41 protein-coding genes and 1 tRNA gene (1 of these 42 running past the window's edge) are annotated in these 57,671 nt (G+C 37.8%); 18 read left to right on the top strand and 24 right to left on the bottom strand.

Annotated features, from left to right (window positions below; all coding sequences use genetic code 11):
• The 5 genes from D9O48_RS18100 to D9O48_RS18080 form a co-directional block, all read right to left on the bottom strand.
• A protein-coding gene (locus tag D9O48_RS18100; RefSeq protein WP_126974407.1) for a glycoside hydrolase family 31 protein crosses the window boundary here: on the bottom strand, positions 1-1,747 show its 5' portion. Its footprint begins 764 nt before the window's first position; only the first 1,747 of its 2,511 coding nucleotides appear in the window; it begins with the start codon at positions 1,745-1,747; its stop codon lies off the left edge, out of view.
• A 10-nt stretch (positions 1,748-1,757) separates the two neighbouring features.
• The gene (locus D9O48_RS18095; RefSeq protein WP_126974406.1) at positions 1,758-3,503 is read right to left on the bottom strand and encodes an endo-dextranase; all 1,746 of its coding nucleotides are present in this window, start codon (positions 3,501-3,503) and stop codon (positions 1,758-1,760) included.
• Positions 3,504-3,618: 115 nt separating this feature from the next.
• Positions 3,619-5,076, bottom strand: a complete 1,458-nt coding sequence (locus D9O48_RS18090) for a SusF/SusE family outer membrane protein (protein ID WP_126974405.1) — start codon at positions 5,074-5,076, stop codon at positions 3,619-3,621.
• A gap of 27 nt (positions 5,077-5,103) precedes the next feature.
• Positions 5,104-6,603, bottom strand: coding sequence for a RagB/SusD family nutrient uptake outer membrane protein (locus tag D9O48_RS18085; protein ID WP_126974404.1), 1,500 nt, complete (start codon positions 6,601-6,603; stop codon positions 5,104-5,106).
• A gap of 12 nt (positions 6,604-6,615) precedes the next feature.
• Entirely contained in the window at positions 6,616-9,627 is a 3,012-nt protein-coding gene (locus tag D9O48_RS18080) for a SusC/RagA family TonB-linked outer membrane protein (RefSeq protein WP_126974403.1), read from the bottom strand.
• A 190-nt stretch (positions 9,628-9,817) separates the two neighbouring features.
• Here D9O48_RS18080 and D9O48_RS18075 point away from each other — a divergent pair, with 190 nt between their 5' ends.
• Positions 9,818-13,762: a hybrid sensor histidine kinase/response regulator transcription factor gene (locus D9O48_RS18075; protein ID WP_199750617.1), complete on the top strand. Its 3,945-nt coding sequence runs from the start codon at positions 9,818-9,820 to the stop codon at positions 13,760-13,762.
• A gap of 211 nt (positions 13,763-13,973) precedes the next feature.
• Here D9O48_RS18075 and nhaA read toward each other — a convergent pair whose 3' ends face one another.
• Positions 13,974-15,167 (bottom strand): Na+/H+ antiporter NhaA, encoded by a 1,194-nt coding sequence (gene nhaA / locus D9O48_RS18070; RefSeq protein WP_126974402.1) that lies wholly within the window; start codon positions 15,165-15,167, stop codon positions 13,974-13,976.
• Between the two features lie 110 nt (positions 15,168-15,277).
• Here nhaA and D9O48_RS18065 point away from each other — a divergent pair, with 110 nt between their 5' ends.
• The 3 genes from D9O48_RS18065 to D9O48_RS18055 all read left to right on the top strand — a co-directional run bounded on the left by D9O48_RS18065 (position 15,278) and on the right by D9O48_RS18055 (position 19,114).
• On the top strand, positions 15,278-16,348 hold the full coding sequence (locus D9O48_RS18065) for a sensor histidine kinase (protein WP_199750616.1): 1,071 nt from the start codon (positions 15,278-15,280) through the stop codon (positions 16,346-16,348).
• Positions 16,341-17,027 (top strand): response regulator, encoded by a 687-nt coding sequence (locus tag D9O48_RS18060; RefSeq protein ID WP_126974401.1) that lies wholly within the window; start codon positions 16,341-16,343, stop codon positions 17,025-17,027. Before D9O48_RS18065 ends, D9O48_RS18060 begins: the two co-directional genes overlap by 8 nt.
• Before the next feature lie 131 nt (positions 17,028-17,158).
• Positions 17,159-19,114, top strand: a complete 1,956-nt coding sequence (locus tag D9O48_RS18055) for a KUP/HAK/KT family potassium transporter (RefSeq protein ID WP_126974400.1) — start codon at positions 17,159-17,161, stop codon at positions 19,112-19,114.
• A gap of 77 nt (positions 19,115-19,191) precedes the next feature.
• Here the strand turns inward: D9O48_RS18055 and D9O48_RS18050 are convergent, their stop codons facing one another.
• From D9O48_RS18050 to D9O48_RS18040, 3 genes are all read right to left on the bottom strand, one after another.
• Positions 19,192-19,521: a DMT family transporter gene (locus D9O48_RS18050; protein ID WP_126974399.1), complete on the bottom strand. Its 330-nt coding sequence runs from the start codon at positions 19,519-19,521 to the stop codon at positions 19,192-19,194.
• 72 nt (positions 19,522-19,593) lie between these two features.
• Positions 19,594-20,157, bottom strand: a complete 564-nt coding sequence (locus D9O48_RS18045; RefSeq protein ID WP_126974398.1) for a Crp/Fnr family transcriptional regulator — start codon at positions 20,155-20,157, stop codon at positions 19,594-19,596.
• Between the two features lie 312 nt (positions 20,158-20,469).
• A complete protein-coding gene (locus D9O48_RS18040) occupies positions 20,470-21,456 on the bottom strand; it encodes a CAP domain-containing protein (protein WP_126974397.1) in 987 nt (328 codons plus the stop codon).
• A 200-nt stretch (positions 21,457-21,656) separates the two neighbouring features.
• On the opposite strand from D9O48_RS18040, the gene D9O48_RS18035 reads away from it, so the two are divergent.
• The 3 genes from D9O48_RS18035 to D9O48_RS18025 are packed head-to-tail and all read left to right on the top strand — an operon-like array spanning position 21,657 to position 23,559.
• Positions 21,657-22,499, top strand: a complete 843-nt coding sequence (locus tag D9O48_RS18035) for an alpha/beta fold hydrolase (RefSeq protein WP_126974396.1) — start codon at positions 21,657-21,659, stop codon at positions 22,497-22,499.
• A complete protein-coding gene (locus tag D9O48_RS18030) occupies positions 22,500-22,976 on the top strand; it encodes an RNA polymerase sigma factor (RefSeq protein ID WP_126974395.1) in 477 nt (158 codons plus the stop codon). It begins immediately after the preceding gene.
• Positions 22,966-23,559: a hypothetical protein gene (locus tag D9O48_RS18025; protein WP_126974394.1), complete on the top strand. Its 594-nt coding sequence runs from the start codon at positions 22,966-22,968 to the stop codon at positions 23,557-23,559. The genes D9O48_RS18030 and D9O48_RS18025 overlap by 11 nt, the downstream gene beginning before the upstream one ends.
• A gap of 122 nt (positions 23,560-23,681) precedes the next feature.
• Here D9O48_RS18025 and D9O48_RS18020 read toward each other — a convergent pair whose 3' ends face one another.
• From D9O48_RS18020 to D9O48_RS18010, 3 genes are read right to left on the bottom strand one after another with little or no spacing between them, the layout of a single operon-like run.
• Positions 23,682-24,938: a tetratricopeptide repeat protein gene (locus D9O48_RS18020; RefSeq protein WP_126974393.1), complete on the bottom strand. Its 1,257-nt coding sequence runs from the start codon at positions 24,936-24,938 to the stop codon at positions 23,682-23,684.
• 1 nt (position 24,939) lies between these two features.
• Positions 24,940-26,247, bottom strand: coding sequence for an ATP-binding protein (locus D9O48_RS18015; RefSeq protein WP_126974392.1), 1,308 nt, complete (start codon positions 26,245-26,247; stop codon positions 24,940-24,942).
• 46 nt (positions 26,248-26,293) lie between these two features.
• A complete protein-coding gene (locus D9O48_RS18010) occupies positions 26,294-26,719 on the bottom strand; it encodes a VOC family protein (RefSeq protein WP_126974391.1) in 426 nt (141 codons plus the stop codon).
• 572 nt (positions 26,720-27,291) lie between these two features.
• On the opposite strand from D9O48_RS18010, the gene D9O48_RS18005 reads away from it, so the two are divergent.
• The 5 genes from D9O48_RS18005 (at position 27,292) to D9O48_RS17985 (ending at position 33,900) form a co-directional block, all read left to right on the top strand.
• A complete protein-coding gene (locus D9O48_RS18005; protein ID WP_126974390.1) occupies positions 27,292-27,876 on the top strand; it encodes an RNA polymerase sigma factor in 585 nt (194 codons plus the stop codon).
• Between the two features lie 110 nt (positions 27,877-27,986).
• A complete protein-coding gene (locus tag D9O48_RS18000) occupies positions 27,987-29,015 on the top strand; it encodes a FecR family protein (protein WP_126974389.1) in 1,029 nt (342 codons plus the stop codon).
• 30 nt (positions 29,016-29,045) lie between these two features.
• Positions 29,046-32,633: a TonB-dependent receptor gene (locus D9O48_RS17995; RefSeq protein WP_126974388.1), complete on the top strand. Its 3,588-nt coding sequence runs from the start codon at positions 29,046-29,048 to the stop codon at positions 32,631-32,633.
• A gap of 10 nt (positions 32,634-32,643) precedes the next feature.
• Positions 32,644-33,453: a hypothetical protein gene (locus D9O48_RS17990; RefSeq protein WP_126974387.1), complete on the top strand. Its 810-nt coding sequence runs from the start codon at positions 32,644-32,646 to the stop codon at positions 33,451-33,453.
• Between the two features lie 373 nt (positions 33,454-33,826).
• Positions 33,827-33,900: transfer RNA gene (locus D9O48_RS17985), tRNA-Asp, on the top strand.
• A gap of 195 nt (positions 33,901-34,095) precedes the next feature.
• Here D9O48_RS17985 and D9O48_RS17980 read toward each other — a convergent pair.
• The 9 genes from D9O48_RS17980 to D9O48_RS17940 all read right to left on the bottom strand — a co-directional run bounded on the left by D9O48_RS17980 (position 34,096) and on the right by D9O48_RS17940 (position 49,591).
• A complete protein-coding gene (locus D9O48_RS17980; protein ID WP_158624938.1) occupies positions 34,096-35,406 on the bottom strand; it encodes a RagB/SusD family nutrient uptake outer membrane protein in 1,311 nt (436 codons plus the stop codon).
• Between the two features lie 122 nt (positions 35,407-35,528).
• Complete coding sequence (locus tag D9O48_RS17975) at positions 35,529-38,786, bottom strand: SusC/RagA family TonB-linked outer membrane protein (protein ID WP_158624937.1); 3,258 nt, start codon at positions 38,784-38,786, stop codon at positions 35,529-35,531.
• A gap of 304 nt (positions 38,787-39,090) precedes the next feature.
• Entirely contained in the window at positions 39,091-40,302 is a 1,212-nt protein-coding gene (locus D9O48_RS17970; RefSeq protein ID WP_126974384.1) for a FecR family protein, read from the bottom strand.
• Positions 40,303-40,444: 142 nt separating this feature from the next.
• Positions 40,445-42,817 (bottom strand): zinc-dependent metalloprotease, encoded by a 2,373-nt coding sequence (locus D9O48_RS17965; RefSeq protein ID WP_126974383.1) that lies wholly within the window; start codon positions 42,815-42,817, stop codon positions 40,445-40,447.
• Positions 42,818-42,952: 135 nt separating this feature from the next.
• Complete coding sequence (locus tag D9O48_RS17960; RefSeq protein ID WP_126974382.1) at positions 42,953-45,313, bottom strand: zinc-dependent metalloprotease; 2,361 nt, start codon at positions 45,311-45,313, stop codon at positions 42,953-42,955.
• A gap of 158 nt (positions 45,314-45,471) precedes the next feature.
• Positions 45,472-46,074: an RNA polymerase sigma factor gene (locus D9O48_RS17955; RefSeq protein WP_158624936.1), complete on the bottom strand. Its 603-nt coding sequence runs from the start codon at positions 46,072-46,074 to the stop codon at positions 45,472-45,474.
• Positions 46,075-46,243: 169 nt separating this feature from the next.
• Positions 46,244-47,101, bottom strand: coding sequence for an SRPBCC family protein (locus tag D9O48_RS17950; protein ID WP_126974380.1), 858 nt, complete (start codon positions 47,099-47,101; stop codon positions 46,244-46,246).
• Positions 47,102-47,122: 21 nt separating this feature from the next.
• A complete protein-coding gene (locus tag D9O48_RS17945) occupies positions 47,123-47,593 on the bottom strand; it encodes a Dps family protein (protein WP_126974379.1) in 471 nt (156 codons plus the stop codon).
• 204 nt (positions 47,594-47,797) lie between these two features.
• A complete protein-coding gene (locus D9O48_RS17940; protein WP_126974378.1) occupies positions 47,798-49,591 on the bottom strand; it encodes a M61 family metallopeptidase in 1,794 nt (597 codons plus the stop codon).
• Positions 49,592-50,008: 417 nt separating this feature from the next.
• On the opposite strand from D9O48_RS17940, the gene D9O48_RS17935 reads away from it, so the two are divergent.
• The 3 genes from D9O48_RS17935 to trxA are packed head-to-tail and all read left to right on the top strand — an operon-like array spanning position 50,009 to position 51,284.
• Positions 50,009-50,563 (top strand): YeeE/YedE family protein, encoded by a 555-nt coding sequence (locus D9O48_RS17935; RefSeq protein ID WP_199750615.1) that lies wholly within the window; start codon positions 50,009-50,011, stop codon positions 50,561-50,563.
• A complete protein-coding gene (locus D9O48_RS17930; protein WP_126974377.1) occupies positions 50,563-50,976 on the top strand; it encodes a DUF6691 family protein in 414 nt (137 codons plus the stop codon). The genes D9O48_RS17935 and D9O48_RS17930 overlap by 1 nt, the downstream gene beginning before the upstream one ends.
• An 11-nt stretch (positions 50,977-50,987) precedes the next feature.
• The gene (trxA, locus tag D9O48_RS17925; protein ID WP_126974376.1) at positions 50,988-51,284 is read left to right on the top strand and encodes a thioredoxin; all 297 of its coding nucleotides are present in this window, start codon (positions 50,988-50,990) and stop codon (positions 51,282-51,284) included.
• 156 nt (positions 51,285-51,440) lie between these two features.
• Here trxA and D9O48_RS17920 read toward each other — a convergent pair whose 3' ends face one another.
• The 3 genes from D9O48_RS17920 to D9O48_RS17910 all read right to left on the bottom strand — a co-directional run bounded on the left by D9O48_RS17920 (position 51,441) and on the right by D9O48_RS17910 (position 53,975).
• Positions 51,441-52,133, bottom strand: a complete 693-nt coding sequence (locus D9O48_RS17920) for a LytR/AlgR family response regulator transcription factor (protein ID WP_126974375.1) — start codon at positions 52,131-52,133, stop codon at positions 51,441-51,443.
• Positions 52,134-52,137: 4 nt separating this feature from the next.
• On the bottom strand, positions 52,138-53,178 hold the full coding sequence (locus D9O48_RS17915) for a sensor histidine kinase (protein WP_126974374.1): 1,041 nt from the start codon (positions 53,176-53,178) through the stop codon (positions 52,138-52,140).
• A 371-nt stretch (positions 53,179-53,549) separates the two neighbouring features.
• Complete coding sequence (locus D9O48_RS17910; RefSeq protein ID WP_126974373.1) at positions 53,550-53,975, bottom strand: hypothetical protein; 426 nt, start codon at positions 53,973-53,975, stop codon at positions 53,550-53,552.
• A 162-nt stretch (positions 53,976-54,137) separates the two neighbouring features.
• On the opposite strand from D9O48_RS17910, the gene D9O48_RS17905 reads away from it, so the two are divergent.
• From D9O48_RS17905 to D9O48_RS17895, 3 genes are all read left to right on the top strand, one after another.
• Positions 54,138-54,500, top strand: a complete 363-nt coding sequence (locus D9O48_RS17905) for a BlaI/MecI/CopY family transcriptional regulator (RefSeq protein WP_126974372.1) — start codon at positions 54,138-54,140, stop codon at positions 54,498-54,500.
• Positions 54,497-56,197, top strand: coding sequence for a M56 family metallopeptidase (locus tag D9O48_RS17900; RefSeq protein ID WP_126974371.1), 1,701 nt, complete (start codon positions 54,497-54,499; stop codon positions 56,195-56,197). The genes D9O48_RS17905 and D9O48_RS17900 overlap by 4 nt, the downstream gene beginning before the upstream one ends.
• A gap of 68 nt (positions 56,198-56,265) precedes the next feature.
• Positions 56,266-57,546, top strand: coding sequence for a TlpA family protein disulfide reductase (locus D9O48_RS17895; protein ID WP_126974370.1), 1,281 nt, complete (start codon positions 56,266-56,268; stop codon positions 57,544-57,546).
• The last annotated feature ends 125 nt before the right edge of the window (positions 57,547-57,671 follow it).

Genomic DNA, 57,671 nt, shown 5'->3' with positions numbered 1-57,671 from the left:
GATATTTTAATTCTATAGCGGCTTTTGACAACTTTTCAGCTTCTTCACCAAACATCCAGGGTTCTACGGCATTGTCTCCTTCATGATGGGCTCTGCTCAACGGATTAAACATTCCGAACTGCATCCACCTTACATATAGTTCAGCCATGGCCAGATGATTACTGATATCACCGCAATAGCCTGATATATCTGTTGTCCAGAAAGGGATTCCTCCCATACCTGCAGATAAACCTACCGGAATCTGATTCGCCAGTTGTCCCCAGCCTTCCAGTACATTATCACCATTTCCGCTGTCGCCCGACCAACCGAATGTGTAACGTTGCAGGCCGGCATAGGCAGCCCTTGTCATCTGAAAAATTCTTTTACCCGGATTATGTTTTTCGAATTGTTCTTTTACAACTTTATCCCAGGTCAATCCATATACATTATGAACTTTATCATGCATACCGTCGTGGTGTTGCATAAACAATCTGTCCTGATCAGCTTCGTTGCTCCATGCCGGTTCTCCCATATCAGTCCAGAACCCTCTTACGCCATCTGCCACCGGCATCTGTTGTAATTGGCCCCACCAGTCAGCTACTGCAGGATTAGTGAAGTCAACCACTCCACAATTACCACCCCACGGCCATGGCATATCATATGATTTTCCCGTACGGATATCTTTTGCGAAGTAACCAAGTGCATCTGCTTCTTTCCATTGTTGCTGGTTAGATTGAGAGATGACCGGATCTTGTGATAAAATCATCTTAAAGCCGGCTGCATCTAATTTTTTCAACATTTCTTTAGGATTCGAATAGCGGTCTTTGTGCCATTTAAAGCTTTGTAAGTCATTTACCCAACCGATATCCTGATAAATAATATCGCAGGGAATCTGACGCTTTCTGAACTCTGCGGCAATTTCCAGTGCTTGTTTTTCATAAGTATACATACCTCTTGACTGAGCAAAACCCAGTGCCCATTTCGGAGGCATGATCGGTTTACCGGTAAGATCTATATATTGAGAGATGATGGTTTTAAAATCTGTACCTGCAATAAAATACCAGGTAAAATCACCACCGGGCGTTTCATAGCTGAAATAATTATTACTTTCAGAACCGAATTTAAATTTAGTTTTATAAGTGTTATCGAAGAATACGCCATATTTATAACTACTAAAGAAGAAAGGAATGCTTTTATACAATGGGTCTTCATATACACCATAACAGGGTTTATCACTGTTCCACATAGTGAATTCTTTACCTCTTCTGTTCAGGTTTCCTGATTTTTCCCCTAGTCCGAAAAACTGTTCATCCCTTCTAAGTGTTTTATAGGTAACCAGTCCGTCTTCATTTTTTATTAGCCCCTGATCATTGTAATCACTCAATAATAGTTTTTGGTATTTATCAAATATTTGTAACTGATAAGGATTTTTATTTACACGAACACGTAATCTTGACGTATAAAATTCATACGCCTGCTGTGATTCTTCAATATTAATTTTTCCTTCGAATCCTAACGTTTCATTTACTACAGCATAAGATTGAGTATTCGCAAAATCTTTATCTACCGGTTTTTCATCAGGGGAATAATGAAACTTCAGTAAAGATTCAGAACATACTTTAATAGCCATGTGCTGGTTATTCTCAAAACTAAACACCACCATATTATCAAAAACCTTGTATCCCACACATTTTTGTAAAACTTTGGTTTGGGCATTCAATAAAAAGGTATTCACCAGCAATAAAACAAACAGAGATAAATAACGCATACCAGATATTTTAATATTCAGCAACAATCATATTCCAATACAACAGAGAGGGCAGGTTGAATTGAACGGTATTGCCGGTTTGTGTGAATGAAATTTCTTTAGCCACGCCGTGATCAGCATCCGGTGATGCCAGCCATAGTTTTTTAACGGGCGTTGAAGACTGGAAGCTTAGCGCTGCCTCTTTGAATAAAGTTGGAGCAGTAGCTGTTCCGTTCGCATCTCTCCAATTTAAAGAACTGTTCTTCGAAAAATTAATCAGGTGAAACACCTGACGGTTATCTACTTTTTTAGAAATAGCAGCAACTCTGCCACCTGAAGCCGGCCAGTTTTGAACAACAAACTGATCATCGGTACATTCTATATTGGTATTGTCAAAAGTTCCACCGTCTCTCAATAAGTTCTCATAAGCTACCAGAAAGTCATAATACTTTGTAATAGCAATGGTCAGATCATCCTGCATCATGAGATTATTATTCGGAAAGTATTCGTTCGACAACATATGCTCACCGAGTTCAAGGTGTGCTCCACCAAATGCAAAAATTACTGCATCGGTTAATAAAACAGCATGTGTATTAAAGTATCCTTTAGATGAACTTTTATCGTAATTCATGTAAGCTGCCAATACGGTACTTTTACCATTGCTGGCATCAAAGTTATCAGCTATAATTTTTCTTAACGATTCATACGTTTCATTCGGTGCCCATACTTCCGTATAAGGAAACTCAACAGGTGATTTCAGAATATGAGCTAATTGACCGTTTTGATTTACAGCATTCATTACCAGTTTTTTTTGCGGATGTGCTGCTTTCATTGCCTCAAGAAAACTACGATAGGTAGCTTGCTGATTTACTACATTTCCATCATAATCGTATAAAGTTCCTCTTTCACCTAAAGCGTCTACGTGATAACCATCAAAATTCAATGTAGCATATACCGCTGCATTTTTTCCGATAATATATTGTTGCCAGTTCTCATTTCCTGCATTCGTCAGCAGAATATTACTTTTGAAATATGGTTTTGGTAAAGAGTGTTGATCTATTTCGGTATGCTGATTATCTTTGAATAAATACCATTCTCTGTTTACGCCGTCTGACATAGCATCTTCCAATGCCCCGAAAGCCAGGTTGTAAAACATAGAATTGATATTTCTTTTGTGGCCTTCATCTATATAATATTTCAATGTATTTAAATACACTTCTTTATTAGCGATTTCCGTCCACATTGACATTGGGTTGGAGGCTGTACCGCCTAGAGGCCAGTGATGCTTATACAACCAGTCATAATATTGAATTCCATTAATATGATAACGTGTAAGTTTGTCGAGTACTGATTTCATCGAAGCTTCTGAATAGTTTCCATAACCGGATAAAAAACCGTAACGTGGAAATTTATTCCAGTCGCTTGATACATCTATCCCTGCACTTGCCAAAACCGAATCAGTTCCGTCAGCGGCTTTAGTATAAAGGTCTACCATGTAACCTTTAAAGTCGGCAGCAGGAACTGTCCATGTCCAACCGGTGCCACTCCATCTGCTTTCGCTGATAGTTTCATTCAAATGCCGGTAACGGATGGTCATCTCACCTTCTGCCGGTTTATTTACTTTGAAATTTACCACATCACCCGGATGGTAAACAGATTTATCAGCAATGATGGATAAAACAAAAGAGTTTCCATAAGTAACCGGATCATTTTGAGGGCTATCTTTTTTACAAGAGAACAAAACACAAACCCCCAGATATATAAAGTACTTTCTCATTATTTGTCGGATTATTCAATGAACGATTTGAGATGAAAAGTAGTAAGAGGATGAAAACCTTTGGTATTTTTATCACCTTTTATTGTCACCCTCTTACATTTTCATTTAGTTAGTCTTATAATTTCGTAATCACAATCGTTTCATAGAATTGATTGATTACTATTTTGTAAGTTCCTGCTTCGTTTATTTTCCATTTGTTATCAGGAGAACCTCCCGGTACAAATTTCATTTCTGTTTTGCTTAAGTCCTGATAGTTCATCACCGGCATAAAGAAGTCTCCTCCCCAATTTCCTTTTTCTACGGGTAATTTGAATTCACCTACGTTCAGTGTTCCTTCAAAGGTGAATTCATAAGGGTCATTCGGGTTTTTAGTTAGTTCGAACGGATTATCTATATTCCAACCTGCAGGTGAAGCATCTCCTACCATGTAAATTTTTTCGAACGGTACAAACTTCTCGATAGAGATAGATGGTACCTGAATGTTTAGTTTAATTTTATAAGGACCTGCCTCAGTAATTTTCCATTTATAATCAGGGTTACCTCCCACTACTAATTGAGCACCGGTTTCTGAAAGAGCAGGATTATTTTCGAGTGGCATATAATAATCGGTTGAAAAGTTTCCTGTAGCAACCGGTATTTTAAATTCTCCCACACTCAATACTTCATTATACGTAAACACAAACTTGTTAGATTCATCTACGCGCATTTCAGCCGGATCGTCAATATTCCATCCTGTAGGAATCGCATCACCCAGCATCCATAGTCTGCTGTAAGCAGGTTCTGCAGAAGCAGCAATACTGATAGTAAGATGCAATAAGTCTATACTCACCTCATAAAGTCCACCTTCTTCAATTAAAAATGTTTCATCAGGTTGATCAAATGAGGTTCTGTACACCAGTGAAAAATCGTTCTGACCTTTATTATAACTGGGAACAAATTCTCCCTGAGTAGTAATGAATTTCAATGCGCCGGCATTTAAAATTCCTCTCCAGGTAAATTTACCTGGAGCTACAGCACTTAAATCCATTGCGGGTGCATTATCAGCACTCCAGCCTGCCGGAGCTGCATCTCCGATGAGATATAAAGTTTTAGTAACAGGTATATATGTTTTTACAGATATATTATACCAATCTGTTGAATCGTGAAAAGTAGTAGCTGTTCCTAATGAGTTATACACTTTGGCTTTTAGAGATACGGTATTTCCGGGTGTAATTCCCCATCTGTCAACCAGTAACTGGTTCAGTTCTTGTACCGTGTATTTGTAATTATAACTAGCCTTTCCCAGTGAAACTATAATCGGATTGGTTTTAGTTTCATCGTCAATGTCTAAAACAAAGGTATAAGCAATAGACTGGTCAGTACCTCCATTAGTACCTGTTGTCCAGGTAAACTGCACACCGTCAACGTTAAAATTTTTCTCGATCAGTTCGATTTCTTTTTTATCTGCACTGATAGCCAGTGGTGTTTCACCTTTATTCAGAATCATCCGGTCTACTTTTGAGCAGGCTACGATCGAGAGGCAGCAGATGGTTAAAAAGGTGAGTAATTTTTTATTAATATTTTGAGTATGCATAACAATCAAAATTGAGTAAGTAGTAAATTAGTAACCGTTGTTTTGTTGCAGGTTTGGATTTGCGTCTCTTTCCCTTTGAGGAATCGGCAATAACAGGTGTTTGGCTGCTGCATTTGTTTTTCCGATGTTGTGGAAAAAGTTTAATGCGTAAGCACCGTTATCATATCTGATCAGATCAAACCATTGGTGTCCTTCGAATGCCAGTTCCATTCTTCTTTCATGTCTGATTTTTTCTCTGAGCGCCACCTGGTCTAAACCTTGCACATTATTTAATCCGGCTCTTAACCTTACTCTGTTTAAAGGGCCTCCGGTATTGATACCCGTAGCCAGTGCCTGTGCATCATTTGTTCTTCCTGATTCGTTTAATGCTTCGGCCCACATCAAGAGTATATCTGCGAATCTTAATACGGGAAAGTTCAGAGGATTCGTATCATAATCAGGAGAGTCGCCTTTGGTTACTAAAAACTTTCTTACATTATATCCGGTAGTAGAATAGGTAGCCTGATAAGTATTGCCATCGAATGTTGGCCCGCCGGCGTATAAAATTGTTTTCGCTTTTCTAACATCTCCGGTTTCATATGCGCTTACAAATTCTTCGGTAGGTTGATTCCATCCATAACTACCTGCTACAAAATTGCTATTGCGGGGGCCCATGAAAGTACTTAACCAACTTGACTGGTTTTCGTTATCCCAGAAACCGAAACTTGTTTTACCGATATATTGAACTTCGAATAATGACTCGATAGAGTTTTCTGTTCTGACGTTGAAGTTATCTGAATAATCTGTGTTCAACTGATATTGCAATGTATTGATATCTTCACATAATCTGATTACTTCAGGATAGTTCTTTAACGTAAGGTATACTTTTGCCAACAAGCCCATGGCAGCTCCTTTCGAAGCACGGCCAATGTCTTTTGCAGCATACTGAGCTCTGTCTGGTAGTAATTGTACTGCGTCTTTAAGATCAGTAATGATCTGATTGTATACAACATCTTTTGAAGTTCTGGCTGGCCGAAGATCATCATCAGGAGTTTGTCCTACAGTAATTAAAGGAACATCCCCGAATAGTTGTACTAATAAAAAGTAGTATAATCCTCTGAGAAATTTTGCTTCTCCTACCACTCTGTTTTTTACCTCAGCATTGATGTTCATTCCCGGTACATTTTCAATTACCAGGTTAGCGCGTAAAATACCCGGAGCTGGTCCTCTCCAGATATCAAGTGCTGCTGCATTATCGGTTGTGGTAACAAAATTGGCAATATCTACCGTTTCGATACCATCGGTACCACCACCTGCACCTACGATGCTGTTGTTCGCCCAGATGTCAGTTGTCCAGATACGCATATTATACAATTTCGGCCATTGCAACGGTTGATAAGCGCCGTTGATTGCACTGATGGCGTCACTTTCAGTGAGCCAGTAATTTTCGGTATTCACCGAATCAAGGGGATATTTATCTAAAAATTTATTACAACTTACTAAACCGCTTCCGGTAATGAATAGTGATATATATAGTAACTTTTTCATTGCATCTACTTTTTAAAAGGTTAATTGTAAACCTGCACTGATGGTTCTGGTTACAGGATAAACATTTAAGTCAATACCATTTGCACCAACTTCAGGATCAAATCCTGTGTATTTGGTAAAAGTGAATAAGTTCTGTGCAGACAAATACACTCTTAAATTGTTGATGACTGATTTTGAATGAGCAGATTTGGGCAATGTATATCCTAAGGTTACATTCTTTATGCGGAAGTAAGATCCGTCTTCAATAAAACGATCAGAGATTCTTGCGTTTTTGTTAGGATCATTATAAACAGCTCTTGGCATCACATGGCTGGTTCCTTCGCCTCTCCAGCGATCCAGTACTGCAGTGGTTTGATTATATGCGACTGCCATACCTTCTGTATAAATTCTGTTTGCATTAAAGATCTTATTTCCGGCCACGCCCTGTAAAAACACTGACAGATCAAATGCCTGATAGGTAAATGTATTGTTCATGGCGAAAATAACAGTAGGATTAGGGTTTCCTAAGAAAGTTCTGTCATCATCATCTATTACGCCATCATTATTTAAATCTTTAAAACGGATATCACCGGGTGAGGTTCTGTTAAAAGGATCGGATCCGGGAATTTGTACAGCATATCTGTCTACTTCACCCTGATTCTGGAAAATTCCATTGGTCACAAAGCCATAAAATTCATTGATCGGATATCCGCCCGGATGTTGAATAGTCAGGTTCTGGCTTAAACCGATACTTCCTGTATACATCGGAATAGTATCATTCAAACGGAGAATTCTGTTTTGATTGAATGAAATATTAAAGTTGGTCGTCCAGCCTAACTTACCTTCAAGGTTCGTAGAATTGATCGCAATCTCTACACCTTTATTCTGAACTTTACCTAAGTTGATCTGTGGAACATTGATATCAGAATAGCCGGTTGAAATAGGTACTGACATCGGAACCAGCATATCGTTAGTATTTTTAATATACAAATCAACCATTACATTTATTCTTTTATTGAATAAAGTTGCGTCGATACCCAGGTTAGATTGCTCTACACGCTCCCATCTGATACCAGGGTTTGGAATCATATCCGGAACGATAGCACTGACCGCCTGTCCGTTAAAATTGTATTGTACCGTTTTGTATACTGAAGCAAATGAGTAGTTACCGATATTCTGATTACCGGTAACGCCATAACCGGCACGGATTTTCAGGTCATTTAACCAGCTGATATCGCTCAGGAAAGGTTCGTCAGATACTCTCCAGGCGATAGAGGCAGAGGGGAATGTTCCCCAACGATTATTTTTTCCGAATCGTGAAGAACCATCTCTGCGTACTGTTACTGTTGCCAGTAATTTATCATTGAAAGCATAATTCACTCTACCCATGTACGATAACAATGCCCATTCATTTGCATTACCACCAACGGTGGGCAATAAAGTTCCGCTATTCAACTGTTGCGTTACATTACTTGCAAACTGTTGAATAGATCCGTTCATGTAATCAAATCTGTTGGTTTGAGCACTGGTACCCGCCATTACACTTAACTTATGAGCGTCACCCAGATAAGTATCATAAGTGAAATAGTTATCCCAGAGATAAGTAATGGCTTTATTGTAGCTCTGGCCCAGATAACTCATTTCCTGTGCTATCGGCTGCCAGTTATAAGCCGGTGCCCAATTTTTATTATCCCAGAAAGAAGCCTGAATACCTCCTGTTGTTTTAAACTTTAAACCCGGAAACAGTTTTACCTCTCCCCAGATATTACCTAAAACATTATAACCTTTGGTTACATTAGTATTTAAAGTGGCTTTTCCGATAGGGTTTGCCACATCTCCTACCCATGAAGCCTGTCCTACCGGACCAGCCCACGAACCGTCATTATTGTAAATAGATTGTGTAGGTAAAGCCAGCATGGCATTACGGATATCATAAGAACCGTTTGACTTTACATCATGGTTTAAAGTAAAGTTATTTCCGAACTGTAACCAGTCATACACTTTAGAAGTAGAGTTAAACTGTACAGTATATCTTTTATAGTTGGTATTAATAACGATACCGTCTTGTTGAAAAACATTACCGGAAACGTAGTAGGTAGATTTATTACTACCGCCGGAATAAGCCAGTGTATGACTTTGAAGCGGTGCATTTGCTCTGAACATGGCGTTCAACCAGTTTGTTCCGGTTCCTAAGGATAATGGATCTGCAAAAGCGGGATTCTGTGCCTGACCATTGTTCGCCATCATTTCGTTATGTAAGGAAGCGAACTGATAGGCATTCAACATATTTACGTCAGCAGTTTTACTTTGTACACCGGCAAATGATTTAAAATCGAGTTGACTTCTGCCGCTTGTACCACGCTTAGTGGTAATCAATACCACTCCATTCGCACCTCTTGATCCGTAAATAGCTGCTGCGGAAGCGTCTTTCAACACTTCAATGCTCGCTATATCGTCTGAACTGAAATTGTTTAAAGAAAGATCTGTAGGTACACCATCTACCACTAATAAGGGGTCACTATTATTAATGGTACCAGTACCTCTTACCCGGATAGTAACATTGCTTCCCGGTGCGCCGGCAGAAACAATTTGTACTCCTGCAGCCCGGCCCTGTAAGGCTTCACCGACATTCGGAACGGGTAGCGACTCAAGGTCTTTTCCGTTAACAGAAGCAACCGAACCCGTTAAATCTCTTCTTTTTTGCGTACCATAACCAATCACAACTACACTCTCGAGCGAAGTAGATTTGGTTTGCAGTACAATGTTTAAATCGGTAGTGGCAGAAACGACCGTCTGAAAAGGTTCGTATTCAACATGAGAAAAGAATAAGGTATCACCCACTGCAGCATTAATAGAGAAACGGCCTTCTTTGTCTGAAGACACGCCCGAGTTGGAACTCCCCCTTTTAACCGATACCCCCTCAATAGGTTTATCGTCTGTAGAGCGAACCGTACCACCAATGGCAGCGTTTTGTGCAAATGATACTTGAGAAGAAAGGATGATGAGCATCCATGCTATCAATGACCGTAACTGGCAATTTTGCATAATGCAATCGTTTTGGTATTTAGAAAGTTTGACTAATGAAATGCGAAAACACTACAAATAAAATTAAAATTGTTAAATCGGGCTGTTCAGAGCGTTTCAATTACTTATCATCCCGTATCAATCTGAATTATTAAATTTGAGGTAGAGGAATTATTTTTAATATACATGCTGATACCAGAATTTAAAGCAATTGACACGACTCTATCTTTATATTATTCTTTTAATCCTTCCTTTTTCAGTAAAAGGACAGCAGGTTTATTTTAAGAATTACCAGGTCGACAATGGTTTGTCGAGCAATACTATTACAGCAATTTTACAGGATAGCAAAGGTTTTATCTGGTTTGGTACCAGAAATGGACTGAACAGATTCGACGGAAATCATTTCAAGGTTTACCGTTCAGATCAGAACGATCCGAATAGTATCGGCAATCATTCCATTACCTCTATCAGCGAAGACAGCAGCCAGAACTTATGGATCGGTACCTACAAAGGAATCTATCATTATACACCCCGTACCGAATCATTTGAACTGGTTTTTTCCGAACATCCTTTTGTTACAGATATCCAGTCTGACAGTAAAGGCGAAATGTGGTTTATTTCTAACCAGAAACTATACCGTTTAAACATACAAAAAAGAAAAATCAGTTTTGTATTGCAACAATTCGGGGAGCTTTCGGCTTTTGCATTCGGCAGCCGGCAATCTATCTGGGTGGCAAACAGAAACGGAACCATCACACAAATTAACCTGGAAGGTAAATCACTTCAAACATTTGACTTAACCGGCATTAACAAAGGGGTGTCCATTAATACCATTCAGAAAATTCATCCTGTCAATGATTCAACCCTATTGATCGGTACCATGAATAACCTGTATCTGTTTGAGCTGAAAAGTAAAAAATTACAATCATTACTGCCTGATCATGTACCTCATCAGATACACGCCATTATTCATCAGGAAGAAGATACATACTGGATAGGAACAGAAATCGGTTTATTCATATTAGATCTGAAAAAACACAGTTCCCGGAAAATCATAAAAGAATACGCCAACCCTTACGCACTTACCGATAATGTTATTTATGCATTATGGAAAGATAAGGAAGGGGCAATCTGGATTGGTACCTTCTCCGGTGGTATTAACTATTATGCCCCGGCACTCAATTATTTTCAGAAATACTATCCCAGCGCTTCTAAAAATCAATTAAGTGGCAGCATTGTACATGAAATATGCGAAGATGATTATGGTAATATCTGGATTGGTACCGAAGATGGTGGCATCAATAAACTTCAGAAAAAAACCGGACAAATCACCAGCTACCTTCCTTCCGGTAAACCCGGCAGTATTGCTTATCAGAATATTCACGGCCTGATTGCTTTTAAAAACGAATTATGGATAGGTACTTATGAGCATGGGTTGGATGTAATGGATATAAAAACCGGCAAAGTTATCCGTCATTATGAAACCGGGCCACAACCAGGTTCATTGAACGGAAACTTTATTGTCAGCTTGTATAAAACAAAAAAAGACGAAATCTTAGTAGGTAACTGGAACGGATTATCTACCTATGACCGGAAAAACAACCGTTTTATAAATGATACGTTTTTTACAGTGCCCATTCAAAGCATGCTGGAAGATCATCAGAATATTCTATGGGTAGCAAGTTACGGCGGAGGTATTTACTGGCGCCATCAAACGACCGGTGAAACAGGAAAGTTTTTACATGATGCCAACGACAAACATTCTTTAATCAGCAACTTTGTAAACAACGTTTATCAGGATAGTAATCGAGACCTTTGGTTTTGTACAGAATCGGGTATATCAAAATTAAACTACAATACCCGGCAGTTTGAAACCATACAGCTTGGGCTACTCAACGATTTTCAGGTTTTCAGAATTGTTGAAGACCGCCATCATACCTTTTGGATCACCACTTCGAAAGGACTGGTACATTATCAACCCGCTACCGGTCAAACCAAAGTATATACCACCAGCGACGGATTATTAACAGAACAGTTCAATTATAACTCAAGCTATCAGTCTAAAGACGGTACGATTTATTTTGGAACAGTAAAAGGAATGATCAGCTTTCATCCTGACCAGATTGAAGAAACTGGCTACAAACCACCAATTTATATAACAGGGTTTCAAAGTAACAATGTTACAATCAGTAGTCATGATAATACAGACCCTGCCGGGTCGTCTATTCTCTACGCACAATCCATAACACTGCCATATGACAGTTCAAACATCAGTTTTGATGTAGCCTGCTTATCTTATATTACTCCTGAAAAAAATGAATACCTGTATAAGATGGAAGGTGTGGATGATAATTGGACACTTTTAAAAAACAATCGCACTATTTACTATACTAAACTATCACCCGGAACCTATACTTTTAAGGTGAAAGGAGGCAGAACAGTAGAAGATGATAATGTAGCAATTACCAGCATTCAGGTAAAAATCCTCCCCCCCTGGTATCTCAGCGGATGGGCATACCTTGCTTACTTTTTAATCATTGCTTCGGTACTATACCTGATTATAAGATATTACAATCTGGCACATGAAGAACGAACCAAAAGAAGACTTGAATTTGTAGAACGTGAAAAGGAACGCGAAATCCATCATGCGAAAATTGAGTTCTTTACCAATATTGCCCATGAAATACGTACTCCCTTAACTTTGATAAAACTGCCGCTGGATAAACTCCACGCCGATCTAGAAAACGATTCTCTTTACAAAGAAAACTTGTCAATGATGAAAAAGAACACCAATCGGCTCATTGAATTAACCGACCAATTGTTAGACTTCCGTAAAGCGGAGGCTAATAAATTTACGCTCAATTTTATCAATACCGATATCAACGAATTACTAAGAGAATTGTATCAAAGTTTTTTACCTGCCGCTGAGCAACGGAAGTTGGAGATGAATTTAGAAATTCCCCGTGTATCATTATTAGCTTATGTAGACCCGGAAGCACTAAAAAAAATAATTACCAATCTGATCAATAATGCTATCAAATACGCTGACAAAAAAATAACCGTTAAGTTGTTTCCATTCTACAGTGATGCAACGTCTTTTGAAGTCGGTGTAAAAAGCGATGGCTATAAAATACCCGAATCATTAAAAGAAAAAATCTTTGAGCCATTTTACAGAATCAAAGAAACCGACAAAGCTGCGGGCACAGGAATCGGATTGTCGCTAGCCCGGTCTTTAGCTGAATTACACAATGGCTCACTCGTTCTAAGAAATACGGAAGATACCCTCAATGAGTTCATGTTAACAATTCCTATCCATCAGGAAGAAGAAATACACTTTACCGATAAAATAACAGATGACCAATTACCTGCAGAGGTAATTGAAATTGATGAAAACAAAATAAAAATACTGATCGTTGAAGACCAGAAAGAAATAGTACGCTTTCTTCAAAAAGAACTAAAAGATGAGTTCGGTATCTATTCGGCTTATAACGGTAAAGAAGCATTAGAAATACTCGAAAAAGAAAACATACAAATCGTAATCAGTGATATTATGATGCCGGTGATGGATGGTATAGAGCTCACAAAAAAAATTAAACGTGATGTTCAGTACAGTCACATACCAGTTGTATTACTGACTGCTAAAAATACAATTCACTCAAAAATAGAAGGACTGGAAGCTGGAGCCGATGCATATATTGAAAAACCTTTTTCGCTTGAACATCTCACTGCTCAGATCAATAATCTGCTGGCAAACAGAACTATTATTAAGGAATACTTTTCAAAAGGGGCGGTTATTAATTTAAAAGGAGCAAAACTATCTTCAGTAGATCAACAATTTATTGAATCATTGCATCAATATATTCTTGAAAATATTACAGATGCCGATCTGGATGTTGACAAGCTGTCAAAACTCATGAATATGAGCCGGGCTACTTTTTATAGAAAAGTAAAAGCTATCTCCGATTTATCACCCAATGAATTAATTATTGCTGCAAGATTAAAAAAGTCTGCAGAACTGTTGATTGGAGACGGGTTAAAAATTAAAGAAGTAGTTTCAATGGTTGGTTATAGTAATAGCAGCAACTTTTCCAGAGATTTCAGTAAACAGTTTGGAATGAGCCCCAGTCAGTATATAGCCGAAAATAAAATCGGATAAGAACGCTATTAAAAAGAATATTCTTATCGAACTATTAAATTATTACTGACTGAGAAATTCAATTCAAAACATGAACGAAGTGAAAAGATGAAGGCAACAAAGCAGGATCTTTTAATGAAAAATTGAAAATTGAAAACGGCTACGCAGCTCTTCATTCCCACTATATTCGATTAACGAAGAAGAGTTATACACACTTTCAATTTTCAATTGCTTACCTCACCTCTTTTTTAGTAATTTTCTTAGCCACTACACTCAATAAGGCAGAACCTAACAAAGCAGAAAGTACGGATGCCGTTAATATAGAAAACTTAGCCTCCGCCAGTAAAATTTCGTGTCCTGTAAACGATAACAAAGCTATAAAGATAGACATGGTAAAGCCTATACCGGCCAACATTCCTACGCCGATAATTTGTATCCAACGGGCTGCAGTCGGTAATGTAGATACCCCCAACTTTACAGCAATCCATGAAATCAGGGTGATTCCCAAAGGTTTTCCGAGTACTAAACCTAATACAATACCCAAACCTAAAGGAGTAAACAAACCTGCTACCATTTCTTCCTGAAAACGTATATTAGTATTTACCAATGCAAATAACGGCATTATAATAAAGTTGACCGGATTCAGCAGCATATGCTCTAACCGTTCAAGAGGAGATTCCTTCGCATCAGGTGTTGTAGGTAAAGCCATGGCTACCAATACCCCCGCAATGGTAGCGTGAATACCGGAGTGATGTATAAAATACCAGATGAATACGCCGGGAATTAAATAAAAAATCAACTTTTTTACACCAAGTTTATTAAAAACCAACAGAAGCCCGAATAATCCGCCGGCATATAATAAATAATTCCAGTGTAGTTCGGAAGTATAAAAAACAGCAATTACCAGAATTGCCATCAGGTCGTCAACGATAGCTAATGCTGCCAGAAATATTTTTAAAGATGCAGGCACTTTTTTTCCTAACATCGTAATGATAGCAATTGCAAAAGCAATATCCGTAGCCATCGGAATTCCCCAACCACCTGCGGTTTCCGTTCCTTTATTAAGTAAGAAATAAATGCCTGCAGGCGCCAGTACTCCACCTACCGCAGCCAATATCGGCAAAGCAGCTTTTTTAGGACTTGATAACTCCCCCTCTACCAGTTCACGCTTAATTTCAAGTCCTACCAATAAGAAGAATATAGCCATCAGTCCGTCATTAATCCATAAAAGAATTGAATAACGTAAATGCACTGAGGCAGTATCAAACCCGATTTCTGTATCAAGCAACCGTTCAAAATCGGCTCCAAGAGGAGAATTCGCAATTGTTAACGAGAGAATGACACAAATTAACAGCAAAACACCGCCTGCTGTTTTTGATTTCAAAAAGTGCTTAAAAACCGTTAAATTGATCAAAGAATTTCCCATATGGTAAAAATAATAAAGAATACATACACATAACAGCTGTAGTTGAGATCTTTATAAAATCTTTATACCCCGGTCACTATTTTTGTATATATATCAAAAAAACACCTGCTTTGCCCACTAAAAAAAAGAGTACCGCCACTCAGTTAATTATCAGCATCGTACTGGTAGTTGCACTTTCAGCACTGGGATATGTATTTCGTAAATATGTAGACTATATGGCTGTGGCATTGATTCTATTGCTGGCAGTATCTACGCTCGCCATTCTCTTTGATATATTTTCGGTATTGATAGCTGCTATCCTCAGTGCCCTGATTCTAAACTTTTTTTTTATAGAACCTTATCTCAACTATAAAATTAACGACACCGAAAGTGCACTGCTATTTTTCATCTATATTTTCATAGCCCTCGTGAATGCCGTTTTAACCAACCGGCTACGGAAGCAGGAAAGTAAAATCAGAGACCGGGAAGAAAAAGAAAACACCATTAAAATATACAATACGCTTCTAAACTCACTTTCGCACGAGCTTAAAACACCTATTGCCACTATTATAGGAACAATTGATACTTTAAAAGAATCTGATACGATACTACTACCCGATCAGAGAATGGAACTTTTATCAGAAATAGGTATTGCCAGTAATCGTTTAAATACACAGGTGGAAAATTTACTGAATATGAGCAGGCTCGAAGCCGGTAATTTCCAGTTAAAAACCGACTGGACCGATATCAACGAACTTATTTTTATTGTTATCCGGAAACTACCAGAAAACAACACCCACACCGTTGTATTCGACCCGGATGAAAAGCTTCCTCTGTTCAAAGTAGACCGCGGACTCGTAGAAACCGTTTTATACAATCTTATCAATAATGCAGTCAGATATACGCCGGTAAAATCTACTGTAACCATTTTTACCGGTTATACCGACGGTCATTTGAATATAAAAGTAAGTGATAATGGTAAAGGTATTCCTCCTTCGGAAGCCGACCTGATTTTTAATAAATTTTACCGATTGCCGAATTCGGGTACAGGCGGCTCAGGGTTAGGTTTATCAATTGCAAAAGGATTTATTGAAGCTCATCACGGAAATATCAGTGTTGATAACAACAAAAGCGGTGGTGCCGTATTCACCATCAGCATACCTTGTGAGATTTCTTACTTAAAGAATCTGAAAAATGAATAAACCTACCATACTCATTATCGACGATGAACCACAGATTCGCAGGCTCCTCGAAATTAATTTCGTGAGTAACGGATATCTGGTACGCCAGGCAGCTTCGGGTAAAGAAGGATTGTTGCTTGCCGCTAATCTTATTCCCGACATTATAGTACTGGATTTGGGTTTACCCGATATAAAAGGACACGAAGTATTAAAAGTTTTGAGAGAATGGTATACAAAACCGATTCTGATCTTATCAGTACAGAGTAACGAAAATGATATTATTGATGCGCTTGACCAGGGCGCAAACGATTATCTGACCAAGCCTTTCAGGGTAGGTGAATTAATGGCGAGAATCAGGTCAGCCAGCAGAAATAAAACCACCGACGAAACAACACAGATACTGGAAGCCGGCAATATTGAAATTGACCTCGTAGGCCGGGTAGTAAAGTTCAAAGGCGAAGTACTGAAACTGACAGCAACTGAATATTCCTTATTGGTAATGCTGGTCAAAAACGAAGGTAAAGTACTGACCCATCAATTTTTATTAAAAGAAATCTGGGGCATGAGCTTTCAGGCAGAAACACAATATTTAAGAGTATTTATTGCTCAACTTCGAAAAAAAATAGAAGAAAATCCTAATCATCCGCAATTAATCATCACCGAGAGCGGAATAGGTTACCGGTTTCAGCAAAGTACCTAAACTGAGCAGCAAAATATCATTGAAGGCTCATTTCTGATTGTCTTTATAAAATCTTTATATATTTCGAATAAGAGTTTATTTCCTTTTTATACTTTCCGCAACACCTTTGTTTCATTAAACAGCATTTGATAATGGAACAAAAGAAAGGACTTGAACACAAGATAACCTTTGCCTCTTTACTGATTGCACTTGGAATTATTTACGGAGACATCGGTACCAGCCCTCTTTACACTTTTAAAGCAATTATAGGCACCAAAGAAATTACCGAACAATTAGTATTAGGTGGTGTATCCTGTATCTTCTGGACATTAGTATTACAAACTACCGTAAAATATGTTTGGCTAACCCTTAAAGCTGACAATGAAGGCGAGGGAGGAATTTTTTCTCTTTATTCATTGGTGAGAAAGTATGGTAAAAAACTAATTCTACCTACAATGATCGGTGCGGCCGCATTGATGGCAGACGGCATTATAACTCCTGCCGTAACAGTAACCTCAGCTGTAGAAGGATTAACTATGATTGATCATCTGAAACATATCTCTCCCGTGCCGATTGTAATTCTGATCGTATCCGGAATATTCTTCTTTCAGAGATTCGGATCACAGAATGTGGGAAAAGCATTCGGCCCGATCATGACTGTCTGGTTTACCATGCTGATGATTTTAGGTCTGCTTCAGATATTTCATTACCCTTCTGTAATTAAAGCACTCAATCCGTATTATGCTTATAACCTGCTGACCCACTATCCACATGGATTCTGGATTCTGGGAGCAGTCTTTTTATGTACCACCGGTGCAGAAGCACTTTATTCCGACTTAGGCCACTGTGGCAGAAGAAACATACGTATTACCTGGGCTTTTGTAAAAATATGCCTGGTCATCAACTATCTCGGTCAGGCAGCCTGGCTATTACATCAACCCTCTTCATTGCTGGAAGGCCGTAACCCCTTCTTCGAAATAATGCCCTCCTGGTTTTTAATAGCAGGCATTATCATTGCCACTTTTGCAGCCATCATTGCTTCACAGGCATTGATCAGCGGGTCCTTTACATTAATCAACGAAGCCATCAACCTCAACTTCTGGCAGCGTGTACAGGTAAAACAACCTACCGAAGCAAAGGGACAAATCTATATTCCCAGCGTAAACCTTACTTTATGGATTGGCTGTATACTGATTGTACTCTATTTCCGTGACTCTGTTAAAATGGAAGCAGCTTATGGTCTGGCCATTACCATCACCATGATGACAACTACCTTCTTATTGTCTTATTTTCTTTTATATAAACTGAAGTGGAATAAATTAATCGTTATAACATTTTTGTTCACCTTCTCCATTATTGAAATATCTTTTTTCATTGCAAACATTGTAAAATTTCAGGAAGGTGGTTATATCACAGTTCTGGTGGGAACAATTTTCTTCCTCGTCATGTATTCATCTTATTACGGAAGAAAAATAAATAATCGTTATACAAAATTCACTCAGCTGGGTAAGTTCACTGAAAAAATAACTGCTCTCAGTGAAGACACCAACATCCCCAAACTGGCCACCCACCTGATTTATCTTACCAAAGCCGACAGGCGCGATCAGATTGAAGAAATAATCATCGACTCAATATTCTCTAAAAAACCAAAACGGGCAGATATCTATTGGTTTTTCCATATCAACAGAACCAATCATCCTTATACATTGAATTATGAAATATCAGAACTTGTAAATGATAAAATAATAAAAATAGTAGTCAATATCGGGTTCAGAATCCAACCTAAAACTGAGCTTTATTTCAAACAGATTATCTGTGACCTGATTGAAAAAAAAGAACTCAATCTTCCGCTAAAAGATAATGCAGTAAGTAAATACAATCACGAGTTGGATTACCGGTTTGTTATCATTGAAAAGTTTCTTTCTATTGAAAATGAATTTTCATTGCACGAGGGATTTGTATTGAACTCTTACTTCTTTTTAAAGCACTGGGCACAATCTGACGAAAATGCATTCGGTCTCGATAAAACCAGTGTGAATATTGAAGCTGTTCCTCTTGTATATAATTCTGTGCAAAAAATAAATCTGACACGACAACAAGGCAAGTAAGGTTAGTCTGTATTAGCAGCAATAGACAAAGGTTAACTTATGAATGAGTTAACCTTTGTAATTCAACAAACATATCATTAATGGGGCGACACAGCCTTTAATCCTATAATTGAGCTTACCAGCGTAAAAATGAAAAACAATCTCCAGAACGTAGCAGGTTCCTTAAAAATAACAATTCCAATCAGTACGGTACCAACCGCTCCGATACCTGTCCATACAGCATAAGCCGTACCCAGTGGTAATTGTTGGGTAGCTTTAATCAGCAGGAACATACTCAGAAATAAGCAGAGTACAAATCCGCCATACCAGGCATATACAGATTGCCCTACACTTTCTTTTGCTTTTCCTAAACAGAAGGTAAAGCCTACTTCGAACAAACCACCTAAAATCAAGAATAACCAGTTCATACACTTATTTTTTAAAATGTTTCGCAAAGTTATTCTGTATTTGAACCGATTTTTTTTACAAATGATAAAAAACTATTTAAAGTCTGAGCGGATACGGCTCAAACTAACCTGTGAAATTCCCAGATAAGAGGCAATATGACCGAGGGAAACACGTTGTAATAGATGGGGGGTGTCTGTTAACAGCTCTTTATATCGTTCCGTAGCTGTTTGAAACAATTGGGAAATCAATCTTTTTTCAGTTTTAATCAATTCGCTTTCAATCAGTTTTCTTCCCCAATTTGCAATATGAATGTTAGATTTGTATAATTCCTGAAGATCTGCCGTATTGATGGAATAAAGTTCTCCGTCTTCGAGCATTTCAATCGTTTCATACCCTTTTTCATTCTCCACATAACTACGCATTGAAATAACCGTGTCTCCTTCTTTGCCGAACCAGAAAGTAATCTCTTTGTCCTCAACAAAAGAGTAGGCCCGCACAATTCCCTTTTTTACAAAGTACATTTTTCGTTCTATCCTGTCGGCCCGTAACAAGATTTTATCTTTCTCTATCCGTTCTTCCCGGATATAAGTTTTGAAAGAAGTTTTCACCGCTTCCGGTAAAGGAAAAATAGTATCGAGGATCTGATCTATATGCATATTTTATAGAGATAATAGAGTTCTCTTAACTTAAAATAAAACTCTTTTTAGCAGGTGGCCATTACCACAACTACGTTACTTCCAGAAGCTTATTCCGTCAAGATATGTTTATAGTGTAATATCTTTAGCAAAGATACATTAGCTTTTTGCCATTTAATATTTCAGACAGGAAAGACGTTGATACTGCCAACGCTGTTGCCAAAACAAATTTCCCAACCACCAGGTTTAGCACTCAATCATTTAATGTGTAGTTTTTTTGTGTAATTAAGATACAAAAATTATCAATAACCAAACTATCTATTTCATTACCTATCAAGGCTTTATAATTACAACTGTATAATTATAACTGCTTTGCGGTGCATTCTGCACGCCGGATATTCTTATGGTATAAGCCATATCCGAATTACTGTTTATTACCACATTAGACGGCTCCCAAACAATGGTATTATCGCCCATTCCGGTAGCGGTACGCGAAATTACATTCAGTGTTACGTTAATGCCTGCAGGTCCGGTCATAGTTACCTGTGCATTCGTAAAATTAGCATTTGGTATACCAAACGACCAGCGTTGAAAGACGAGCTGCTGTGGAAAGTAACCTTCGGAAGGATAAGCGATATAAGGAGGAATATTCGTATTACCACCTGCCGTTCCTATAACGCCCAGTGCCATTGTATTGTCGGTAGAGCCATAGCTGAATTGAGTTTTGGGAGAATGTAAAATCCAGCGGCGATGCCCTACAGCTTCATTTCCGGCACCCGGGTCTTCTATAAACAAAGTAATAGCATCGGCAGCATTTTTGCCAAGTGCTAAATTGGCAGAGGCTGCACCTGCATGTGCTACGGAGGTCCAACACGACCATGTATCGGGTGGATTATGGCTTAGTGCATTGTTGGCTTTCATCAACAAAGCAGTTTGCTGGTATTGTGCAAATTTGGAAACATCCCAGGTAGTATTATCATTCAGGCCTACCAGACGACGGAAATAATTAATGCGTTGCAATACCTTATCATGCGTTCCTACCGATACACTTCCGGCGATGCAGGCTGTGGCATTGCCATTCCAGCCGGGATCACTAACTGCACTACCCAGGTAAAAGTTTTTATAATCCTGAATCACTTTTTCTTTATCCACTGAGCATGGCGCACACGGTCCGCCACAATCAATACTGGTTTCACCCTGATTCTGAATGCCATCGGCACAGGATGGAGTGCTGTTATCATCGTTTTTCTGACAAGAACATAAAACTAGTATAAATACGAACCATATTCCTTTGACCGACCAATATTTCGCGATATTCATAAACTGTTTTTATAACAGTAAAGTACAACTATTTCTTATTTATTTTAAACAAGCAAGAGCGTAAAGATCAAACTTTTTCAAAAACAATCTGATCATACAACTGCTACATATCAATGATTTACATGCCAGATAAAAAAAACTGAAAAGTCTGTAACATTTTTTCCTGCCTGGTATCTAAAAAGAAATTAAAGCAGGAGATCATGCGTACATTCAAATTAATAGTTCTGTTAGCGATAGTCTTTATTCCTTATTACAGCCAGGCTCATGAAAAATCATTTACTGTAAAAAAATCAGGTACGGGTAGTCAAAGTATTCTCTTCATTCCCGGATTTGCCAGTTCAGGAGATGTGTGGAACGAAACAACTGCCCTGCTGAAAGGCGATTACACTTTACATGTTTTAACCATGGCCGGATTTGCAGGTACCAGTCCTGAGAATAGTCCATCCTTTGAAAAATGGAAAACAGACATTGCTCAATATATCAAAGACAATCAACTCAAAAAACCTGTTGTGGTAGGTCATAGTATGGGAGGAGTAATGGCCATGGCACTGGCAGCCGATTATCCTGATCTGCTCAGTAAAATCATTGTGGTAGATGCCCTGCCTTCATTAACGGCATTAATGAACCCCGGGTTTCAATCGAACCCTGAAAATGACTGTAGTGCAATGATTAATCAGATCACTCAGTTATCAGACTCTGCATTTGCGCAAATGCAGCAGATGAATGCAGTCAGCTTAACCGCTACACAGGAAAGATTTCAGGAAATTGTAGGTTGGAGTATTCGTTCAGACCGGAGAACATTTGCAAAAATTTATTGCGACTTTGCCAATACTGATTTAAGAGAAAAGGTCAAAAACATTACTATTCCTTCACTGATTTTATTAGAGCCTTATTTTAAGAATATCGAAACGGCCATTAACGAACAATACAAAAACCTGAAAACTGCCGATCTTAAATATGCTACGAAAGGACTACATTTTGTAATGTATGACGATAAAGATTGGTATATTCAACAGCTAAATGACTTTTTAACACAGCGATAAATGAAGTTTGAAGAAATATACACTACTTACTGGGAAAAAATATTTCGCTTGTGTCTGGGTTATACAAACGAGTATTCACTTGCCCAGGATATGGCTCAGGAAACTTTTATCATCGTATGGCAGCAACTGCCTAAATTCAGAAACGAATCATCTATCGGAACATGGATTTACCGTATTGCTACTAATACCTGTCTCCGTCAAATAGAAAAACGGAATAGAGTCAAACAAACAGCGCTTCCTGATAATTTTGTTATGGCAGAAGAAAAGAAACATGACATTGAACCACAGATTCAACTGCTGTATCGTTTTATTGCAGAGCTTCCGGAAATTGACAGAATTATTATTTCTCTGGAACTGGAAGATGTGAAACAAGCAGAAATTGCCAGCATTACCGGATTATCAGAGAGTAATATCCGTGTAAAAATTCACCGGATTAAAGATAGGCTCACCAAAAAATTTATGGAAAATGGAGAATAATCAACCCATCAATTTTAAAGAATTATGGAATAAACAAGTAACTCCGGCTCCTGATCAGCAGGACTTGTTTAACAAAATCAGCAAGGAGCAAAAAAGCAGGCTTAAAAAAGTTATTGTAATGAATGTAACAATGTTATTCACAGCAACATTCATTATATTAATCTGGATATATTTTCAACCACGATTTGTTACTACAAAAATTGGTATATTCTTTATACTTTTTGCCATACTGATGATGATCCTTTTTACGAACAAAACCGTTCCATTATACAAGCAATTGAAACCAGATGAATCGAACGCTCAATACCTCGAGGTGTTTAAACGGATAAAAAGCCGGGAGGCGTTTATTCAAACAACTGTTCTGCGGCTTTACTTTGTTATATTATCTGTAGGACTTCTGCTGTATATGTACGAATATGCCTCCAGAATGCAATTGCACTGGGCAGTTATCTACTATGTTGTTTTTCTGGCATTTGTTGCATTCAACTGGTTTTACCTTCGTCCTAAAATGATCAAAAAGAATACAAAGAAAATTGATAGCATCATTGAAAAAATCACTACAATAAAAGAAGAAAGCATTTAGTATCTGATATATTTCATATCATTCAAATAGCAGGCAACAAAAGATCAGTAATTATTTAATGATTTTAAAAATACAAATACCGGGGCTAATCCCCGGTATCTATAAAAACTAAAAATAGTATACTATTGATTGTCTTCTTTTATCATTAAAAAGTTAGCTACCCATTGGAAAGCAACAAAGCCCATTACAAAAACCAGCGCAAACTTACTATATAATTGGCCTGTTAAGAATGCTGATGCAATGCCTGAAAGTCCTACTATAGCCATGCCGATAGTATAAATTAAAAGTGCATTTTTATATTTTGAAGGAGAAAACATAATACCCAATGGCAACATCATCGCAAAACCGAATATTGCAATTGCTAAAAAGCGTTCATCGGATAATATAAAAGTGCATATGCTCCCCAATATAAAAGCGACAAAACTGATGGCTACAAAATTGGAGCTCATTTTTTCTTTTTTGCTCAATAACACTTTTCCGTATTTGTTAAATCGCAAAAATAAATTACTTACGGGTGTGATGATCCAGGTAGAAAAAGCAAGTATAGCCAATCCTATAATAAGTGGCGTCAGATAAGGTTCCAGTGCTTCATTACTTTTAGCAAGAGCACGAAGCGCTCTGAAGCCAACATAAAAACCAATAATAACTGCCCATTGGTACTTTGCATTCAGATTATTCATCCAGAACGAATACTTTAGAAAAGCCCGGTAAACCGGATTCGTTGCTTTAATAGCTTCCAGCATACCAGCTTGAGCATATTCGGAATCCGGGTCATTTTTAAGCGCTTCTTTAAAATGTTCCAGGGCCTTCTTGTGTTTACCCTTTTCCAGGAGCGCCCACCCGTAATTAGCGTGGGTATAAGCATTATTAGGATCTTCACGCAAAGCGCCTTCAATAGTTTCGAATGATTCTTCGCTACGATCAAGTTTGTTTAAAGCAGTACTTCTTGTATTAAGTGCCAGTAAATTTTCAGGGTTAATTTCTAATGCCTGATTAGCTGTTTGCAATGCAGTTTCAAACTGCTTTCTTGCCAGCTGAATGTGCGCCAGCAAAGCAAAATAATCTGCATCATAAGGATCAATTGCGATAGCCTGTTGTACGTACCTTTCGGCATCACTCAATTTTTCCTGCTGTATGGCAATGCGCGACTTCATATAATACAGGTAATCATAATCAGGCGATAATCCGATAGCATTATCTATAATGGAGTGGGCTGCCTCCAGCTTATCTTGCTGTAAATAAACTTCGGCCAGTAATGTTAGAAAATGAACATTGTCAGCATCACCAATCAATAAATCTCTAAGCACATTTTCCGCTTCGGCGAACTTTTTTTGTTGAATTAAAATTTCAACTTTTGATAGCTTAATATCTTCTGACATTTTATTTCTTAATTTTTAAATAGGCCAAGATGTCATCATATAAACCAGCATCATTTGCAAATAAAGCAAAATTTTTAGCTGTTGCGAACCATTCCTGTGTACTGGCTTTATGTTTTTTAACAGCGTTCAACAGATCCTTTGTTTCCAGTGGTTTAGGTATTCCATCTTCAAAAGAACTTTCCAGTTTCTGTTCAATCGCTATATCAATAATTGCATCAATATCAGCACCTGAGTAATGTTCCGTTTTTTTAGAAATACTGTCTACATCTATTGCCACGGCGGGTTTATTCTTCAGTTTTAGATTTAAAATAGAGGCTCTTGTTGCAGCATCCGGTGGTGGAACAAAAACAATCCGGTCAAATCTTCCTGGCCTTCTGAATGCCGGATCTAAATTCCAGGGTGTATTCGTTGCACCTATAATCAGCACCCCTTCATTAGTATCACTTATACCGTCTAATTCCTGCAAAAACTGATTGATAAGATGGCGTCCGCCAGATTGTTTCATGTCACTTCTACTGGCCCCGAGTGCGTCTATTTCATCAATAAAGAGTACACAGGGAGTATGCTGACGCGCTAATTCAAAAATTTCATGTAAGTTTTTTTCACTGTTCCCAATCCACATGTCCAGAATATCATTCAAACCGACACTGATAAACTTTGCATTTACCTGGCCTGCCGTAGCTTTCGCAATAAACGTTTTACCGCAACCCGGAGGGCCATATAACAATATACCGCCGCCTATCTTTTTTCCATAAGCCTTATACAAATCGGGGTGAAGTAAAGGTTTTATAATTTTCAGGTCTATTTCTTTTTTTACACTTTCCATCCCTCCCACATCACTAAAATTAATAGAGGGTTTCTGTAAAAAACGGTTGTCCACTTCTTCCTCTTCATCGAATGTTTGCTCCACACCTCTTATGCGTAGTTGCTGATCTAACTCATCATCAAAATAATCAGGATTAATTAACAGCGCCTGTTTATAAGCTTCAATCGCTTTAGAAAATGCATTTTCTTTCAGTAATGCCTTTGCATGTAAAACAAAAACATTCAAATCCTGCATGCCGGTTTCGATGAGTTCTTCCAGAATCACATTACAGGCAGAGTAGTTTCCTTTATTGTAAAAAACTTTTGCAAGCCCTATGCTGGCTCTCTTATTATCTGACAACTGCAGAAGTGTTGCATATTCCATCTCAGCCTCATCAAATCTGTTCATCGCGAATAAAGTATCAGCTAATAAGAGCCTTAAAGGACTATTATCCGGTGATTGCTTCAATGCTTCTTTTAAGCCATCAATTGTATTATCGTTCATAAGATCATTAGTTACTTTGAATTTTGTCTTTAAAAGTAAAGAATATTTAAATTTCAGCCCCTATTGTAATCTTCCACATAATTCCAAATTTGTCAATACAAATACCATAATAAGAACCCCAGAATGTCTGGTTCATCGGCATTTTGATTTGCCCGCCTTCAGACATTTCATTGAAGACTCTATCCGCTTCTTCTTTGCTATCCGCATGAATAATAAGAGAAAAATTACTGTACTTTAGTAACTCTTTATAGGCTTCTCTGTTATCTGATCCCATGATGGCAGTTTCCTTACTGACAGGCAATGTGACGTGCATGATCTTTTCGTCGCTTTCCTGAAATAATTGTCTGTCGTTTTGAGGAACATCTTTATACCTTCCGAGATAGGCAAATTCTTTTTGAAAAACTGATTTGTAAAAATTAAATGCCTCCTCGCAGTTGCCGTTAAAATAAATATAAGGATTTACGGTTGACATGAATACTTTAAATTTTTAAGATTTCAGTATAATTTACACTTTACTTTGATATTATACAGGGTTCATCCTGTAGTTATGCCGATCAGTTCGTCTTCAGTTGAACAACCGGGTACTTTCTTTTTCAATTACTTTAATCATAACTGTTTATGACGGATGCTTTTTCACAGAACTAACTTAATCAAAAAAAATGAACATTGTATATCTTCTTACTATCTCATGAATTTTGTTTAATCTTTCAAAGGTTATTTCAGACATAAAAACCACTTAAAACCTATGTATTTTATTGATTTATAGATACTATTTTATCCATCTTCTGAATTTAAAGAATCAATACGCTTAAGATTTCAATATATCCTATTGCGTATTTAAAGGTATAACCAAAAGAATATTGTAAGTCATTAATTATGCTATAATAAAGAGAGCAATAACCAGCTTTCTCCAAAAGAAATTACATATACATTAAGAACAGAACGATAGAATGTATCGTCAGCCCAATTCCATTATTATATAATTCATACAAACTTAATATCCTGTTAATCTTAAACAGGCAATTTTGCAGATGTATATAATATATGAATTACCAGAAGGCTTCTGATATTGAATTATGGCATAAATGTCGTCAGAACGACAAAAAGGCTTATAGCGAACTTTTCGAACGCTTCTTTCCATCTCTGTATAAACAGGCCACCTTTTATACTCGCAATGAAATGGATGCAGAAGAGTTGGTAATGGACTTGTTACTGGCTATCTGGGAAAAAAGATCGCTATTGAATATCACTGTTACGGTTAAAGGGTATTTTCAACGTTCCTTACGTAACCGTATTATAAATTATCTTCATAAGAATATACCCGGAACGGAACCTATTGAATTAATTCCGGAAGAACAGTTAATGAGCAACCTCTCTACCGACCGTCAATTGTTGGAAAAAGAAATTATAATAGCCTATCAGAAACAACTAGATCAACTCAGCCCCAGACGCCGGCAATTGTTTCTTTTAAGCCGTGAGGAAAACCTTACGCACCCTGAGATTGCTCAAAAAACAGGACTCTCTGTTAATACGGTTAAAAATCATATTACCTCAGCCATACATACACTTCGGGAAAACACAGAAGGGTTGACCACTTTTTGCATCCTGTTGATTATAAACAACTCATAAACCGGCTCATCTTGTAACTATTATAAAGTATCTCTAAAAAAATTTAAATATTCATTAGTAGTATGCTCTTTCTTTTCCTGTCTATAATTATATAAAGACATATTTATATAATGGAAAAAGATATACGGGGTTTATTGAAGGTTTTTTTGCAGGGAGAGTGCTCTGATGCGGAACTTGCTGAAATAAGAAAAGTTTTAAATACCCCTCAGGCAAAAATCATCTTATCTGAACTGATAGCAGAAAATGAAGCTGCTGTAGAAGCCGGTAGTAAACTTACTCATAAACTTTTGCAGGAAAAATCCAGAAAGGTCAAATACCAGTTGCTGAAAAAAATAAAGGAAGAGGAAGTGTCAGCGCTCCCAAAAACAAGATTAATTTCTAAAAGATTATTACAGCATGCTGCGGTGTGGACAGGAATTTTATTTGTGTCAACGTTTATTCTATGGAAGTCAGTATTATTATCACATTCTCCCAACGAAATAGCCTCCATCATTAAAGAAAATCCTGAAGGTATTCCTGTAAAACATATCCTTCCAGACAGTACTATCGTTTTTCTTTCGGCAGGTAGCAAGCTTATATATCCGAAAGAATTTCCGAACGCAGGCAGAGATGTACAACTTTACGGCGAGGCATTTTTTGATGTTACTCCCGATAAAGAGCATCCGTTTACCATTCATAGCGGAGCTATCAAAACACAAGTGCTGGGAACTTCATTTAAAATAAATGCATTTGACGGATATCCTTTTGAAGTAGCTGTTTCAACGGGAAAAGTGGCAGTTACCACAGACCTGCACAACCAGGCCGAACACCTGGCATCTCTTACGCCGGGCATGAAAGTAACTTATGACAACCATACGCAAAAAACCACTATCGGATCTATAGATATCAACCACCTGAAACAATGGATTGATGGTGATATTGTATTTGACGAGAAACCTTTAGCACAAGTGCTTTTAGAACTAAACAGGCGCTTTGGAGTGCAGATTGATTGTAATGATACCAAGATTACTTCTAAATCAGTAACCGGCTCTTTACCGGCAGGTTATCCCATAGAAAAGACATTGGAACTGCTGAGTGATCTGGCTGATTTCAAGATCAGAAAAGAAAGTACTGATACATTTAAACTATACCAAAAATAAAATTGCCTATGTGATAAATAAACTTAAAAAATGAGTGTTCCCGTTCATACCGGAAACACTCATACAAATGCCGGAGCCCTAATGATTTGCCGTCGTAAGAGTTCCTGCGAACCGGATAAACCGATCATGCTGATTAATCCGCTTTTCAACAAATTAATAAACAACATTAGTAACAAATCTATGCAAAAAGCAATAGACCAATTCAAATTATTTCACTTTTTAAAGCAGCCCCGGTTAACAGTTAAAACCCTTTACCTGCCTGGTATAATTTTATCACTGTTTTTTTGCACGATAATACAAAAAGTTGAAGCACAAAATATCGAAACCAAAACCATTTCTCTTAACCTGAAAAATGCTTCCATTAAAACAACCCTCGATGAAATACAAAAACAGAGTGGTATTCGTTTTCTTTACAATAGTGATATTAATGAATACGCGCACGTTCATATAACACATAACGCACAAAAGATTTCCGTTAAATCGGCATTGGAAATTGCCTTAAAAAACACAGCGTTAAAATATAGCCTGAAAGACGGTTTTATCCTCATCAAAAAAGAAATGACTGCTTCGCCGGTTGTTTCACCCCAAAAAACGCCCATTCAGGAAGCTCAACCCGGGCGTATCTCCGGTAAAGTATTGGATGACCGCGGGCAACCTCTATCTGGTGCAACCATACGCGTTACAGGTTCAAAAAGTATAGCCACACAATCATCTGCAGATGGAAATTATGTGTTGAATTTAGTTGGAGGAGTTTACACATTAGAAGTGACTTATATTTCTTATCAGACACAACGTATCACTGAGATAGTGGTAAAGAACAACAGTAATACACCGCTTAATATAGCTATGAAAGCAGAAACAAATACCTTACAACAGGTCGTCGTTTCTTCAGGATATAAAAAAGCTTCCGTTGCAGGATTGTATGCGCGTCAGAAAAATGCTGCATCCGTCAGCGATGGCATCTCAGCCGAGCAAATTGCACGTACACCTGATAATGATATAGGGCAAGTATTAAAACGTGTTACCGGACTCACTACTGTGAATAACCGAAGTGTAGTTGTACGGGGAATGTCTGACCGCTATAATCAGGCTATGCTCGATGGCATAGTTATTCCAAGCACTTCTCAGAACAGGCGTGATTTTTCCTTTGATATTATTCCTACCGAAATGGTGAGTTCTATTGTGGTCAATAAAACAGCAACGCCTGATGTATCGGCCGAATTTTCGGGTGGGCAGGTTTCAGTAAATACCATGGATATACCCGAACAAAATTTTACGAGTGTTCAATTTGGTATAGGTGGTAATTCGCGTACTACCGGCAAAGATTTTTATCGCCTCGGTAAGCGTAATACCAACGAGTACTTCGGATTCTTCGACAAATCCGCAAAGATTCCCGAAGGTATCAAAACCTGGGAATGGAATAACCGGGCTACACAACTGGATGCACCTCCGGGATATATACTGACAGATCCGGAATTAAACAACAACGTTCTCAATTCTACAGAATTTGGTGATGCTGTTAAATATAATGAGATGGACGCCATTGCCCAGTCAAAAAAACTGAACAGTGACGCTATGCGGCCATACCAATACAAAGCTTCTCCAAATCAAAATATGCGTTTATCGCTTGGGCGTATTTATGACCTGAAAAAAGGAATGCGCTTCGGATTTGTTACATCCGCTAATTTCAGAAACGAACAAAATATCATTTCCTTTAATAACGTAAGACGTTCGCCTATGGGCAACTACATTGATAGCACAGGCCTTGGTGACAACGGGGCAGGTATATCTTACCGGTTTAACAGTAACAGCGCGCTGGTTGCCAATATCGGATTACAGGGGCAGCGTTTTAAAGTAGCACTGAAGAATATTTATGCCCGTACTTACAGCGATAGCTACAACGAATCAATCCAAAAACCCCGCGAAGAATCGAATCCGATCCCTACTAAACTCGTATATCAATTACCGGAAGCTATGTCGTTACAACAACATCAGTTAATCGGTGAATATAAATTGCCCTGGAATATAAAAGCTGAAGGGATGTTTACCGTCAATAAAATCAAGCAACAGATTTTAGATGAGCGTAAATTATCTTATAGATTAACTACTACACTTGATGACAAACCCTATTTCATGACACCCGGCCTGATGACGCATTCCGCTGCCTCCACAGGAGGAACTTTCAGAGACTGGCGTATGTGGACACGAATCGACGAAACGGATTACAACTGGAGTGCGGCATTTTCCCGCAAATTCGGAGAAGGAAAAAAATTCTCTACGGTGGCCAAACTGGGTTATCAGGCATGGACAAAGAAAAGATCACTGGATGTAAATAAAATGGCACCCTGGACCAGATCCTGGGCGGAAGGTACCACCAATCAGAGAGCCCCTGAGCTGGAAATTCCCTATCACCAGCTATTTGCAGCCGAAAATATCGGCAATGGCGACAACCAGGCATATTATTACGCCGATGCACTCGGCGGAAGATACTATGATGGCGATATGACATTGCATGCTTTATTCCTGATGGCTGATCAGAAATTTGGCAAGAAGCTTCGGCTCGTATACGGCGTTCGTGCCGAATATTTTGGCCTATATTCAAAGCAGGAAGAATTGTTCAAACGCAGCTATAAAGACCCGTCAGACCCTAACCATGTACAAAGACACCGTTTCGGAGTAAAGGAAAATAACTGGCGCTTCCTGCCTTCAATCAATACAACCTATAGCATTACACCGAATTTAAATATCCGTGCAAGTTATTCCAAAACCGTAATCCGCCCCGACTTCAGAGAGGTGGGAATGTTTGCTATGTATGATTTTGAAATTGACGGTTATGTTTACGGTGAACATGTTCAATCTACGCTGATAGACAATATAGACCTGCGTATTGAATGGTATCCTTCTCCCGGTGAAATCATTTCTTTAACCGGCTATCATAAAAAGTTGGATAAACCTATCGAATTAATTCATTCGTTAGACAACCAATATACCTATGCCAATATGGACAATGCCATAAATCTGGGATTAGAGCTCGAAATCAGAAAAGACTTTTCGTTTCTGTCCGATAAAGATTGGCTCAGCGATTTATTCATATACGCTAACGGAACCTTACTCAAATCAAAAGTAAACGTGCTCAGTCATTGGCAATGGATCAACAATCCGGAAACACAGGTTGCTGAACGCGTTCAGCAACGGTACCCTAATCAGGATAGACCATTAATCGGACAGTCTCCCTGGTTATTGAACCTCGGGCTTGGATATTGGGGCAATCAATATGGAGCTACGGCAAGTTATAATCATCGCGGTTATCGTACTAATCTTGCGAATGTGAATCTGGCAAGAGTTGAATATGAACTCGCACCTAAACAATTGGATGCACAGTTTTATGCCAGATTTCTAAAGCAGAAGATGGAGGTAAAGCTCAATATTGCGAATATCCTCGATGACTGGACCCGCTATTACGTGAATATACATGATTATGAAATGGACGAGAGTACCAAATTGAATGTACTAAAAGAAGGCAAATCCATCCAATATAATAAAGCAGAAGGAGACAACATCACTTATCGTAAAAGAGAGGGACGACGTTTCAGCCTTTCCGTAACCTACAACTTCTAAATAAAACGATATGACAGCTTATAATAAAATTTCAATTTACCTGCTCGCATTTTTGATGAGTTTTGGTTTCATCGGATGCAATAAAGGAGAACTGGTGGAAGAGCAGGAACAATTAGCCAGAATTACCTTTAGAACTTACACTGGTGAGCATTTGAATATCAAAAAAATATCCATCAATGGTGAGTTTACCCGGCCAGATGGAACAAGTTTTCTTTTTTTCGTGGATAAAAAGGATAGTGCCGACGTAGTTGCTTTTGATGACAAAGACAATAAGCTGATTCAGCAACGGCTGGCATTAAAAAGGGGGAGTAATGTTTTTGGAGTGTACCCTAAAAGTCCGCTCGACCCCACATTGGTAGTCGGTAAAAACCCGTTGGAAACTGGTGTTGCCCCTGAAGGAACCTATCAGGTCAAAATATTGAACTATAATAAGATCATTTCGCCAAACGGTGAACCGATACGCCTGGCTATCTACAAAGGAACGATGGTGTTCGATGAGGTTTCGGGTTGGGAGCAAATCTTTTTTGAGGAAGAGCCACTCGTAACAACAGATTTAATCACCGATCAAATCCCTGAATACTTTATTCAGATTCCAAGAACTACATTTTACAAAGCCACTGTGCTGGATAAAGATGGTAACCCATTATTGTTAGATGGACAGAATGTTTACATATACCCAAGACTTGGTGTACTGCAAGATTTTAAATTTGCTATCATGTATTTACCCAATAAGGAAGCTGATGTAATTTTCGAAGAAGATTGGTTTAATATGGTTGATGGCTTAGGCTTTGAGTTGTTCGATGTTTGGTTGAAAAAATAAAATAGTAGCAAAGCCATCAGCACGCAACAAAAACAGCAGTGAAAAATGCTCTTCAAAAGCTTCAGTAGCTTATCTTAACCTACCGGGCATGTTTCCTGATGCGCCTGCTGATGGCTTATTGATTATATCCATCTATTCAGGAAGATACTTTACACACTACGAAAAACTGATCAACGAACAGGTACGCAAGAAGTCAATATAAAAGAAAGTAACCTATAGCTAACGTTATAAAACACCAACTTCACAATACTTTTTATTGATTTTCATACCATTAATTAAATTTTCAAAAAAATAATTAAAAAATATTTGAAAATTGATTTTTCGATTTATATTTGCACCCCAATCACGCAATACCTTGTGTATGAGTGATTAAGGATCGGTAGTTCAGTTGGTTAGAATGCCGCCCTGTCACGGCGGAGGTCGCGGGTTCGAGTCCCGTCCGGTCCGCAAAGGTCACTCTGGAAAGAGTGACCTTTTTGCTTTTAAAACCAGCTCTATTGAAACACTACCATGAGAAGATTAAAACTCCCTGCCATCTCAAAACTTTAAGTAATAAAAAGAAAATGGATCCGGTTACCCCGAATCCATCTATTCCTGGTTCAGATTTGCCTGAACTCATTAACCAAAACAAACCAAAAGGTTCTAATTATATCCATTATTCTGCGGTAAAAGATTACGGTTTGCCTCCAGCTCCTTTAATGGAATTGGCAATAAATCATTATTCACTGACCATTCAGGTTTTAAAGGACTCAGGAATTCCTCAGTTCTATTCATACGTTTCAGGTCAAACCAGCGATGCGACATTTCCATAAAGAACTCAATTCTTCTTTCTTTTAATATAGCGTCCAAAATTTCGTCTTTATCTGATGAAACAAAATCATCCAGGTCAGCACGATTTCTGATTTTATTCAAATCTTTCAACGCATCAGTATATTGTTCTGTCTGCGCTAAAGCTTCAGCCCTTATCAGGTATTGTTCCGCCAGCCTGAATACAATACTATATTCCACACTAACGGTACCTGTAGGATTTCTCTGTTTATACTTGTAAGGATAGTGCCATGAATTATTTCCTATAGTAAAAAGTCCTAACCAGTCTGTTAACCTTTTATCACCGGTTTCATGCGCATTGAGAAATTCATCTCGGATTACAAAACCAGCTATTGACGGATCCTGAACCATTATAAAAGTTCCTTCTGATGCATTAATACCATCCTGTGAAGGTTTAAACTGCCAGATTGCTTCTTTACTTTCTTTTAAAAACACTTTGTTCAACACAGGCTCTATGTCATACAGTGCAATATTACCAATCACCTCTGAAGACTGTAGCAGGGCATTCGGCCAGTCTTTCTGATATAAGTATACTCTCGCCATAAAAGATTTAACCACCCATTTATTCGGACGTACACGTTCGGCAATCGGATAATTTTCTAACAATAAATTTTCTGCTACTTTCAGATCTTTTAATATTGCTGTATAAACTTCATCAACAGTTATCTTACCCTGATTCTTTGTTTGAAAATAATCAGTAGTTGTTACATAAGGTATATTTCCATAAGTGTTGGCAAGATAAAAATGTATCAGTGCCCGTACAAACAACGCTTCACCAACCAGTCTTTCTTTTACACCTTCACTCAGATTGGTAGACTCCTCTACCCCCTCAAGAATTGAATTGGCCAGATATATTGCCTGAAAAGAATATGACCACAGATTATAAACCTGATTAATCGATGGGTTTAATATACTATTTGAGAAAAAGTATCTGTCATTAACAGTAGGGTTTATATACTCTATTTCATCAGCGTATAAACCCAGGTATTCTACGGAGCTGACAATAGATCCTGTAAGAAAGCTATTGGTTCTTAAATAAGCATACATTCCTGCCAGTGCAGTTTCTGCAGCTTTATCAGATGAAAATAATTCTTTTCTCAACAACTGAGATTTCGGAGGTTCCACTTCCACAAATTTTGTACATGCGGAAAATAATATTAAGCAAAACAGGCAAAGCCATTTATAGAGATGATACGATTTCATACTTTTCTTTTAATACGTTATAAAATTTCGTCTTTCACTTTTTATCAGAATGTTATCTGCATTCCGAAATTCCATACTTTCAACGGGGCCATGTAAGAAGAGAGGGCATTTTCAGGATCAGATCCGGGAAATTTTGTAAAAGTCAGCAGATTCTGTCCCTGCACATAAATACTTCCACGGATACCTAATAACTTTTCCGGGATATCATAAGCCAGTTGCACATTTTTCAAGCGAAAGAAAGAGGCATCGGAAATAGAAACATCACTATAACCGATGTTTGAGTTGGCAGTGATCGCCTGCGTATTTGCGCCGGTTGTTAAACGCTGGAATTTAGGGTTTTCCTTGTTATATGTCCAGTTATCCAACAGATCTCTGCTTACATTTCCGAACATACCGCCGGTAGCACCTCTGTTATAAAAAAAGTTTGTCGCCGTTTTATTTACATATTGAAAAAACACATCCAGATGTAATCTTTTATAAGTAATCGTATTGTTCATCCCAGCTGAATAATTCAGCCCTACATACAACCATTTCTTCCGATCATCATTATGCGTTAAAAATCCATCTTTATTTACATCTTCAAAGGTATAAACGCCCGTTACCGGATCTATTCCTGTATAGGTAAATACTCTTGATACACTCAATGGCATTCCAACTTTATACGTATTGGCATAAGCAGATGATTGCAGTCCCGGATATGAAACCAGTTTATTTCTTGGTCTGGAGAAATTAAAAGCGGTTGTCCAGCTAAAATCTTTTGTTTTAATATTGACAGTATTAATCTCCACCTCTATTCCTTTATTCTCCACTACGGCATCAAGATTGGCTAATACCGTTTCAAATCCTGTCATTACAGGAATAGGCAGGCCAACCAGTTGATTAGACGATTTGTTTTTATAAAAGGATGTTGCTATCATCAACCTGTCGTTGAAAAATCCTAATTCCAATGCCAGTTCTGTTTTCTTATTTGTTTCCCAGCTAAAATCAGGATTATAATGTTTAGTAGGTTTCATTCCGGTTACAGATCCATATCTGTCGGCTGCTGAATAAGTATTCAAAAACTGATAGTCACCGATCTGATCATTTCCTGTGAGTCCGATACTACCTCTAAGCTTAGCGAAACTCAGGAAGGTTATATTCTTCATGAAGTTTTCTTCAGACAGTATCCAGGCAGCACCTATCGCACCGAAGTTGGCGAATTGTTTACCAGGGCCGAACCGGCTTGAACCATCTCTGCGCCCGGTCATATTTACAATATACCTGCGATCCCAATTATAATTTATTCTTCCAAAAACGGCGTTATACTTATAGAGAACATTTTCTGACGATCTTATCCGGTAAGTTACAGCCGATCTCATGTCATAGATAAGTGCGTCACTGGGGAAATTACTTCCATAGGCACTTTCTTTTTTAGAAGTTGATTTTTGAAAAGTTGTTCCCACCAGTACATCGAGGGTACCTTTCCCTATTTCTTTTTTCCAGTTTAGCTGTGGCTCTATAATCCACGAATTACGGTTTCCTTTATTATCATAGGCTGAAGATCGTTCAGCACCAATATCAGGACTAGGCGCATAAATAGTATGTGGGCTTGTAAAATATTCATATACATTATAATCGTTGTATCCAAACCGGCTGCTGAACGTGATCCCATGCCCGAAATCATAATTCAGGCTCATGGTAGCATTTAAAGCTTTGGTATTTGACTCATAAGTTTTATTAAAGATTGCGAGGGGGTTGTTGAATCCGGTTTCCCAGTGTAAAGAACCATCTTCATTGTACATCTGTGGCGAATTGGGAGGCCTGATCATGGCCAATGAATTCGGATCTTCTCCCGGAGCATTATTAAAATCAGTGGAATAATTGATGGTAAGATTAGCTGAGAATTTCTTGTTTTCTGACCGGTGATTCAGGTTCGTATGTACACTGGTTCTCTGATAGCTAAAATCATAAGCTTTCGGAAAAGAGGGTTTTTGTTTCAGGAAAGTTCCGCTGATCAGAAACTGAGTAAGTTCATTTCCGCCTGAAACTGACAGTTGAGAATTCATCCTTGACGATGTACGTCCTGATAGTGTCTCATACCAATTCGTGTACCTTGTAGTATCCCATGCTCCATTAATATCATAAGCTGAAACAGGATAAGTCGTAATACCATCCTGAGCGAACGCTGCTTTCCTCATAGCGATATACTCCTGAGTATTCAGCATTTCTGTACCCATAGTAGGTTTATTGATGCCCGCGTTGAGAGAAAAGTCAAACTTTGTTTTTCCCGCTTTTCCTTTTTTGGTTGAAATCAGAATTACCCCGTTGGCACCGCGCGACCCATATATCGCGGTAGCATCCGCATCTTTTAAAACTTCGATACTTTCAATATCATTCCCATTCAATGTATTCAGTGTACTTAATACACCATAACTACCCATTGCCAACTGACGTGAAACCTGAAAGTCGCCTAAAGATTCAGAAGAAAAAGGTACACCATCAATGATATAGAGGGGATCAGTTCCACCGGCAATGCTATTTCTGCCACGAAGATTTACCTGCACCATATTTCCGGCCATGCCACCGGTTTCAACGATATCCAGTCCGGCAACTCTTCCCTGCAAGGCTCCCAATACATTAATCACTGGCTGACGTTCAATAATTTCTGCAGATACCTTTGTTATATTTCCGGTTTTCTCTTTATCTCTTACAGAATAGTATCCCGCATTCAGCACCACCTGATTGAGTTCTCCGACTTCCACCTGAAGTATAAGATCACCCATGGCAGCAGCAGCTTTCACTTTTAAAGGTTGATATCCCACAAAACTCAGTTCCAGAAAAGCATCATCAGGCACATTTTCGAGCATAAAATAGCCCTTACTATCCGTCACAGTCTGAATAGATTTACCGGAGACCTTTACAGTAGCTCCCTGTAAGGGAATGCCCGACACATCAACCACCCTTCCTCTTACTTCTTTGATAACCGCTAATTCTTCAACCGAAGGGGCTACAACCTTTGGAAGTTTATGATCGTTTCTGACAAGAATAACTGTTGTGCCTTCAATTTTATAATCAATAGGCAGTGTAATGAACATTTTGTTGATCACAGACAAAATATCTTCATCTTTTGCATATACAGATATTTTACCTATCCCTTTAATAGCAGAACCAGTAAAAATAAAGTCATAATCAGCTTGTTGCCTGATTTTCGAGAAAACTTCAATCAGGGTTTTATTCTTCTCATTCAGATTAATTTTCTGAGCATAGGTGTTTGCGGATACCTGAAGAATGGAGATCAATAGAAAGAAGGATACTAATTTCATTATCATCCAATATTTTCTCAAGTTCCTTTGGAGGAACTCAATGTTAGTTTTGGTCATTTTTAGCAGTAATTGAAACAAATCTTACAGGCATAAGAATAACCTGTCATTGCATTTACGCAATAATTACTTAGATTTGTTTAGTTAAACAATTCAACCGGAGAGAGCTTCCACATTCCATCCGGTTGTGATAAATTTTCTGAAAAGGAAATGTTTACACCAGAAGAATTTTTCTTCTGGTTTTTTTATTTATGAAGAAGAGTTTAATGCTATCATTCTTTTAAACAGATTTTAGTTTTGATTTTATTTATTGTAATACATGTATTTTATTCCCCATTACTTTAAATTTCACGGCACCGGTTTTCTCCAGCATGTCTAATAATTCACTTAAAGGTTTATGCCTGCTGATCATTCCCGAAAACACTTCCTTCGTCTTTTCACCTTCAAATATTATACTTACATCGTACCAGTTCTGAACTTCATTTAAAGCCTGATCAATGGTGTATTGATCAAAATAAAAAATTCCATTTCTCCATGCAGTTACCTGATCTGTATTAACATTTATTATTTCAGTCAGTTGTTTATTTTTTACGATTGATTGCTGCCCGGGTTTCAGCAATTCTTTCTTTTCTGCAACATTCACCTCTATCGAACCTTCTACCAGTGTAGTATAGGTTATATTTTGCTGGTAAGTACTGATATTAAATTGTGTTCCCAGTACTTTTACCAGTTGCTGTGGAGTTTTCACAAGAAACGGTTTTCTTTTGGCCGGGTCAGTACTGATAAATTGTTTTGCTACCTCAAAAAAAGCTTCTCCTTCAATTTCTACGTAACGTTCTTCCGCATTGCTTAGGTTTGAACTGTATTTAATACTTGAATTAGCATTCAGCCAGATACGGCTGTTATCAGGTAAAACGACCGCCACAGACTGCCCTTTACCTGTTGAAACGGTATTCCACAAATCTGGGGTAGAAGCATTATCAGTTGTTTTATAAACCAATGTTCCATCCTCAGCACGCGAAACGGCACCTCCTATCTCTTCCAGTTGCAGATCCGGAATACTGTCGTTTAGCTGAACCGTTTTTCCGTTTGACAAACGAAGTGTTATTCCTTCCTGTGCAGGTAAGATATGTTCTCCTTTTGTTACAGGCACGTCAGCTTCATTTCTAAATAAGGTTAAACCTAATACACCCAATCCCACCACCACAATAACTGCCGCCGCAACTCTTAACCAGTTACTGTAAATGCTTTTTCTTACAGGTATTATAAGCTCCTTTTCATCTGATTTCTCTGATTGCCAGATGGCATTCAGTATCATATTTTGCACGTCCCCCTCCAATGGTTCTGCATTTTGCTCATCGGCAAAACTTTCATCAAGCAGTTGCGCTATTACTTCGGCATAGCGGGGATCACGCGCTGCGTCGGCCAGCGCTCTTTTTTCGTCTTCCGTAGCTTCATTTTTCAGTACTTTCTGAAATAAACGAGGCAATTCGTTCATACCGGGTTGACTTTTATCCATCTGAAAATATTTATTCCCTTTTATATGATCCCCGAATTTAAAGTTTGGGGGGCAATTAAGAAAAATTAGTTTCTTTCTGTACTTCCCCAAAAGTTCGAATGTATTTTCTCCGATTCATTGGCCTGGTCGCTAATATTATGTTTTACAGAGATTTTTCAAGAATTACTTTTACCCGGTTGCTTAACATCGTCAAATGAAATTGATCGGTTTCTTCAGCAAAAGCATTCTTTTTAGAGTCAAACATTGTTTTAAGGTCACTCAAATGTTTTTGAATGGTTGTTACCGATTCATATAAGGTGGTATTTTTAGGGTAATAGGTTAACATCAGCTCCCAGTTATCAATGTACTTACGGTGTAGTACTTTTTTTACCTGGCTGATATTACCCGGATTATTCATTTCACTAAATATATAATATTCCACATCGCTCATCAACTCATCAAGAGTATACTGATCTTCTTTAAATTGTTTCGATTTCTCCAGTTTTGAAATTTTTTGCGCTTCGAATAATTTGGCAATCGTCTGATTCTGTAGCGTAGTTAGCAGCTCAAAAGGAGTCTGGTTCATCTGCGTATTGGTAAATGCGGCGGTAAGATTTTTATCCAGGAACCATTCCGGTGTAGTAAAAATATTTTTCCCTATAAATTCAACAGCTCTTTTTTGTTCGGCTTTGCTTACCCATGCACTCAAAACAGGTGAATTGATTTTATTAAAGCTGATCTCAGACCCTCCTACCAATGCTGCTACATGTTCCATGTAGTTTTTCATTTGTATATAAGCTTCTGAGAATACAGCGCGGGCATTTTCATAATTATATTCACCGTTGGGCTCTTTAGTCCATTCAAGTATATTCGGTACTACTTTTTTAAGATTTTTAATGCCGTATTCAGAAGCGAGTACAGGGTCATCTCCTACATCTTCCATTCTTATTCTGTAATCGTCTCTGTAATAATCAATATTCAGATATTTTATAGCGATATTTTTTTTAATTTTTTCATCATACAACTTGTCTAGCTTTTTCTTCTCTTCAACAGGGTTCTCATCGGGATACCATTTGTACAACCATTCTACTGCCCAATGATCATAGAGGCCTACTTTTGGCAGCATGCCCTTTAAACTGATACCGTCTTCAGGCTGGGCAACATAATTATATCGTGAATAATCCATAATCGAATAAGATATACCATTTTCTTCTACCCATTTTTTATTGCGTAAATTTTCAACAGGTATCAGTGAAGAAGAGATGTAATTATGATGAATTCCCAAACAATGACCCATTTCATGCGAAACTACTGACTGCGCAAATGCACCTACCATCGATATTGGCATATTCATAGTTCTGCCATTGGGGTCAGCAGCACCAGCCTGTATCATGTATTGTTTCATATGATGATGCGGGTTACTATGTGGTATGTAAATTTTACTCTGAACAATTTCTCCGCTCCTGAAATCAACCGTCAGATCAGCAGACCCTCCATAACTATCAGAAGCTGCATATACCAGAACATTATACCGGGCAGAAAAGATATTAAAATCTGATTTTTCCTCTTTAACTTCTTTTACTTCAATTACATCTTTAAACCCTGCACCTTCAAAGGTTTTTGACCATGCGGAGATACCGGCTTTCATATACTTTACCAGCTCTGTTGGTGTGGAAGGATCTATATAGTAAACAATCTTTTTCTCAGGAGAAACCAGCTTTCCTTTCAGATAAGCGGGTTTGTCTTTTTCAGCCGGACGAATATCATATCTGTATGCATATTCATTCTTAACAGCATAATAGGGATTGGTACCAAAGTCCCAGAATTTCCGTACATTGAACACCATGGCATTTACATTATAATTTGCCAGGCGTGGCACCATTGGTTTTTCAGAGAGCAGTAAAAATGTGGTATTAAATTCCATAGACCTGAATCCGTTTGTGGTACTGTAAGTTCTGGAAATACGTATATCCAATCCTCTGTCAAAACGCTCTCTGAATAAAAATTCAAATTTCGAATGCTGGCTTTGCCCCACTCCATAAAATTGTTTCATATTATCAGCCAATCCCATATAAATATTATCCTCTGACAAAAAGGTTGTAATATCCATTCTTATTTTTCCCGGAGTTGATTCTGGCAGGGGTTTAAAAGTTGCTATCGTAGCAGGTTTGGAAACTCCTTCTATCGCCTGATATAGCGGTAGAGAAGTATCTGCTATCAACTTCATATTTTTATGATTTACCAATAAAACAGCCCCTTCTCTGTTAAGAATAAATTTCACCTGATTATCGCCAAAAATTTTACCGGCAGACCCGGTAAGGTTTTTCGTAAGATTCATTTCTGGTATTACAGCCCCTTGCGCTACCGTTGTTAAAATTTTAATGTCTCTTCCTATTACAGACTCATCGATGGTCATAATATATTTACCATCTGTTATTTCAATATTTATCGGACCGGCACCCATATCCTGCGATTGAACAGTTAAAGAAGCTGACAGGATTACTATCAATGAAAAGAATTTTTTTAGTATACGCATATGTTATTTTTATAAATACTGCACTCCTTGAGAATGCGAAGATTTTTTTTAGATCGTCTCAACAATAGCAGCTCTTTCATATCCCTTATTCTTAAATCAATGAAACTATGCTAAAACATAAAAGTTAAAACTGCATCAGAAATGCAGGTTTTTATCTGAAATTTCGATAAGCTGTTGAAGATGTATACGCTCACTAGCGGAGGAATATGAATTGATTTTCTTTTTGAATAGTTCAGATAAGTAAAACATATGTTCCTTTACAACTGGCACACATTCAACCATCAATTGATCTTTTGAAAAGGCAGGAAGTAATTGTGCGATCCGCTCCAGATATTTTCGTTGTAAGCGTTTTCTGTCAGCTCCAATTTTTTCAGAACTGGTAATTTCATTGAATAACTGTTCTTCAACGTCAGTCATGAGCTCATTGAAAGTATATCGTTCCTGATCAAGCCGTGAGTTTGTCAATAAAAACGGGATTTTTCTTAAATCAAATAGTGCTTCTATCGTGTAATTCTGAAGGCCAATCAACATTTCGTAAGAACTACTATTAGTATTTGCTGCTGAGAGTGCTGCCGAAGTTTTATTTTCTAAAAGCCATTCTGTATTTTTAAATACATTTTCTCCGATAAAGTTTATCGCTTCTTTTTGCCGCGAAGCTGATACCCATCCTGATATTTGCATTGAATTGATTTTGTTCAGAGTAATCGTTGTACCTCCTATCAGGTTATTTACATGAGTAAGAAAATATTTAAGCTGTAAAAACAATTCCTTATACACTTCCAATGCATTGAAATAATTGTATTCACCAGATTGATCACGTGTCCATTCAAGAATATTCGGTGCAACAAATTTCAGATTTCTTATTCCATATTCAGATGCTTTCAGCGGGTCATCTCCAACATCTTCCATTCTTAAACGATAATCAAATTTTGCGAGATGAATATTTATATGCTGTAGCTCCGGTTGTTTCTTTACCCTGAGATCATAGAGTTTATCCAATTTTTCTTTTTCGGTGGTTGGATTCTGATCGGGGTACCACTTATACAACCATTCAACTGCCCAGTAATCATATTGTCCGATTCCGGGAATCAATCCTTCCCTTCCAATTTTATCTTCCGGCTGAGCTACATAATTGTGACGGGCATAATCCATAATTGAATAAGTAAATCCATTTTTTTCTACCCATTTTTTATTTCGCAGATTTTCTACCGGAATTAATGAAGACGATAAATAGTTATGATGTATACCCAGACAATGCCCCATTTCATGCGACACTACCACTTTCATCAACTCACCTACTAATGAAACAGGCATATGCATACTTCTGGCTTCAATGTCAGAAGCACCTGCCAACACCATGTATCTTTTCATCAGATGATGCGGATTACTATGCGGCCATTGTATTCTGCTGGTGATTACTTCACCGCTTCTGTTATCGATCAACAGATCAGCACTTCCTCCATAACTTTCCGAAGGGTTATACACAAGCGTATTATACCTGGCCGACTGTATGTTAAAATTTCTATCATCATCAGCCACTTCGCGCACCTGAACAGCATTTTTAAACCCTGCCCGCTCAAATGTTTTTGCCCAGGCTGTAATACCTGCTTTCATGTAGGGCAACCATTCCTTTGGTGTTGCCGGCTCGATATAAAAGATAATTGGTTTTACGGGTTCTACCAGTTTACCTTTCAGGTAATGCTGCTCATCTTTTTTTGAGGGATAGAGGTTATACCTGTATGCATATTCATTTCTGACTACATATAAAGGATTGGAAGAATAATCATTAAATGATTGAGTATTGAACCCCATACCTGTTACCCGATAGTCTGCAAAACGGGGAGTCATCGGCTTTTCGCTTAACAATAAAAAAGTGGTATTAACGTCCACACTTTTATTACCTGCGGTAGAATTATATGTTCTGGTAAAGCGAAAATCAATTCCTTCATCAAAACGTTCACGGAATAAAAAAACAGATTTTGCAGGTTGATATTGCAATAGATTGAACATCTTTTTGTAAGGATCGCATATGGCAAAGTAGTCGTTATCTTCCATGATAAAAGAAGTAAAATCAATTCTTATCGTATCAGCAGAAGATGACGCAAGTTGTTCAAAAACGGCCACGATTCCTTCATTCGATATACCTGCAACAGATTTATATAAGGGAGTGTTTACATCAGCTATACGATTCAGATTTGCTGTATTAACCAGTTGAATTCTTTTATCAGCAGCGATAGTAAATTTCGCACTGACAACACTCATCTCTCTTCCGGCCGGAAGTTTTTTATTATCGTACTTATCTGTTACGGCAAAACCTTTAGCAACTCTCGTAACCAGTTTAAATTCTCTGTCAATAACTTTTTTACTAATTTTCAGGATATACTTTCCTGAAGATAACTCCAGATCAAAAGGACCATGACCCATATCCTGACCATATATATCTGAAAAACTTATTACCATTAATAATAGTGATAACAAAACCTTAATCGGCTGCATGAGTTAATTTTTTTTAATCATTCATAAATCATTTTGCAAAGGCATAGAACTACCATCATCGCTATCAACCATTGTTGTGCAATGCAAAAACTATAAGCTTCCGCCAATAACTATATGATCCCGGATAAATAAGAATGGGTGGGTACTCTTAACATTTTTTAGCAAACTGCTATATATATGAAGAATATTATAATGGTAGAATTTTCTTCGAAGTAAACGATACAATATGCCCGTATACTTTTCATGGCCTGAGTGAGATTATATTTAACTGTTTCGGGAGAAACATTTAACAATGCAGCCACTTCATTTCTGCTGTATTGATTCTCTTTTATAAGAAGGTAGGTTTCTTTTTGCTTTAATGGCAAACGGTCAATTGCAGTTTTGAGCAATTGATCATATTGTGCTTCTCTTACTTTCCAGTCAGTTTTTCCTTCACTGATCAGATGTTTTTCAAAAGTGCCGTCTTCCACACTTGAAGTGTTTCTGACATGTTTTGACTGTAGTGCTTTTAAGGTGTAGTTTCTGGCAACAACATAAAGCCAGGCTTCAAAATTTTCTATCCCGGGTAGTGAAGTTCGTTTTAACCAAACTTTCAAAAAGGTATCCTGTACAATTTCTTCGGCAATTTGCTGGCTGCCGGTTATTTTCTTTACAACACCATTTACCTGCTTACTATAATAGGTAAACAGGCGATTGAATGCATTATGATCATCTAATGCAATTTGCTTTAATAAGAGTTTTATATCGCCCGTTTCTTTCAAAATCTGATTCAGTAATTAAGTAGAATAACTTACCAAACTTAGGATTTTTCTTACAAACCAAAAACTATTGACAATACAACACTATTCAAAAAAGGCATTTACAAATCTATATTTAACACATATATTCAACAATAACCTTACTGATAAAAAGTTAATGGGTCAATCAACTCTATCTATTACCCACCATTTCCTGAATTTTCTGGAACGCCCGTTCATAAGCCTCCCGCAAATGCGCTTCGTTTTCTGCGGCTCCATGAGCCTGTACTTTTAAAAGAGTAGAATATTCATCTACCGGTATCAGATTATACATTTCCATCAAACCAAGCGGTTCATCAGGATCAGCAGAAGCCTCTACCATTTCACCATTTTTTACCTTACCTGCTAATACCAGATAAAAATACATCGGTGGTTTTCTCAATACTACATTGGTAGCCCACCCCTCTCTTCTGTCGTTTAAAAACCAAATACTGTCACTGGTTTCTACATCTCCCTGTACAATCGTAGATGGCTCAAATGCTTTTGTCCATTCTCTTAATCCTTCATTCTTAAACATTACATTCCACAAAGCTGTTGCAGTTACATCAAACCGCTGCTGAAAGGTAAATAACTTCATTCCCAACAGGTATAATCTCAATCCCATTTGAATGATACCCGTCCAGCCAAACTCAAAATCAGCGGTTGAAAAACCTTCACCGGCATCGGCAAACTGGTCGGTACCTTCATGAATCAACGACAGCTTAGACCCACCCGACACTTCTTCCAGTAACCAGGTAACGGTACTGGTACCTTTCGAATGATCGGGATGACGCCAGGTATGCTTGATGAAAGTCTGAGGGATGACTTCCAAAAACTCTATTTCGTGTAAATACTTTTGAGCGCCGCTTTCATAAAACTGAATCTTTTTACCCACTACCGGTTCATAGTCCTGAATATCCATATACCACTCTTTCATATTGGCTTTATCGGTAATAGCCTTCCAGACCATTTCTTTTGAAAATGGGAATATCTGCTCAATTCTAATACTCATAATCAAATTTTTTTTACTATATTAACGTAGGTGCGCTTGCAGCATCCACGACATCTTTTCGTGTGCCTGTAACAATCCTACTAAAAAGTCTTCTGTACCCTGATCTTTTAACTTTTCTATTTCGTCGAGAATCGACTTTATGTAAACAATAATTGCTTCGTGGTTAATCAATAGGTCTTTAATTAAAACGCTGCTGTGTGTACCATCCATTTCGCTTTCGAGAATATGAGTCATACTGAGATATTCATTCATAGTACCCACTGAATAATGCCCCAACATTCTTACCCGTTCTGCAATCTGATCTACCCATTCGTCGAGTTCATTATACTGTTTTTCAAAAAAAAGATGCATCGCATGAAAATCGGGCCCTTCCACATTCCAGTGTGCTCTTCTGGTTTTTAACAGTAAAAGTTGCTCATCGGCTAAAATCTGATTTAAAAAGTTTACCACTTCGCGGGTTTCTTCGCTTTGTGCTTTTTTATACTTAGACATAAGGATAGTTTTGTTTAAACTGTTCAATTCCGGTGCCCGACTATATCAATCGGGATTCACTTCATTAACAATCATTTCTTTTCAACAAAACAATCTATTATGTTAAACATTACTGTTGAACTGTGAAATACGTTCTACAGTAAGGTAACATAAAAAAGCCCTCAACGGCAATGCTGGTGAGGGCTGAATAGTATAATAGATGATTTACTTTCTTTTAGCACCAATCCATTTTTGTACGAAAGCTTCCTGTGCTGATGTTTTATTAGTCATTGGTTTGATTACCTGTGCCGGATTAGCTTCGATCTTTAACTTCGATTGAATGGTGTCACCATAAGAAATGAATTCAATGTTTACTGACTCTCCTATTTTCAATGAATTAATTACCTGGTCAAGGTCTTCCTTCTTTTTAACAGTTACTCCATTCACACTAATGATTTCGTCTCCCACATCCAAACCTGCATCATACAAAGGAGTAAATTTTCGGGTCGCCGTCTCTACTACTAAACCGGTTTTGCCTGGTCTGAACATTCCACCACCGATCCAGTTACTATTTTCAGACATCAAAGCGAGTTCATAACCTGCCTGATTCAGTAAAGTACTATAATTAATCGGGCGGCTGTTATATACATAATCATTAAAAAACTTTTGTGCGAAAGATTTATTGGTAATCGACTCCAATACTTTTTCTACATCTGGTAATGTATAAGGAATTTCTGTTTTTCCGTGTTTTACCCACAATGCAGTCATAAAATCGTCGAGTGTTTTATTAAATTGTGATCTTAGTTGTAAATCTAAAGCCAGACCCAACGCTCCACCATGTGAATAATAAGAGCTGAACATATTCTGATAGTTTGTTTCATCAACAGCCACACCTGCATCTACAAATACAGCACGCTGACTATTTTCTACTGCAGAATACTTTCCACCTGGTGCAGACTCTTTTGAATTGATCAGACCGTTCATACTTCTTAGAAACACTTCAGGTGTCATTAAACCTGCTCTTGTCATAATTACAGAAGTGTAATACTGCGTAAACCCTTCTGCCAACCATAATGCTTCACTCATGTTTACCTGATCGTACTGAAATGGTTCTAAACTTTTCGGACGGATTCTTTCTACGTTCCATGCATGGAAGAACTCATGCGCAAAAGTTCCCATAAAAGAGTTAGAACCATCGAATTGGCGTCTGGAGTTAACGATTGTAGAGTTTCTGTGCTCCATACCATCTCCCTGAATGTAAGGATTCAGGCTGGCGATGAAAGTAAACTTACCATTATCAAATTCTGGTACTTCTCCAAAAATAGCGATTGATTCATCCACCACTTTTTTCAGGTTATTCGTAAAGCTGTCGATGGCAACGGCCGGAGCATCTGCTTCCAGCGCCAACTCAATCGTATAAGTTTTACCATTCGGATTTTTAACCGTCCAGTTTCTCCAATGTAACTTTCCTACCTTAATAGGAGAATCCATAAAATACTGGAAATTCGGCGCAGTAAATACTTCTTTTTTAGCAGTCGGGAATAATTGTGACGCTACACTCCACCCTTCAGGCAGGTTTTTGAATTCAACACTGACCGGAGTCTGGTCTAAACCACGCACCCAGATAAAACTCGCAGGAATATTTAACTGATAACCATTACGGGCAATACCGGCATAAGTACCGTCTGCCCTGTTGGCAAATAAAGTATAAGTTAGTTTAATAGTGGCTGCATTTTTCACTTTATAAGCATTGGAGGCAGATTTTACCACTGTTAAAGGATTATTTTTTGCGTCGACAGCTCTTACATTATACACGTTTTTCGCAAATTCATGGGTTGCATATCTTCCCGGAGAAGCTTTACTCATTACAAATTCCACACTATCAGTTTTTGCGCCTTGTACAGTCACTGTGATTTCAGCCTCATGGTGGGCTGCATTCGGTGCTTCTACTGTATAATAAATTGATTGAGCGCTGGCGAATACCGGCAAACATAACAAACATAAAAAGAGAGATCGCATACTGGGTTTTTCAGATGAAGTTAATGAAATTATAGCTTTTAAACACTGCTTTTGTACAGAACCTGATAAGTTTATGTATTAAACAGCCGGATGATGCGGTTGGTGGCGATCACGCTGGTACGACCCCTTCAGGGTCGGCTCCGCGTTGTTACGAGGTTATAAATGTTAGACCCCTTCGGGGTCTGAGCAACAGCATGAAAGATCTACTGCTTCCTTTAGTATGATTTCAAGATATTTACTGCCGGATTCTAAACCTATAAAACATTACAGGGAATATCGAAGCTTAAACGGAGTGATAGAGATAAAAAAGTATTCACTAAATTCTACAGAATCCGGTACCGGAATCCCGAAGGGATTCTATCTTTATAACAAAATCTGCTATTTATTGTTACATTCACTATAATTAAAGCTTTTTTTATGATGGAATTAATTGCGCAACCCTGGCCCTGGTACGTGGGAGGTGCGTTGGTAGCATTCATCATGCTATTATTGATTGTTTTAGGAAAGACTTTCGGGTTTTCATCCAACTTCAGAACCATTTGTGCCGCGCTCGGGGCCGGTAAATCAGTCAGTTTTTTTAAATACGACTGGAAAGCTCAAAAATGGAACCTGTTATTTCTTGCCGGCACCGTTATCGGCGGATATATCGGCGCTTATTGGCTGTCGGACGTACAGGTACCGGATGTTTCGTCTGCCACTATTCAGGACCTCAGAAACCTGGGCTTCCGCAGTGTAGGTACAACTTATGCACCTCCTGAAATTTTTGACAGCCTTTCTGTTAGAAATGTGTTGATTTTATTGGTTGGTGGATTACTGGTTGGCTTCGGCACCCGTTATGCGGGAGGTTGTACATCCGGTCATGCCATTACCGGTTTAAGCAGTCTGCAGTTACCTTCATTGATTGCAGTAATCGGATTCTTCATCGGTGGATTACTGATGGTTCATGTATTATTTCCTTTAATATTCCAGTAATGAAAAATATAATCGTTTTATTGTTAGGCACTTTGTTTGGAGTGGTGATGTTTAAAGCTGAAGCAGCTTCCTGGTTCCGTATCTATGAAATGTTTAAATTTCAATCTTTTCATATGTATGGCTTTATCGGAACCGCACTTTTTATCGGTGTTATTGGCGTACAGCTGATCAAAAGAAAAAAATTAAAAGATATTGACGGTCAACCGATCGAAATGCCACCAAAAGAAAAAGGTATTCCCCGTTATCTGATCGGAGGAACTTTATTCGGAATGGGCTGGGCGTTGATCGGAGCCTGCCCGGGCCCCATGTTTGTAATGTTAGGAACAGGGTTATTCACTATGGGAATTGCTATTTTCGGAGCAATTTTAGGAACCTATATCTACGGATTAATCCGTCATCATTTACCACATTAAATTTGAAGCATATGAAATCGAGTTTTGCAGACTTAATTAAAAGTGAGATTCCGGTAATCGTAGATTTTCATGCTACCTGGTGCGGGCCTTGTAAAATGCAGGCACCCATATTGAGTGAATTGAAAGCAGATCTCGCTGATAAAGTAAAAATTATCAAAATAGACGTTGATCAGAACCAGCCTCTGGCCTCACAATTAGGCATTAGCGGCGTACCGACACTGATCATTTATCAAAACGGTGAACAAAAGTGGAGACGATCTGGCGTTACTCCTAAGCACGAGTTAAAACAGATCATTGAAAATTTATAGAGAATTACCGATAGTCAAGAATATCTTCTATATTTTAAAATACTATTAAACATGAAGGAAATGAAGAAAAGAACGCAATGAAAAATAACATAGTTTAACATTGCCACCTTCATTTTCTTCATCTTTTTCACCCAGGCAAATTCTTAATTAAGAATATCATACCATCCCGATTGATTTCAGAAAATCCGCTTTAAAGTTATTTCCGATAGGCAATTCTGTATTTTGAATAAAAATACGGTTGCCTTCCAAATGGCCGATATGCATTTTATTGATTACATAAGAGCGGTGTATCCGTATAAAATTCCGCGATGATAATCCTTCTACAAACTGTGTAAAACTTACAGCCGGCATCAATTTATGCTGAACCGTATATACTTTTGTGTAATTTCCACAGGCTTCAGCATACAGTATATCATGATACATTACTTTAAAAATCTTTCCATCCGACTTTAAAAAAGTAAAATCTTCTGATTCAGTTACGCCAGGTTTCACCTCTAATCTTGATTTTACTTTATCTACTGCTACAATGAACCGCTCCAAAGAAAACGGCTTCAGCAAATAATCCGTTACATCCAGGTTAAATGCTTCATGCGCAAATTCTTTATACGCTGTTGTAAGAATTACCAATGGGGGTTCCTTTAATGTTTTCAGAAAAGATAGCCCATCCAGTTCAGGCATATTTATATCCAGAAACAACAGGTCAATAGGATGTTGCTGAAGCAGGTCACGGGCTTCCAGTGCATTCGAAGCATTCGCCACTACCTGCAGTTCAGGTAAAAAACCGGCGTACCGGTTTACAATATCCCTGGCGATCGGTTCATCGTCTACAACAAGGCAGGTAATGATCATATGCTTATGAATGTTTTAAATGTAAAGTAACTTTATACTGATCCGGCTCTTTACTTATGTGCCAGTCATACTTATCAGGATATAACAACTCGAGTCTTTTTTGTACATTTTCTAAACCAAGTCCACTGTAATCTCTCTCTCTTTCCATCGCCAATCCCTGATGTTCATTACGGGAGTTATAACTATTAGTGACAGAAAATAAAATATCTTTTCCAAAAGTCTTTAACACAATCGATATATACAGTTTATCCGTAGTAGTATTTTTAGCATGCTTAAAAGCATTTTCAATAAAAACGATCAACAACAACGGCGGAATAACAATCTTTCTATCCGTCACCTGTTCTATTTCAGTATGCAGATCGATACGGCTGCCAACGCGTAATTTTTCAAATTCGATATAGTTATTAATGTACCCTATTTCATCAGAGAGTGGTACATACATTGTTTTTGCTTCATAAACGGCATATCTCAATAAATCAGACAATCGCAACAATAAATTGGGAATTTTAACCGGTTCTGCCAGAGAAATTCCATAAAGATTATTCAATGTGTTGAATAAAAAGTGAGGACTCAGCTGAGATTGTAAAAAATGCAACTCAGACAAGCTCTGAGCAGCAGACGCTTTAGCAACTTGTATTTCATTGTTCACAGAAAATCGCGCTAACCTTACCAATAACCCCGCTGAAATACCAACAGCAACCACCCATATCCACGAAATCAACAGATTAATCGGCAGGTTTCTGATAGAGTGGCGTCTTATATATAAAGACTGAGCGTGGAAAAAAAGAATAATCAGTCCGACTAAAACAATTCCGATTAACCAGTAAAATGTAACAGCGGTCACTTTTCTTCTTCCATCAACATATATACGCGATACATACCATCCCAGCAATACGCTTCCAAGCAGAAGAAAATAAAGTGCGAAGGTTAATGGTCCATGATCGCCGTCCTTCATCAGATCCGCATAAGGCTCTAAAAGAAAGGCAAACACAATAAACGAAAGTACAAAGTAAAGCACCCACTGGCCTATTATTTTTGTTTTCATGCTATAGTAATTTAGTTTAACCCTTAATAATGAAGTAAAACTATATTTTCCCAATCACGGATTATAAAAATAATGACGAATGACCACTAATTCGTGACCAACCTGTTTTTTCGTTCTTGTTTCTGACGAAAAAGAGCAGATTAAGGTGCGCTCCCGCTGATAAGATTCAGGTAAACGAATAAATATTGATGTATTTAACAGAATGTAGAAAAAGAGGCTAAAACTCTGACAGTAGAAAACAGCAACCAATACAGGTATCTGCACAAGAGGAATTACAGGAAATGTAACAGTCAGTTATTACATTTCCCTGTAAAAAAGATCAGGGCTATACTAATAATATACGAAAAAAAGACGACTTTTCCAAAGAAAGCTTATTCCACCGCTCTGCGTCTTTCATCCTGAAGTTTTTTTCTGCGCAATAAATAGCCGCATATAATTAACACAACAGCAATAAAGCCGAATATGATATGTATTTTTTTGGTAAATCCTAATAGCACTACCTGTGCAGCGATCCATAAGTACAATACAATTCCCTGTATAATAATACCCTTTTCAGCCCATCGTGAGCGCATGGTTAATGCAAACAATACCACTGTACTGAAAACTCCATTCAATAATAACAGCAGGATGCCCGGAATCAGAAAATCATCAAAAGGTGAATTTTTGAGAATACTGGCAGGAATACCCAATTTACTGCCATCAGGCTCAATGATCAAAGCAAAACCGCCGGCCAGGGCACCAATGGCATTAATGACCAAAAAAATGATCGAAAGTGTACGTAAAAAGTTGGTTATCATAATAAATTTTAAAATAATCAGGAAGTTATAAAAAAAACAGGTAATTATTGTTTTCATCTACAGAACGTATAATTTCCAATAATTTGTATTTTTTTCCTAAAAAACTAATCAATAAGTTTATCTCCTAATTAATTAGTAGTTATATTTGATAAAATTATTGTAATGCAAAAACTAGCTCCAAGAGAAGAACAGATCATGCAGGCTTTCTGGAAGTTGGAAAAAGCTTTTATCAAAGAAATTATTCCTGAACTACCTGATCCTAAGCCACACTATAACTCGGTGGCTACAATTGTAAAGATTCTTGAAGAAAAAGGATTTTTATCACACGAGGTATGGGGTAACATGTATAAATATTATCCTTTGTTTTCAAAAGAAGAGTATCAGAAGCATGCTATGAAAGACGTGATGGAACGTTTATTCGATAATTCGTCTTCGCAGATGCTGGCTTTTTTTGCCAAAGAAGAACAGCTTTCAGAAAAAGAAATCAATGAGATTCTACAGCTCATAAAAAGTAATAAGAAATGATCACCTACTTTTTACAAGCAGGCGTTATTCTTACGGCGGGAGCCATTTTGTACAGATATTTTCTGTACAAAGAAACCTTCTATCAACTCAACCGATTTGTATTACTGATCAGTATTATAGCGGCATTTACACTTCCGCTCATTCCCTTACCTGAAACCTTATCCCTTAAAAATCTTGTTTCCCGCCCCTTCAATACATGGGTAAACGGATCGTCAGAACTGATGATTATTTACCAATGGTTATCTGCAATTTACTGGGGCGGTGTGATTATTTTTTTGCTCAATACTTTCATTCAATTCGGAACACTCATTTATCAACGATTAAAGTATCCTGTAATCCGCGATAAAGAATATAGTATTGTTGAACTGACGGGCAACAAAGCCCCTTTTTCTTTCGGAAAAACCATCTTCATCAACCCGGCTCTTTATGACTGGGAAACTTATGAAATGATTCTTTTACATGAAAAAGAACATATCCGCCAACGTCATAGTTTTGACCTTGTGTTAGCAGAATGCATGCTCGCATTACAATGGTGGAACCCTTTTGCCTGGAAACTTTACCGCTCTGTTGCTGTTAATATTGAGTTTTTAACTGACGATACGGTACTGCAGAAACATAAAGTAAACAAAAGTGATTATCAATTCAACTTATTACAGGTAGCTGCTCCTAACAGCACTTTACAGATGGCAAATGCTTATAATCAATCCGTACTAAAAAAACGAATGATTATGATGAACCGGCAACGGTCTAACACACATGTTTTCTGGAAATATTTTATTTACATCCCTATCTGGTTTTTGCTGATGGCATTTATGAATGAGGTAATTCCTCAGGTAAAACCTATATTAATTTCTAAACCCTCCAGTGATGTAAATATCAGTAAAACTGAAGGGAGTAAGCCGATAATTACACAAAATGACAGTATACCTCAAAAGCAATTACCACTTATCCAAAAGCAGCTATCAGTAAACAGGCAAACGGCTAAACCGGTTGAAGCGGAAATAGAATCTCCTCTTACCGAAGAACCGCCTGTTTCAAAAGAAATAAAAGAAGTTAAGCCGGATACAAGTCATACGCCTGTACAGGAAACCAAACCTATCGAAAAAAAGACTATTACAGAATTTCCGGTAAACCAAAGATTATCCATTACCGATCTTGACCGGTTAAAAAAAGCAGGTGTAACATTGCCGGTTATCCAGTCTTATTCGGCTATCGGACTTTCAGATCTCTCGGCAGATGAAATTCTTTTATTGAGGAAAAATGATATCAGTGCACCAGTAATTAAAAGCTATTGGGATATTAATTATTATGACCGGTCACTCAAGACTATATTATTTTTCAGAAAAAATAATATAACCGCCCCGGTTATTGATTCATATATAAAAACCGGCTATCAGTTTCTATCGCCTGAAAACATTGTTGAATTACGCAAGGGAAAAATAATTGCGCCTGTTTTACAGGATTACATGCAGGCCGGATATGCAAATCTTGCTCCTTCGGTTTATATTGAATTGAAAAAAGAGAATATTACTCCTGTATATATCAGAAGCTTTCAGCAACTCGGCTTCAAAGACATATCAGTAGAAACACTCAAAAAACTAAAAAAACAAAAAATAACTTCGGTAAATATACAAACCCTGATGCAGAACGGATATGTGCATGATAATCTGGAAGCCTATATACCGAAAAATAAATAACTACTTTTTACCCCATAGTAATCTCTTACAACTATAGTATCATTTTTTAAACACTAAATCATTCAAATATGCAACATCTGTTGAAAAGGTATTCTCATACCTTAATGTTACTGCTATGCGCTTTATCAACGGCCGGTATACTTAGCGCGCAAACAAAAGGAACTGTTACAATTAAAGGAGAAACTGTTGAACGTAATAGCAGGGTAGTTTACCTTTTACCGAAAACAATGACAATACGGTCTGATGAAAAAATCAGTATACCGATCAGAAATAACCGATTCGAATACACTTTTACTCCTCCAAACATGGAGACTTACGAACTGGTTTTTCAGGATGAATATGAAGAGGGCACCTGGTTTGCTATTAACTTTTTTCCGGATTCAAGCACGCTGTTAATGAAGTTATATCCCAAAGAAAAAAACGCTCGTAATTTAATTATCGGAGGAGCTTACAATCGAGCTTACAATCAGATAAAACAACAGTTAGACGATAACTTTAGTACAGTTGAAAAAATCAATGCTGACTATTTCAGTAAACTTAGCGAAGAGCAAAAATATAGCCTTGAATTTATAGCAACTTTAAAAGAATTGAGGACCAGAAAAAAAGATGAACCGGTGGTGCCTATTTATGAAAAAATGGAAACGCTCAGAAAAACCGGAGCACACCTGTCTGATACCGGAAAAGTATGGATGAACCGGTTAGACAGTATAGCAAAAGCAAAACTTGCTTTCAAGTATAATATAATATCCACTACTCCCCACCCCGCTCATTTCTATTTAATTTATGAAGACCTTTTGTATAGAGTGAACGATCATAAAGATTTATTATCGATGTTTGATAATGCCGTAATAAAGTATAGCGAACTTTACCCCGACATGGTATATACCGCGCTCACCACAGAGAAAATGAATAGCCTTAAAAATATCTACCCGGGTAAAAATTTCATTGATGTAACGGCTGAACAGGTAAATGGAGATACTATATTATTATCTTCACTCATGAAACATAAAATCACCTTGCTGAATTTATGGGGCTCATGGTGTGGACCGTGTATTGAAAAAACACAAAAAGTAAAACCATTGTATGATCAGTATCAATCAAAAGGCTTTGGCATTATTGGTATCGCCCGTGAGTTTAAAGATACGAAAGCCATGTATAACAGAATTCAGAAAGACAATTACAACTGGGTAAATCTGATCGAGCTAAACGATCGGTTTGGTATATGGAATAAATACGGGATTCAGAATGCAGCAGGTATGCAATTGTTGGTAGACGAACAGGGGAAAATCCTGATAGTGAATCCGACTGCTGAAGAAGTAGAACAGGTATTGAAAAAACAATTAAACTAAAAACTAAATAGTGAAGGAATTAAGAATACACTTGTTGACGGCTTCTTAATTTCTTCTATGTTTGAAATGGTAATGGGGAAACATGAAGAAAATGAAGGGAATGAAGAGGAATTAACTTCGGCAAC

Source organism: Gynurincola endophyticus (assembly GCF_003991195.1).
GTDB lineage: Bacteria > Bacteroidota > Bacteroidia > Chitinophagales > Chitinophagaceae > Gynurincola > Gynurincola endophyticus.
The sequence above is the reverse complement of the archived record's forward strand: the minus strand, read 5'-3'. Positions and strand labels throughout refer to the sequence as shown.

Bases quoted from the DNA above. Each gene is read 5' to 3' on its own strand.
- D9O48_RS18095 (WP_126974406.1), bottom strand. From the start codon at position 3,503: ATGAGAAAGTACTTTATATATCTGGGGGTTTGTGTTTTGTTCTCTTGT.
- D9O48_RS18090 (WP_126974405.1), bottom strand. From the start codon at position 5,076: ATGCATACTCAAAATATTAATAAAAAATTACTCACCTTTTTAACCATC.
- D9O48_RS18085 (WP_126974404.1), bottom strand. From the start codon at position 6,603: ATGAAAAAGTTACTATATATATCACTATTCATTACCGGAAGCGGTTTA.
- D9O48_RS18080 (WP_126974403.1), bottom strand. From the start codon at position 9,627: ATGCAAAATTGCCAGTTACGGTCATTGATAGCATGGATGCTCATCATC.
- nhaA (WP_126974402.1), bottom strand. From the start codon at position 15,167: ATGGGAAATTCTTTGATCAATTTAACGGTTTTTAAGCACTTTTTGAAA.
- D9O48_RS18060 (WP_126974401.1), top strand. From the start codon at position 16,341: ATGAATAAACCTACCATACTCATTATCGACGATGAACCACAGATTCGC.
- D9O48_RS18055 (WP_126974400.1), top strand. From the start codon at position 17,159: ATGGAACAAAAGAAAGGACTTGAACACAAGATAACCTTTGCCTCTTTA.
- D9O48_RS18050 (WP_126974399.1), bottom strand. From the start codon at position 19,521: ATGAACTGGTTATTCTTGATTTTAGGTGGTTTGTTCGAAGTAGGCTTT.
- D9O48_RS18045 (WP_126974398.1), bottom strand. From the start codon at position 20,157: ATGCATATAGATCAGATCCTCGATACTATTTTTCCTTTACCGGAAGCG.
- D9O48_RS18040 (WP_126974397.1), bottom strand. From the start codon at position 21,456: ATGAATATCGCGAAATATTGGTCGGTCAAAGGAATATGGTTCGTATTT.
- D9O48_RS18035 (WP_126974396.1), top strand. From the start codon at position 21,657: ATGCGTACATTCAAATTAATAGTTCTGTTAGCGATAGTCTTTATTCCT.
- D9O48_RS18030 (WP_126974395.1), top strand. From the start codon at position 22,500: ATGAAGTTTGAAGAAATATACACTACTTACTGGGAAAAAATATTTCGC.
- D9O48_RS18025 (WP_126974394.1), top strand. From the start codon at position 22,966: ATGGAGAATAATCAACCCATCAATTTTAAAGAATTATGGAATAAACAA.
- D9O48_RS18020 (WP_126974393.1), bottom strand. From the start codon at position 24,938: ATGTCAGAAGATATTAAGCTATCAAAAGTTGAAATTTTAATTCAACAA.
- D9O48_RS18015 (WP_126974392.1), bottom strand. From the start codon at position 26,247: ATGAACGATAATACAATTGATGGCTTAAAAGAAGCATTGAAGCAATCA.
- D9O48_RS18010 (WP_126974391.1), bottom strand. From the start codon at position 26,719: ATGTCAACCGTAAATCCTTATATTTATTTTAACGGCAACTGCGAGGAG.
- D9O48_RS18005 (WP_126974390.1), top strand. From the start codon at position 27,292: ATGAATTACCAGAAGGCTTCTGATATTGAATTATGGCATAAATGTCGT.
- D9O48_RS18000 (WP_126974389.1), top strand. From the start codon at position 27,987: ATGGAAAAAGATATACGGGGTTTATTGAAGGTTTTTTTGCAGGGAGAG.
- D9O48_RS17995 (WP_126974388.1), top strand. From the start codon at position 29,046: ATGAGTGTTCCCGTTCATACCGGAAACACTCATACAAATGCCGGAGCC.
- D9O48_RS17990 (WP_126974387.1), top strand. From the start codon at position 32,644: ATGACAGCTTATAATAAAATTTCAATTTACCTGCTCGCATTTTTGATG.
- D9O48_RS17975 (WP_158624937.1), bottom strand. From the start codon at position 38,786: ATGAAATTAGTATCCTTCTTTCTATTGATCTCCATTCTTCAGGTATCC.
- D9O48_RS17970 (WP_126974384.1), bottom strand. From the start codon at position 40,302: ATGGATAAAAGTCAACCCGGTATGAACGAATTGCCTCGTTTATTTCAG.
- D9O48_RS17965 (WP_126974383.1), bottom strand. From the start codon at position 42,817: ATGCGTATACTAAAAAAATTCTTTTCATTGATAGTAATCCTGTCAGCT.
- D9O48_RS17960 (WP_126974382.1), bottom strand. From the start codon at position 45,313: ATGCAGCCGATTAAGGTTTTGTTATCACTATTATTAATGGTAATAAGT.
- D9O48_RS17950 (WP_126974380.1), bottom strand. From the start codon at position 47,101: ATGAGTATTAGAATTGAGCAGATATTCCCATTTTCAAAAGAAATGGTC.
- D9O48_RS17945 (WP_126974379.1), bottom strand. From the start codon at position 47,593: ATGTCTAAGTATAAAAAAGCACAAAGCGAAGAAACCCGCGAAGTGGTA.
- D9O48_RS17940 (WP_126974378.1), bottom strand. From the start codon at position 49,591: ATGCGATCTCTCTTTTTATGTTTGTTATGTTTGCCGGTATTCGCCAGC.
- D9O48_RS17935 (WP_199750615.1), top strand. From the start codon at position 50,009: ATGATGGAATTAATTGCGCAACCCTGGCCCTGGTACGTGGGAGGTGCG.
- D9O48_RS17930 (WP_126974377.1), top strand. From the start codon at position 50,563: ATGAAAAATATAATCGTTTTATTGTTAGGCACTTTGTTTGGAGTGGTG.
- trxA (WP_126974376.1), top strand. From the start codon at position 50,988: ATGAAATCGAGTTTTGCAGACTTAATTAAAAGTGAGATTCCGGTAATC.
- D9O48_RS17920 (WP_126974375.1), bottom strand. From the start codon at position 52,133: ATGATCATTACCTGCCTTGTTGTAGACGATGAACCGATCGCCAGGGAT.
- D9O48_RS17915 (WP_126974374.1), bottom strand. From the start codon at position 53,178: ATGAAAACAAAAATAATAGGCCAGTGGGTGCTTTACTTTGTACTTTCG.
- D9O48_RS17910 (WP_126974373.1), bottom strand. From the start codon at position 53,975: ATGATAACCAACTTTTTACGTACACTTTCGATCATTTTTTTGGTCATT.
- D9O48_RS17905 (WP_126974372.1), top strand. From the start codon at position 54,138: ATGCAAAAACTAGCTCCAAGAGAAGAACAGATCATGCAGGCTTTCTGG.
- D9O48_RS17900 (WP_126974371.1), top strand. From the start codon at position 54,497: ATGATCACCTACTTTTTACAAGCAGGCGTTATTCTTACGGCGGGAGCC.
- D9O48_RS17895 (WP_126974370.1), top strand. From the start codon at position 56,266: ATGCAACATCTGTTGAAAAGGTATTCTCATACCTTAATGTTACTGCTA.